This window comes from Xanthomonas floridensis, from assembly GCF_001642575.1.
In the GTDB taxonomy this organism is placed as follows: domain Bacteria; phylum Pseudomonadota; class Gammaproteobacteria; order Xanthomonadales; family Xanthomonadaceae; genus Xanthomonas; species Xanthomonas floridensis.
Map to the genome: position 1 here is coordinate 1 of NZ_LXNG01000014.1, position 52,651 is coordinate 52,651.

The following is a 52,651-nucleotide window of genomic DNA, read 5'->3' on the forward strand; positions in this document are numbered from 1 at the left end:
GGTGTGCCTGTAGCAGGGGCAACACCGCGCACATGCGCCGGAAACGGCCAAAAACCGCAGGCCTGAGCGTCATTGGCGCGACCGATGCGGCTTACCTCATCCTCCGATGGCGTTGATCAGACCATCCCTAATAAACAGTGGCAAGCTCGTAAATGAAATTATCGGGCAGGATGAAATCGAGTCCGTTATCGAGGCCGCCGACCAAGCCAGCCACCTCCCCAGATTTTCGATTGACAAAATGAGTCGGCTGGCTAGTGCGAGGGCTTCAAAATTTGTCCTTGGCCAATTGAGTCTTCTAGAAATTGTTGCTGTTGACAAGAGTATTTCGCTGGCATCTGGCGAGGTGCTCAGACCCGATATCATCGCTTACAACCCGGAATCAAGGGTGGTGCTGATTTTTGAAGTGAAGAGGGAGAAGGGTCCAGAGCGGCAGGCCGTTTCAGAGTTGGCAGGTTATGAGCATGAAATTCAAAACCTGTTTCCATTCCTTTCGAACATGGACATTTGCTTTGTCATCGTTGCTCGTGATTGGAGTGACCTTTTAGACCATGGTGTCGCGAGCTTGACTACATGGTCAGGCAAGCAGTGTTTGGCCTTGAGCCTGGATTACGACGCTGAACCACGGCGATTACAATGTCGTATCGTCGAGGCCTGGTATCCAACCGCAACTGTTGATATTCCCGAAGAGGCGATGCAATGTTTTGATGTTGTCCTCTACGAGAAAACCGATGACTCGCTAAATCGGGACATTGAGTTTCCACCTCCGCTTGTTCAAACGGCCATCAGCATGATTGCTCGCGAAGGGGACCGAATGCGGTCTCATGGTTTTTTGATGCTCTGGCGAAACCTTGCTGATTCAAGTAGGGCCCATTGGGTTTTCACGTTATGCACGCTTGACCCTGGCGTCTTTCACGCAGCAATGCAGAAGAACGCTGATGGTCGTCAATCCACATTGACCACCTATTTTCCTAAAGTAGGCGGCCTTTCGAGTGGCTCTATGCCGGGGGGCGGATACCGAGTTATAGATCATGCGAAGAGTCTTCTTTCGGAAGATTACGATGTCCAGATTGAAAATCATAACACTTGGAAAGAGAAACAGCGGCAGCATCGCGGCCGCTCTGAACCTTTTTTATTTGAATTTTGGGGAGAGCCAGGCGACTTCTCGCGATCCTTTGTGATAAGCCAAACGGTGCGATCCTCTCTACTCCCATTTCTTTCGACTTCAAAGCTTGACTGGACACATCCCCTTGTGGCAATTCCTGCCATCGGCTATATGTCTGGCAGAATTCCCTTTGTGGAGGGTCAGGTCTTCTGCAGAGATCTATTCGATGCTGGGATAACGTTAGGTTCGCTGCATATATGCTTGAAGCGCATCCGATCATTGCTGGAGCAGAATAATGGTGATCGAACTGCCGAAAACGAATGCGCGCTACGCACTGCCGTTGCTTTATCTAAATGGTGTTTCCCGGAGGCTATCACCTTAATGGCTGAGCTGGCTCAGCTTTTTAAAAGCTACTCATCTATTCAGGAATCGCCGCCGCCACTCTCTAATGGAGAGGAAGAGTCGGTTGAGAGCGTGGATGCGGTTATCGAGTGGGTGACGAATCATCTGATTGATGAGGATGGTTATCACAAGACAGCATTTATGCTGGGATTGCAACTAAGTGGGTGCTACGAGGTCCTTAGCGCTGGAACACCGTTAGATAAAACGCCAGATGGCTTCGAAGAAGTTCGGGAAACCGTAGTCCTCTTATGCCGAAACGTGACCGAAGAGATGATTGAGCGGGGTCGCAATAAGCACATTTCGCGCGGAGATGGATTGTATGTAAGAGACTACATTCAGGGGCTGACATCCATTACAAATATTGTGGGTGAAACTAATATAGTGTCCGGCCTCAAAGATTTGGATTTTGATAGGCTTTTAGATGTGCTTCGTCTTTGCGTAGATGCGGTCGATAAAATTCGTTTTCCTGTCCATCACACCTTGGTGCCCACGGGGCCGTTGAAGCCAGACATGTCTTTGTTGAAGAGTCGTGTCCAACACATCTTCGAGAAAGGTGATAAGAGGCCTGCTGTTATAGTAAGTGCCTCTGGCGCATACGGTGTGGGACACCTTCCAGAAGAGTGTAAAATTCTGCCTCCCCTGGAGAGTACGGAGGACGCTATCTATTTTCTAGACCAAAGAATTGGATTTGCAATGGCTACTAAGTTGAGTTGGGAAGAAGTGGGTGTAAGATTTGCCAAAGGACTATAAGTTACGTTGCGTGGCTAACCTCCGATCTGACTAGGCGCAATCTTCTAGCGCCTAGCAAGTTGATCGCGTAGCTAGCAAATTCCGATTGTGCGCGCTTAGGTGCAAGCATTAATTCCGCGACGATAGAATCCACTCAGCCACCACACGGTATCCGGGGCAAGATCCCCCGTGATTTTAATTCTTCCATCCTTTTGTTCTTGTTTTGTTCGTCCTCTTTTTGGCCGCCTGCTCGCGCCGTCGTTCCATGTGGCGAACCTGCTTGAACGACCGATCAAATTGCCCTGGTGTGTAAGCAGGCAGGGAAAGTGGAGGACCAAACTGCTCAATGGCCGAAAAGCGAGCGGGAACAGAAGGCGGATCAACGTAATGCTTCAAGCCTGGCGGAAGCGTCAGCTCGTGGCCGGTGATTTGTTGGGAAATCGGAAGCGAGATGCCGTGCTCATTGACTAGCGAGTTGGACAAGGTGTGCCGGAAGCAATGAAAGCTTTTGAGCCGTTGGGTCAGTCCTTGCTTGATCGCATAGGCCCGGAACTGATCCCCTAGCGCGTCGCCGTGGCCGTTTTCGGCGTTGTAGGGCAAGTGCGGGAACAGTCGCTCAAAGCCTGCGCGCTTGACCTCATCCACATAGACCAAGAACCCAGCCTCGATCAGGGATGTGGGCAGGGGCACAAAACGGGAGGAGTGGGGGTTCTTCAACCGTTGATCCGGCTTGGCTCCCCGGAAATGCACGCCCCAGAAATCGCCCACCTTGCCGATGTCGTCAACATAGAGCTGAGCGACCTCGTTGACCCGAGCACCGGTCGCAAATCCCAACAGCGTGCCAAACCATCGGTGCGGATACTTCTTCGCCCAGGACGTGAATGCATTCAGTTCAAGCAGCGCTTCGAGCTCAGCCCGGCTAAACGGATCACGACTCGGCTCATCGGTGAGCGACTTGGCACGATTGAGAATGGCTTTGTGAGGTGCCTTGCTAATCAGGTCTTCGTTCGCCAAGGCGTTGAAGAAGGACGCAATACGATCCCGATGCTTCTCCTTGGTGCGCATGCTCAGCAGTTCATGACCACCTTGCCGCGCCTTGCTCAATATTTCGACAGGGGTGAGGCCGGCGAACACTGCCTTCTTGGTGGCGTTGCTGGGGTAGTGCTCAAGCGCATCCAGGAACTTTCGGACGTCATCGGTCTTGTAGTCCTCGACCGGCTTGTCGCCGACAAGCGCCACAAACAGCCCCAGGCTGTGTTCGGTATCGAGCACATTTTTGGCGCTTCGCCCCACGCGCCGCATCTCGCTGATGTGGATCGCGGCGCGCTCTGACAGCAGCGGTCCGGCGCTTTTCACAGAAGCCAGTTGCTGAAAAGGGAGGTGTTTCAGTGCGTCCAGCAGCCGGGCGTGATCGTCTGCTCCGTTGGCAGAGAGCTCCACGCCACCGACCTTGATGGTGTAGGGCCGAGCTTCGTTCCCTTGCAACGCGGCCAGAGCCTGGGTCAGCAAATCGTCCTGCATGCCCGCTCCTTGCCGCACCTGATCGAATGCTTCCGAGAGTGCCACAGCAGTTCGTGCCACGGCCAGCCGGGCGGCATCACCCAGGGACAAGCGAACGGGACGGACAAGGTAGCGCGAGCCAATGAGGGCTTGCAGGTCGGTCGGGACGAAGAAGCGCACATACAGCCCAGCAGGGCGGCGCAGAAAATACGGCTTCGGCACGGGGTTTGATACCTCGTTTGATACCTAACGCAGGCTCAAACTGAACATCAAACCCCGGGCCTAACCTTCGCGAAATCAAGCGCTTACTGCTCTTTTCCGCGATCAGATGGTGGAGGTGGGCTCTACCCGCGATCCGCTGTAACTTGTTGAATCGCAAGGCGATGGGCTAACCGCTTGCCGCCAGATGCCCCCACAGATACCCCCAGCTCAAGCCGCCTTGTCACGCAGGGCGATCTGGTCATTGATCCAGTCGGTTACCTCGGACTCGACCCATACCGATGACGTGCCCAGGTGAAGGGGCTGGGGGAACGTCTTATCCCGGATGCGGCTATAGAGAGTCGACTTCGATATGCCGACGCGGTCCAGGACATCGGGCAGCCGGAGTAGCCGTTGGGTGGTGGTCGGGGTCGTGCTCATGATTTTGCATTCTCCTGATTCGCCAACGCCGCGCGCATCTGATCGGCGCTGCCCTGGCAGGTGTTTATGAGGTCTGCGCACATCGCGCGCAGAGCGTGGTTCTCGGCGGTGACCCGTTCGATGTGGTCGGCGGCCATGGCGAGCTGCTGCCGGAGCAGATCCTTGGCCGGCTGCTTCATCCGGCGGGGCTGGCGCGGGAATAGCTGGGGCTTCATGCGGCTTGGTCCTGCGGCAGCGGGTCCATCGTTGCGAACAGATCCGGCATGGCGATCTCGCGCTCGGCCGCCTGCAGGTACCGCACGCCGTCCATGAAGTAAGCGGTGGACAGCTCGGCGGCACGGCCCCGGCGGCCCAGCTTCAGTGCCCGGTACGGCACGGTGAACAGACCGCCGAACGGGTCGAACACCAGCTCGCCGGCATTGCTGAAGCGCTGGATCAGCCGGTCGACAATGTCGAACTGCAGCGGGCAGATGTGGTTTTCCAGGCCGCGCCGGGTCTGCTCGCCGTTGAGCGTCAGCATGCGGTTGACGTCGTGCCACACGTCCGGGTCATGGCTGCCCGGCGCCAGCGACATGAAGGTGGAGGGCAGTGCGCCGCGCGCCTCCAGCTCTTCACCGATGCGCACGTGGGTCTCGTAGTCGTAGACCTCGCGCAGGCTGTACTCGGTGAACAGCTTGGCCAGTTTGTCCGGGCCCAGCTGCGCCAGCTCGTCGGCCGTCAGCTGGCGGCGGCCGCTCGAGCGCCAGAACGCATGCGCATCTACCTGCCAGCGCGCCCGCGTGTAATCCGCCTTCTGCTTGCGGACCGGCTCATCGGCATAGCCGCGGCTGCGATCTGTCTGCGGCTTGTGCAGCAGCACGATGTACTCAGGCGAACCCACCCCCATCTTCGTGCCGTCCTTGCACTGCTCCGACCATCCCAGCCGGTAGGTCTGGTTGTTCTCGCGCACCACGTCGGTCACAACCGTGATCAGGCCCATGTAGTCGAAGCCGTGCGACCGGTAATGGAAGATCGCCTCTGCATGGAAGGGGCTGACCGTCGGCACGCCGGCGCCGGTGACCGCGCCGAACTGGATCCGGTCCTTCACGTGGATGGCCGCGATCCGGCCCGGCTTGAGGATCCGCAGCAGCTGCGTGCTGAGGTGGTCCATCTGTGCCCAGAAATGTGCGTTGTCGTCGGTGTGCCCGAAATCGTTGTAGCTCGGGCTGTACTCGTAGTGGTTGGCGAACGGGATCGAGGTCACGATCAGGTCGACGCTGTCGTCGGCCATGCCGCGCGTCTCCACCACGCAGTCGTTGTTCGCGACAGTCCAGCCGGTACCGCTGGCTTCGATCCGCTCCACGCCGATCGAGCGCTGAAGTACTTGCGCCATGGCGGCCTTGCTCAGGCCGTATTCCCTGATGATCTCGCTCATTTTTTCTACCATCTCCTCGTGGCGCGTCCACTTCGCCTGCAGGCTGGCCAGCACCTCGCGCTCGCTCTCGGCGTAGACGATCCACACCTCGACCGGGTGCGTCTGCTGGTACCGCTGGATGCGGTGAATGGACTGGATGAAGTCGTTGAACTTGAAGCCGATGCCGGCGTAGACCGACAGGTGGCAATGCCGCTGGAAGTTGCAGCCGCTGCCGGCGATCACCGGCTTGGCAGACAGGATCGGGATCACGCCTTCACTGAAGTCGATGACCGCTTGCTCGCGCTCGTCCAGCTCCTGGTCGCCGTAGATGCTGACGGCGGTGGGGATGGCAGCCTGCAATGCATGCCGCTCTGCCTCGAGGTCGTGCCAGATCAGCCAATGCTCATCCGGCCTGGCGGCGACCACCTGCTGCACGGCAGCCACGCGCGCGCCGAGCGTGTCGCGTTTCTCCTTCGCGGCATTCTGCAAACCCATCGCGGCATCGCGGAACAACTTGCCCTGGCCATCTCGCTCGGCGCCGGCAGTGTTGTGGTCCACCGGCACCTCGACGTAATGCACTGTCAGCTCCGGCAGGTCATAGCCTTCGTCGCTGTAGCCCAGGTCGGACGGCTTTTGCAGGAACAGCGCCCAGCTCGCCACCCATAGCCAGAACTCACGTTCCTTGTGGGGGTACAGCGTCAGGTTGTTGGCCTGCGTGCTGTCGCGCTTGAACCAGCGGGTGAGCGCCTCGCCCGTGTCCATCACGCCGAGGAAGCCGGCGTAATGGATCAGCTCTTTGTAGCGGTTCGGGCTGGGCGTGGCCGTGGCGACGAACCGGTACCGGACCTCATCGAACAGGCTCAGGAACTGCTGATAGGTCTTCGATCCGAAGCTGCGCAGCACAGAGGCCTCGTCGAGGCTGGCCGCAGTGAATAGGTTCGGGTCGAGCTTCCCGTCTCGCACGCTCTCGTAGTTGGTCAGATGGATGCCATCGAAGTCCGGATCCACCTCGGCGCTGGTGCGCACGAAACGCGTATCCAGCCTGAGCTTGCCTGCGTCGCGGCGGAACTCCTGACGCACGCCCAGCGGCACCACGATGCCTACGGCTCCGCCGGCATGCGCGCGCGCCAGCCGCATGATCTCCAACTGCTGCATGCTCTTGCCGAGGCCGAAGCGCTGGAAGAGGGCGCGGCGCCCGCCGGAGCATGCCCACACTACGCTGTCGCGCTGGTGCGGCTTGAGGAGCGGGTGCACGTCATCGGGCGAGACGTCGAACCCGAGCGACGGCGCGACGCGCACCTTGCGCTCCAGGAACTCGCGGTAGGGGTCAGCCACGGCGGACCCCTACCTTTGATCTACTTAGCGCAGATGTGGGTATTTCATTACGAGCTCCGCCCTGCCCATTGCTGCCGCGGTCTGCCGGTCGATGCCTGCCGGAATAGAGCTGTGGACAAAAATCACCACGTTTGCGTCCTGCCAACTTGTGCCCGGCGTGGAAGAGGAAATTTCCAGATCGATATAGCCGTTTGGTATGGACAAAGAGCCAAGATGCTCTGCGGTCAAAATAGTCCCGTGCTCGGGTCCCCCAGCTAAGTAAGCAGCTCGCATATCTAACCTTTTTCGGTGGATTGATAGGCTGAACTTTAGGCAAGTTTTCAGAAAACAAGATGGTGATAAGCAGATCTGTTTTCATGCGGCCATCCTCAGTGTGGCGTCTGCGGAATCCAAATTGGCTTCGGCAAGCGCGCGCAGGGGCGGTGGACTGACACTGTTGCCGCACATGCGCACCGCGGCGCTGGTGCTGATGGCCCGGCCGTCCGCGGTGTGCGTGATCCGGTAGGCGGCGGGGAAGCCCTGCGCGCGGAACAGCTCGTGCGGCTTGAGCATGCGCAGGCCGATGTCGACGATGACGTAGGGGGTGCCCTGAATCACCACGGTGACCAGCGCCAGCCGGTCCTTGGTGGTGACCGTGTCCAGCGGGTCGCGCGGGTCTACGGCGATGCCGCTGCGGTAGTACTTCACCAGGAACGCGGCCACCTGCAGCGCGCCGGCCTCCTGCTCGGGGCTCAGCGTGCATTCGACGACGCCGTGGTGCACCGCACCGGCACACACGGTGCCCAGTGGCGCGCCGGCATCCTGGCCATGCGCGTGCCGGCGCATGGTGATCAGGTGCGCGGTGGCGAGCTGCTGCTGGCTGCCGGTGGCGGTGATGGTGCTCATCGGCTCGCGCGCATCGCGGCCGCCGCCTTCGTAGAAGCCGCCGTTGGCCTGTTCGAGGAATGCGGTCATCACGCCTTGGCCGCCGCCGCTCGCGACGATGGTGCCGATAGGCCCCTGGATATCGTTGATGCCGTGACTGAAGCGCTTTCCCGGAGTTTTACCTTCGCCATGGCCCATCTGCACCAGGCAGGGAGCCACCAGCGCGGTGTCCGCCTTCGTGGTCATCGTGTAGAGCGGCTCAGCACCGGAGCGCGGCTCTGACTGACCTGCGCGGCCACCCACACCGGCCAGGATCGGCGCTACGGCCGAGAAGTGGCCGCCCTTAACTCCCGCGCAGATCGTGCGCAGCGGCTCGTCGGCGCGCATGGTGCGCTGATTGCTGGCATTCGAGTGCTCGGTGATGAAGGGCGCCAGCTCAGGCGCAACCAGCATCAGCTCGCCGCGGTGCGCGGCAGTGATCGTCGGCAGTGGCGCCTGCACGTCGTTGACGCGGTCCGAGCCCTGATGAGTGGCCGGCACGATGAAAGGATCGGCCGATTGCAGCACGTGGCGGATCACGCCCTTGGCGATACGGCGCAGCGTGGCGTCAGCGAGTGGGCGCTTGCGGGTGAAGATCGACGGGCAGGGCAGCGAGAAGTCCAGGCAATCGGCGGCGCGCACGCGCGGCAGCTGATGGGGCGCGGTGCCGTGCGTCGGCGAGGGCCACACGATCGGCTCACCATCGCGGCGCGCGATCAGGAACAGCCGCTCGCGGCTGGTGCCGGCGCCGTAATCGCTAGCGGTCAGCTTGCGCCACTCCACGCGGTAGCCCTTCGACTCCAGTGCCGCGACGAACTGGCGCCAGGTGCGGCCGCTGTGGCGCTTGTCGGGCACCAGCTGCTGATTCGCTACCGGCACTTGCTCGCCGCGCGCCGCAACGGTTCCGTCCATCTTCAGCACGCGGCCGGTCGCCTTGCAGCGCTTGGCCACCAGCGGACCCCAGGTCAGGATCTGCCACACGTTCTCCAGCGACAGGATGCGCGGCGCGGTGTTCGTGCCGTCTCGCAAGTCGGCGCGTAGCAGCTGGCCGATCCACTTCAGCGCGACCCATGAGAGCGCACGCGTCTTGTGACTGCGCGGCTGGCCGCCCTTGGCCTGGCTGAAGTGCGTGCAGTCCGGCGAGGCATGGAACCAGCCCACAGGGCGGCCCGCCACGTCCTTGCGCGGGTCGGCGTGCCAGATGTCCTCACGGTGGTGGATCGTCAGGGGATGATTGGCGGCATGCATGCCGATCGCCCACTGGTCGTGGTTGTAGGCCAGCGCCGGGTCGACGCCCAGCGCCTGCTTCAGCGCCTCGCTGGCGCCGCCGCCGCCGGCGAACAGATCGACCACGATCTCACCGGGGCGCAGGCACGAGACCTGCGGAGCGGGGAAGTTGAAAGAGCGCGAGCTGTCAGCCACCGCGCGCCTCCCGCTGTGCCTGATCGCGTAGTTGCTGCAGCGCCGGCAGGTGGGTGAGCCGGATCAGCTCATCACTGGCGCCTGCTTCGCGCGCTCGGCTCAGCGCCCAGTCCAGCGCGGCTAGCTTGTCGTTAGGGTGCAGAGCGGTCATGGCAGAATTGGCTCCTGAGAAGAGGGGCGGGAATGGCAACTTTGAAGTGGGTATTCGTGCGCTGCTGGCCGCTGGGGCCTTCCTGCGAAGTCGATTGGGATGCCTGGGCCGCGATCGGCACTTTGGCAGCAGTGGTAGTCGCGCTCTGGCTTGGGTTGTGGGGCCAATTTGCTGCGGCGCGACTCGCAAGAGCTAAAAGAGACATAGCCATCCATATCGCGCGAGCTCAGGCCAAAGCGTTGTTCGACAACATCGAGACGCTTGGCGGCAATCCTGGCGTTGCTGCAAATATGTGGGATGAGCGCGTGGTTGCATTCGTCCTGCATGGCGAAGCTACCGTTGCAAGCAATTGTGCCGAGCTCGAGAAAGTCATGCTCGACCTTGATCAGGGAAGAATTGAGCTTCTGGCCCCGCTCGTTTCCGAGTGCAGGACAATGGCGAACGAAATTCATGGTCTTCGCAGATATGGCGCAGGCGAACAGGTGAAGCTGGCTGACTACATAACCCGGTACACGCACCGGAGAGCTATGAGGGCCCTGGATAGAGAGGTGGCGGTGATGACCGTACTCAACGGGGTGGCCACGCAGAACCGAATGCGGCTGCAACGATCGCCAAGACCGGGGGAATAATGCGTTTGTCACGCGGCAACTCCCATAGCGGCCAGGTCGATCTCGTCCACGCGATCGCGCAGCTGCCGGCGCGCGCGGCGCAGCTGCTTCGCCACGTAAGCTGGCTCGTCCTTGGCGGTGAAGGTCAGCGCATGCATGTGTAGCGCGCTGGTGTGATCGCGGCGGAACATGCGCCAGGTGATGAAGGCGCCGTCGCTGGTGGGGAAGCGGCCCCAGGAAAAGCCGCCGTTGCGCTTGGGCGCGCGGCGAGAGTGCTGTCGGTTCAAGCTGCGTACCTCAGCAGGTGAGTGCGCCGCACCGGGCCATGCCACAGCGCAGCGACGTTGTTGAGCCGGATCTGCTCGGGATCACGGCGGATCGGCGCGAGCCTGGTCTGGGCCCGCTTGATGTCGTTCCGACAGAGCACGCAGACGTTGACCACGCGCCCGTTCTGGGTCGGGAACTCGGAATCGCTGAGCGACCTTTTGCAGCTGGTGCAGACGCGCGCCATCACGCGGCCTGCTGGTAGCTGTCGGCAGCGGCGCTCGCAAACACCTTCTGCATGGCGGTGAACATCGCAGGCAGCTGCGCGGCGTCGTACAGCTTCGAGGCGCGCTCGATGGTCAGCGGCAGGAAGCCCAGCTGCGCCAGGCCGTCGGCGGTGATCGTCAGCGGAGCGATCTTGGCGTTGATGTCGCCCAGCTTGATGCGCACGACCTGGGCCGGCGCTGGCGCAGCCGAAGACTTCACCGCCTGCGAGAGAGCGGGGGGGAGGGCCGCAGGAGCAGCCGCCACCGGCACCGGTGCCGACACGGCCGCCGGCGCGGGAGCAGGCACCGCGGCAGCGACACGTGCTGCCTCGGCCTGGGCATCGGCGCGACGCTGCGCTGCCTCGCGCTCCTCCTGTTCGCGCGCCAGCTTGGCGGCTTCTTCCTGGCGGATCTTCTCGCGCTGCGCCTCCAGCCGTTGCTCATCGACGCGCTGCTGCTCGGTGATGCGCGCGGTGATCAGGTTGCGCAGATCCTCCGGCGACTTCGTGGCGCACAGCTGCACGCGGTCATGGAACAGGCCGGCGAAGGTGCCCATCTCCATTTCCAGCACGCGTACGTTGGCGCGCACGCGCTCGGCCTGCTGGCTGGCCGCTACCTTGGCGTTCGCCGCAGCGGTACCGACGGCGTCCAGCATGCTGCTGATCGACTTCTTGCCCTTGATCACCGCGCCGATGTCGGCCTGTAGCGAAGCCGGTGCCGCCAGCGCATGCGCTTCGAGTCCCGCATTGATCGACGCATAGTGATCCCGCACCGACTGCACGCCAGTGGCGACGATCTGAGTGCGGCGGTTGTCCTTCTCGACCTTCACCAGCTTGTCCAGCTCCAGGCGCACGCGGCGCGCTTCGGCTGCCACCTCGTCTATCGTCCGGAAGACCGCGTCGATGTCGGCGGTCTGGCCGAGGATTTGCTGCTTCGTGGCCTCCAGCCGATCCTCGACTCCCTTGCACCACTTCACCGTTTGCTCTGCGTTGGCGAAGTCGTCGTCGGTCTGCAGCTCGCGGTTGATGCCGCTGAGCACGGCCATGGCCGATGCCTTGAAGTCGGCGAGGTTGGACGCGGTCACCATGCCGGTCACAGCGATGTGCAGCGACGGCAGCGTCTCCGGCGCGCGGCCGCTGGCCACCGGTTCCGCTTTTTCGACATGCTCGTAGGCGGCGACATCGGCCTCGAATTGCTCCCAGCCGGCGCTAATGCGTGCGCGCAGCTCCGGATCCGGCGCGTACCAGCAGTGGCGCTCCTCGACCAGCTCATCGCCGCGCCACTTCGAAGCCATGAACAGCACTCGTGCCGCGCCGGAGACCATCGCTTGGTGCTCCATCTGGACCCGGTACTGCAGCGGCAGGTCTGCACCCGTGCAGCCGTCGACCATGGCGCGCCGCAGGTCATCGTTCAGGCTCTTGTGCTCGAACGCGACTTCCTCGAGCAGCGACAGGCCGTCGAAGCTGGCCGAGTACTTCCCGTCTTCGCCGACGCACGGGTACAAATCCTCGCCGATGATCTGCTCGGCGATGGGGCGCGCGAGGGCTTCGTAGCGGTGGCCATCGGCGAAGCGCTGGAGCGTGGCGTCGTCGTATTCCTCACCAATGCCGGTAGCGACTTCGCGAACCAGCTGCGCGCGCGTCTTGTACGAGCTGCAGCCGAGCATCGCAGGCGCGTCGCTGGCGTTGAGGTGGGTAGCGCGGTGGGCATGCCATTCCGGCGTGCCCTGGATCAGCTCTACGATCTTCATGCCTGCTCTCCTTCGCTGCCTTCACCAGAGGTCGGGCCGGACTGCTCAACGGGTGCAGGCTTCTCGAAGGCCGCAACCTGTGCACGTTGCTCTGCCGTGAGGGAACCCTTCGTTTCCGCCATCGCGATGATCTGGGCTGCCGACTTCTTGCCGCCTTCGATTGCCGCTTTCCAGGACGGCAGAGCGGCGGCAAACGCTTCCGCGCTATAACCGGCCGGCTTCTGGGGAGTTGCAGGTGCGGTGCCTGCGAAGGCGTCCTCGGGAGTGGTGTCCCCTTCCTTGATCGCAGTTACGATGCCGCGCAGCAGGACAAGATGCTCCAGGCCGATGTCTTCGACACCAGCAACGTCTAGCTTGGCGCAGACCTGCTCGGCAGAGATCCCAAACCGCTGAAAATGCGCCAGCGCGTCGGCGCGCCGGTTCGCCAGCGTCTTGATGTCGCCCATGATCACCTTGCGCGCCTCGACGTACATGTCCTCCCAGAACGCTTTCGGCACGCCCTTCAGCACGGCGTTGCGCAATGCGATAGAGCAGGCGGCATTCGCGGTAACGCCGATCATGTCGGCCTTGAAGCGGCGGCCCTGCCGATCGACGATGCGCCGCTGCACCTCGTAGGTGATCGCCACGTTGCGCTCCAGGTCATGGAACACCCCTTGCGCGGTGATGAACTCGCCCTTGTCGTCGATGACGCGTGCGCCTGCACGGTTGTTGCCCCATGCAGAGGCGACGATCTCAGCGAAGCGTGCAGATGGACCCTCGATCGTCTTGCCGTCGCGGGGGAGGGCATAGACGCATTGCTCCGCGATGCTCTGGCTCAGCGTGACCATCTGGATGGCCTCATCGCGGAAGCGCTTGAGCGAGCGCGGGAATCGGCGTGCGGTGGTGATCTGCTGTTCGATCTCCGAACGGCTAATCATGGCGGCCATGCCCTCCTCGGGGACGAGCTGGCCTTCTTGTAGTTGTGCGCTCACTGCAATCTCCTGCCGGCGGCGCCGGCGTGTTGTCGATGGGTGGAGGGGCCGGCGGTGTAATCCCGGCTTGCTACCGCATGCTGTGGCTCCGATTACCGCGTGCGCCCGGCTAGGTTCATACGCACGTCTTTGGCCGGCAGGTCGCCTGTTTCCCGGTTTTTGACAGAAGGCCGGAACCTTCTTTCCCGTGGGCGGTGTCCCGCTTTGGGCGCTCCCAGTTGCCTAGGCATTCGCGCATCACCACTGCGCGTTCCCTCCATAGCGGAGCGGCCTGGTCTTCGATACGACAGACAGGAACGCTCGTTGATCGCAAGCCACTCCGCTATGGATAGAGGCCGGTCTTTCCCGGCGGTCAGCGGTGTTGCATCCGCGCCACTCGTTCACCCATGAGCTTTCGCTGGGGCCAGTCTTTCCCGGCTGCATAGGCTTTCGCCTCCCGCTCCTTCTTGCGCACGTATCGGCGGTGCGGGCGGTTCCCTTCCTGCCTTTAACGTCTGACCTTCGAGAGTCAATGCGCGGTGCGATCGCGTCCGTGGACACCTGCCACGGATCAGGGTTCGGGATCAGGCCGCGTCGGACAGCGGGCGGTCTTCGACCTTGCGGTAGGGCCAGCGCACCGGGTCGGCCTTGATCACCTTGTTGAAGTGGCCACCCTTCGACTCGGCCGCCTGCAGCGCGGCGTAGTCCTCGGCGGTGACGTTGTCGTAGTGGTAGAGCGAGGTGTTCTCGCCCTTCCAGTTCTTGAAGCGCACGGCGAGCGTCTGTGTGGCGGCGTCGTGGCCGATTGCCGCGATTTGGCGGCTCTCCACGTCGATCAGCGGGATGCGGACGGGCGCGTTCATGCGGCGGCCTTCTTGCCGGCGTCGATCAAGCTCGCGGCTTCGGCAGCAGCAGCTGCGTTGTCCTGCGCATCAAGCGTGTCGCCGCCCTCGGTCAGATCCTCGACGACCGCAGCGCCACGCTTGGGAGCGAGGAGCGTCAGCAGCACGTCTTCGCGGATCAGCGCTTCCGACAGCTCGGCCAGTTCCTGCGGCTCGACTTCGGCCGATGCAGTGAACGACATGGCCAGGCTGCCGCCTTCCTTCGGCTCGATCACGAAGCGCTTGAGCTTCACGTCAACCAAGATGATCGGATCGGCAGTTTCGAGCAGGCCGGCCAGGTGCATCTCGTAGCCGGTGAACTCGTGGCTCAGCTTCAACGGCTCCAGCGCCGGATGCTTCACCGCGGTCAGGCCGTCGCCGCCGATCTGCGGCAGATCCTGCTGCTCGCCCTTGGCCGGTTTGCGGAACAGGTCGTGGCGCAGGGTGGAGTCGAACGAATCGAGCGCTTCGTTGCTGACACTCAAGACGAACTTGATGTCGGCGGCGAGCTGGCGCTCCTCGCCATGGCGCTGGATGCGCTGATTGACGTTGGCGATGGACGCCTCGTGTTTATCGAGTTGGAACATTGGAACCTCGTCGGGTGGTGCCGGCGCGCCGGCGGGGATCAACGGACGCCGCGGCGCGGCTGTTCGGGAAAATCAGGGGTGATGTCGGTGGCCGGCTTGGGCTGGGCACGGTGTGCACGGGCTCGGGCTCGGGCGTTACGCAAGCTCTCCGGCACGTGCAGCGACAGCACGAAGGCAATAACCAGCAGAGCGGAGGAGATCTCGTGCGCGTTCCGTTCGTAGGCAAAGATCGCCAGCGCGGCCAGAAACAGAATCGACTCGCCAAGGAACAAAAAGCGGTAGTAGTGGCGGCCGGTCACAGGAATACCGCCTGGGCCAGCAGCGTCAGCACAGCGCCCACAAGCATGCAGATCAGCGCGAACGGCACGTCCTCGCGCAGCATGTGGCGCTGAAATTCTTTCTCTTCCATCTTGTCCATCACGCAGCCTCCGGGCCGTCGCCGAACGCGGTTGCCGACTCGTCAGGCTCGCGCACGTGCTGCGATGCCTGCACCCGCAAAGGGCGCACGTTGTCGGGTCGGAAGGTACGGGCCAGCTGACCGGCGACCACCGGGCCGTAGCCGCGCTCCGTGGCTATGGCGCGGACCAGGTCGGCGCCGCGGGCAGAAACAGGGAAGGGGATGACGGCGCTCATGCGGCCACCCGCCACGGCATTTCGGCCACCGGCGCCGGCTTGGCTTCGTACACCACCAGGTAGTGCTGCACCGCCTCGATCCGCGAGCAGTCCACGTCGTCCATGCGGCCGCTGATCAGCTGCGACAGGTAGTCGCCGATGGCGTTGCGCAGGATCTCTGCCGCGCCGGTGTCGTTGCCGTCCGCGAGGTGGCCGGCAATCAGAGCCAGCTGCTCGGTCGTCAGCTCGCCCAGCGCTTCGCTCAGAACGAAGCCAGAGCGGTGCAGGGCACCGGCCAGGACGTCGGCGCGCTCGTCCGACAGCTCATGCCGGCTGCAGGTCGCGCAGCCGCACTGCGGGTGGTACGGGTGGCGATTTGCCATGGCTCAAGCCTCCCCACGCTGGGCGGACTGGCCGCTATGATCTGTAAGCAAATTCGCGCCAATGGAGGAAGCGCTATGCCCATTTGGGCTCAATGGATCACTTTCGCGGGTGCGGTAATCGGCTGCGTGGTCGCCGTTGCCAACTTGGTCATCAACTACGTGCGAGGTGCTCGCAGCATCCGGATCGGCGTGCAGTTCGAGCCAGTCCATGACAAGCCGACCCGCCTTATCATCAAGGTCGTAAACCGTGGCGGTGTAGCGGTAACCATCGCAGACATAAGCCTGATAGCTGGCCGGGATGGGAAGGGCCAAGCCCATCGCCTGAGGGTCGAACACGGGCAGCAGTTCGCTGGCGCCGTGGTCGAAAAAGGCACCAAACTTTCTTTCCGCATCCACCCCGAGGCGCTGAACGAACCACTGGATGCTGGCGCCCACACTGTCCAACTCACCACGGCGGATGAGCGCGTCTACAGCCTGCGCTTCCGGGAGCTGCTTGACCGCAAGGATGAGCTGCAGTGCGTAATCGTCCCCAACGGGGCGGCACATCAAGGCTTCAGCATCGAGCGCCGAAACGCGCTTCCTGATCAGGCGCGTTCCGAGTCCCGCCAGCGCGGCGATGGCGATCGCCACTGAGGTTCCGACAAGTAGGGGCTGGTCGTACATCTACGTTCTCCGTCGCACGTCCCCGGCGGGATCCGGGTAGTTCGTTGCGATGGACGTAGATTACCAAACGGTAATCATCTGTCAATACCAGATGGTAATTATTTTGGCCAAGCGGAATTGGCTGTCGCGATAGGTCCAAGCTGACTCTTACAGAGCCGGCTCGATACTGGACTCACCTTCGAGCACTGTGTGGATGCGGTAGGAGCGGGATTGCCCTGGATCGACCACGATCTCAAGGCTGTGGCTGCGCGCGACCTGGCGCTCTTCGCTATTGACACCGCAAAGACCCCTGCCGCCAACCGATCGAGAAGTAATAACGTGCCGCCCTACGCTCAAGGCTATGGTTGCGCGCTCGCCAGAGTTGAGGTGCGCAGCAGGCTTGCCATCTATGTAAAGCCCCAAGAGACAGCCGGATCCGACCATGCCAATGTCGCGGACAACAGAAATCGAACCCGTAGGATCTGCCTGGGCGCCAAAGTCAAATAACCGATCAGCAGACACATCTACTATCTGATCTGCCCGTGGTTGCTTCGTCGGTTGGAGGCAACCGGACAGCAAAGCAACTGCAAGTGCGCTGATCGCGATCAGACCAATCTTCATGCATTTCCCATCTTATGTGGACGACTGCGGAAGGGATCCGTTGAGCACCGGTCAATGGTAGCAAGACAGCGATCCCCGGGTAGGCCAGTTAGAACCTACGGAATCCAGCGTGGACGAGAGCCTTGCCGCGAACTGCGAGATCCGTGGGATCGCAGCGCCACTCTTTGAATTCTGGGTTCGCGCTGACTACATAGAGGCCATCGCTTCTTTTTTGCAGCATCTTGATCTGTGTCTCACCGTCGTAGCTGATCAAGTAATAGTCGTCGCCGTCGAAGTAGTCGATGGACGTGTCGATCCATACGATGTCGCCATCTTCAATCTTGGGGCGCATTGAGGGGCCACGCCCAGTGATGATTTGGATTCGCCCCGGTTTTGGGAGAAAGCCGAGCTTTCGGCGGACCTCCCATTCGGCCACCTCCATGACCTTCATAACCTCGGGAAAATCTTGGTTCACCACGCCTTGCCCCATCCCTGCTGCTCCCTCGAAAAGCTGAAGGCGAAGGTATCCCTGAGGGGTCTCAGCAGATAAGACAGTCGAGGTCGCAGCGGTTGCTGCTGAGTCATTGTCCAGATAGCCACTCGGCATGCCTGAAGCCTGCTCCAGCGATCTGGCTTTTTTCTCCCCGAATGACTTCTTGCCATTCAGCAGGCCGGACAGCTCCCCTTGATTAATGCCGACAGCGGCCACGAAGGATGCCTGCACGCCAGCATGGCGATCATCGATCCAAGCGCGCAGACGAGCGCGACGCAGCGCAACGATGGTGGGGTCTGTAGAGGTCATGACCGATTTTCCCTTACCTATCGGTAATTGACCAAAAGGTATTGACTGTAAATTACCAAAGAGTAATATTCGGCGCATGGACACTCTGCGCAGCTACCTCACGACCTTGACCCCAGCCGAGCAGGCCGACTACGCCGTTCGCGCTGGCACTTCCATTGGCTATCTCCGCAAGGCGATGAGCAAAGGCCAGCGCTTCGATGGCGGCCTGGTACGCCAGCTGCACGTTCAGAGCCAGGGAGCCGTCTCTCTGACCGAACTGCGGCCCGACATCTGGCCGCCAGCCAACCCCGACGGGGAGGTGGCCGATGCTGCCTGACCGCTTGAATCCTCGGCTGTGGCTGCGCGACTGGCTCAATAAGCCGACGGCGGCAGAAGCCACGGCCGCGTCGTATCGATTCAACGGCCAAGTGCCCATCGCGGCGTACAGCCTCCAAACCATCCGGGACTGCACAGGCAGGATCAGCGTCTGCGGCTTTGGCGTCTCCTGCGACAACGGGCCATTCGTCGTCGGGCCTGATGGCGTTCGCATCCAGCAGCCGGAGGACAAGTAGATGGCCGTCGCCCCGAACTGGTTCCTAATTGCCGGCGCGGCCTGCGGTGTCGCCTCCACCATTGCATGGGTGACGGCGTTGCTGCTCTTCTCCGTGCAGCGCTGGCGCACCCGCCGCCAACGGCGGGCGCTGAAGATCCTTGAGCAACTGGCGCAGACGACTAGCGAGAGCGGCCAGCAATGATCGCTGCGATCCTCTCCCTGACACGCGTTGCGAATTGCTGCGCAATGAAGTGCGTGTCGCCTGTGTGCACCCGCGGATCGTTGCGGGCTATCTCTGCGAAGGCCGCTTCCTCGGTCTCCACGAATTGCTCTGCGGCGGCCAGCACCTTGTCCTTGTCGGGGTGCGTAGCGATCAACGCGCCCACCAGCGCGCTCAGGGCCCGCAGATGCGCCTTGTCCTCGAAAGATGCGTCGAACTTTATTCGGCTCTTGTCCATGTCGCCCTCCTTGTGGGCTGTTCGTGTGGAAACAGCAGCCTACCGCAAGGGGGGCGACGCCTCTCCTGACCATGTCTCAGCCCTTCCGTAACAGCCTGACGACCATCCGGCCGTCGACCCATCGAAGCCCAAACACGTTGCCGCCCACACGCACGATCGTCGTGACGTTTGGGGCCCGTTTCCTCGCTGCTCTGAGCCGTCTCTGTAGTGCGTCCATGGCGCACATCTTGGCCAGGGCGGTCGCCAAATATTACGTTCAGGTACCCAGCCCGATGCACATCGCCGACGCAGCACACAAAACCGTTCTCGACTATCCCGGTGGCAGCGTGGCCCTGGCCACACGCCTCCTCTCTACCAATGACCGCGGCGAAGAGAAGCCGATGTCTGCTGCCGTTCTGCGTAGCAAGGTCAATCCCAATACCCGCACGCACCACCTGACCTTGACCGAGGCCAGCGAGATCATGGGGCTGACGGGCGACCACCGCATCCTGCATGCCCTAGCCGCTGAGCACGGCTACACGGTCGTGCCGACTGATGTTCCCGAAGCAGGTTCGCTCGTCGCCGCGCTGATCGATGCCGGCGAGATCAAGGGGAAGCTGTGCCAGATCATTGGCGACGCATTGGATGACGGCCGCATCACCGCAAATGAAGCACTGGCCATCGGCGGAATCTGCGGCGACCTACAGGCGATTGCAGCGCAGATTGCCCGGCATGCCAGTGCAGCCGTGGATCGGGCGAGGGCGGCGGCATGATCTTGCAGCTGATCGAAGACTGGCGCCGGGAGCGGCGCATCCGTCGCATCGCCTCTGCCATGCGCGCGGCAACCGTGACGGGCAAGCCGAATCTGGCGCGCGCCTATTGGCTGGACATGAAGCGCGAATGCGAAAGCCGCAGCTCCGGCCAGGTGAAGCGCATGGAGCGGGCAGGGCGTTTGGCATGAGCACCCTGATCATGTCCCAGTGCTGGCCGATGCAGATGCCGCCATCGCCCAAAGCGGTGTTGGTGTCGCTCGCCGACAACGCCAACGACCAGGGCCACTGCTGGCCGTCGATTCCGACCATCTGCGATCGCACCTGTCTGAGCGAGCGGACAGTGCACGGCGCTATCCGCTGGTTGGAGTCTGTCGGTCTGGTCACCGCTGACCGCGCTAACGGTCGGCACACACGGTATGTCATCACTCCGGACGCCTATCAACCCCCGCAGCAGCTGCACCCCCGCAGTGGCTGCACCCCCGCAGCAGCTGCGGTGGAACCCCCGCAAAATTTGCACAAACCACCGCAAATGCCGCAGTCACCCCCGCAGCAGCTGCGGTCTAACCGTAAAGAACCAATAAGCAACAAGAGCGAAGCATCCGCCAGTGCTCCGCCGAGGCCGCGCATGCAGACCTTCGACAGCTGGAACACCTCGCTTGGCGACGAGGATGCGATCCGTGCTAACGACCCGGTTTTCGCCTGGGCGGAAAAAGCAGCAATCCCCGAGGAGTTCATCGAGCTGGCGTGGTTGTCGTTCGCGGACCGCTACAGCGGAGACCCCAAGCGCTATGCCGACTGGCGTGCAGTCTTCCGAAACGCGGTGCGCGGCAACTGGCAGAAGATCTGGTTCCTGCATCCGGCGACCGGCTACACGCTGACCACTATCGGCGAGCAGTACCGCCGTGTGCGCGACGCTGAGGCGCAAGCAGGGCAGGTGGCTGCATGAGCATGCACGACGACATCGAGCGCATGGCCGCCGAATACGGCGCAGAGCGCGGCGACCGCGCCGATCAGCTCCAGCACCTACGCGTGCCGCCGCATAGCGTTGAAGCCGAACAGGCGGTTCTTGGTGGCCTGATGCTGGTCAACCGCGCTTGGGACGACATTGCCGACCTGGTCGAAGAAGGCGACTTCTACCGCCGCGACCACATGCTGATTTTCCGAGCCATCCGCGAGATGGCCATCGCACAGCCGCGCCGTCCATTCGACGTGGTCACGATGGGCGATTGGTTCGAGGCGCAGGGCTTGCTGGAGCAGGTGGGCGATGGCGCTTACCTAATCGAGCTGTCGAGTACCACGCCGTCGGCGGCGAACATCCGCGCGTATGCGGAGATCGTTGCGGACAAGGCGCGGTTGCGTCGCCTGATCGAGGTCGGTACCGACATCGCCAATGCCGGTTTCAACCCAGAAGGCCAGAGCAGCATCGAGCTGATTGGCAGCGCGCAGTCGCGCATCGGTTCGCTGATGGACAGCCAGCCGTGCGAGTTGGAATCCGTCGCGCCGGTGATGGATCGCGTGTTCGAACGCCTGGGCGAACGCTCACGCGACGGGGGCGGAATCCATGGCATTACCACCAGCATCGACGAGCTCGACACGTTGCTGGGCGGCCTGAAGCCGGGCGGCCTGTACGTGCTGGCGGCGCGCCCGAAGATGGGAAAAACCACGCTGGCGCAGAACATCGCCGAGCACGTCGCGCTGCATCTGCGCAAAGCTGTCGCGGTCTTCAGTTTCGAGATGCAGGCCGAGGAACTGGGCGACCGCATGCTGGCGTCGGTCGGCGGCATCGACGGCAACCGGATCCGCTCCGGTGACCTGGACGACATCGACTGGACGAACGTCACGGCGGCCATGCGCAAGCTGCGGGCGGCAGAGATCTTCGTCAGCCGCCCGCGCCGCGCCCGCGTCGAGCACGTCAGCTCGCAGGCACGCCGGCAGCACGCCCGCAAGCCGCTGGGCCTGATCGTCATCGACTACCTGCAGCTGATGGAGATCCAGGGCGACAACCGCGCCAATGGCGTGGGCGACATCAGCCGCGGCCTGAAGCTGCTCGCCGGTGAGCTGGGCGTGCCGGTGCTGTTGCTATCGCAGCTCAATCGCAAGTTGGAGGACCGCCCGGACAAGCGCCCGCAGCCTGCGGATCTGCGCGACTCCGGATCGATCGAGCAGGACGCCGATGCGGTGATCTTCATCTACCGCGACGAGGTGTACCACCGCGATAGCCGCTGGAAGGGCACGGCCGAGCTGCTGGTTCCGCTACAGCGCAGTGGACCGCCTGGCGAGGTGCGCGTGCTCTACATGCCGGAGCGCTTCAAGTTCCAGAACCTGCCCGAGTACTGGGAGCCGGCGCCGATCGAAAGTGACGACGGCAAGCCGGTCCCGCGCTCGCGCGGCTTCCGCAACCTCAAGCCGCGCACGCCGCGCAAGGACGTTGACGCATGACCATGACCAAAGCTGCAAAGAAGGTGCGGGCCAAACGCGCTGCGCGCCCGATCTACCTGGTGGTGCGCAAGCTGATCGACCCCGATACCGGTGAGCTGGTCGGCGCGCTGGTGCCGGCCAACCAGATCGATAGCCGGCTGCTGCGTGAGCGCCGCTTCAACGTCGGCCGCGAGATCCGCGCGGAGTTGAAGCAGCCGCGTAACCCGGCATTCCATCGCATGGTGCATGCGCTCGGGCATCTGCTGGTGGACGGCATCGAGGGCTTTGAGACGCTGACCGCGCATGACGCGATCAAGCGTGTGCAGACAGAGGCGGGCGTGTTCTGCGAGCCGTTCGAGATCGACCTGGGGCCGCTGGGCAAGGCGTCTGTCGCGCAGCCGCGCTCCATCGCATTCGACGAGATGGACGAGGGTGAATTCGGAGAGTTCTTCCGCGGCATCTGCGATCACATCGACAAGCGGTACCTGCCTGGACTGACGGACATGCTGCGCGCCGAGTATCTGCTGATGGCGGGTGAGCAAAGGAGGGCCGCCTGATGGCCGCCCCCTCAGACACCATGGACTTCCCGAAGCTTGGAAATAGCACGTGCCGCCGCATCTCTCGCTGCATCGAGATGCTCTTCAACGCTTGGGACGGGCTCTGGAATCGGGTACGCCTTGCCGTGCTCGTCGACATACTCCCCGCCGTACCGCCAATGGGCATCTTGCGTGTTTACAGCGTCGATAAGCCTGTTTGTGGCGACTATGGCGATGTGAATTGGTCGTGCGGCCTCGCCCAGAATGTGAAGGTCGACGAGACGCTCGGTCAGTGCGTCAGGAAGAACCAAGGCCACTCCTTCACCTTGGACGAACCTGACAGGCGACTCTTGCCACTGCCCTGCCGCTTGGGAAAGAGTTCCTCGGAGATTTTCCAACGCTGGTTCCAAGACGAACGCCAGACTGCTGGCACGGTAGGCGTTCTCTCTTTCGATCCGACGCCGCTCCTTCTTGGCGATGCTTGCAGGGATCCAAACCGCCACGAATATGGCCAGGACCGAGCCCGCTGCTTGCCACCATGCCGCCCACACCTCCGGCTTCATGCACGGTGCGCCGAGGATCCAGGGGCAGTAGGTTGGGTCGGCCATGGCAGTCCTTTTAGGCTTGGATCTGCATCGTGCCGCGCGGCTGGCAGGCAGGCAAGCGCAAGGGTTCAAAGCTGATGCGCCGCGCCATCAGAACCGCCAACAGGGCAGAGCAGGCCTACCAGGATGCCGCACGCGCACTCGGCTGCGTCGTCTGCCGCTGGCGCATCGCCGCCGGCCTGCAGCGCGCCATCCTGTGCGGCCACACCCAGATTCACCACCGCAACCTCGGCGACCTGCACGGCCAGAAGCAGATCGGCCAGCACGCAGTCGTCGCGCTCGGCGCCTGGCACCACGACGGCGACCAGATGCCCGGCATGACCCGCGACCGCATGCGCGAGGTCTTCGGTCCCAGTTTCAAGCACCACGCCCGCGAGTTCCGCGCCTGGACGTTCGATGTCCTGGGCGGCCGCGGCACTGAAGCGTGGCAGGACTACCAGGACCAACTACTCAACATCACGAGGGCAGCATGAATCAGCAGCAATACGAGAACGCCCGGCTCGCCGGCTACCGCGCACGTCAGGCCAGCAAGAAGCGCGACGACTCACCGAAGTACGCCATGGGCGAAGAGGGTGCGCTGCTCCGCGAGGCGTGGCGCGAGGGCTGGGACGAAGCCGATGCAGAGCGGAGGAAGGCGGCATGACGACTAGGCCGATCCGGTTCGAGGGCAAGGTTTTTGCCAGCGCCGCCGAGTTCTCGCGAGCCTATCCGGCTTATGCGCGCTGCCTGGACGCAATCCGCGACGGCGCCGAGACGATTGCCGAGGTGGAGCGGCGCGTCGCCGCCGGCAAGAAGAAGGCGATCGCCAGTACACGCGAGCGGGCGCAGCAGGCCTATGCGCTGAAGGCAGGTGCACGATGACGTTGCGCGTGGTGTTCGGAATTGACCCCGGCATGTCCGGCGCCGTGGCCGCGCTGCTCGATGGTGAGGCCGGCCCGATCCTCGACATGCCGACGATGACGGTCGGCAAGAAGCAGGAAGTGGATGCGCGTGCGATTGCGGTCTTCATCCGCGAGATCCGCAGCCAGCATCCCGGCGCCGTTTTCGCCGGCTGCGTGGAGCGGGTGCGCGCGATGCCGCCGAAGGATGGCAGGCAGGCCGGCGCGCAGTCGTCGATGAACTTTGGCGAGAGCTACGCCAAGGCGAAGGCGGTGCTCGAGGTGATGGGCATCCCCTTCAGTCTGGCCGAGCCGCAGAGCTGGAAGCGCCATTTTGGGCTGATCGGTCAGGACAAGGACGCTTCGCGGCAGCTGGCGATCCGCCGGTTTCCGTCCGCCGCGTCGCAGCTGCAGCGCAAGAAGGACGACGGCCGCGCCGAGGCGCTGCTGCTGGCGCTGTGGCATGAGCAGAAGCAACAGCCGGGAGCCCTCGCTGCATGACGCTCAACCCGACCAACCTGAGCCGGCCGGAGGCGTATTACGAAAAACTGCTGCGGAAGCGATACGCCGCAGCAGTTCGCAAGCGCGGGCTATGCGCCTTCTGCAGCTGCCGGGATCGGACGCTGGGGATCGTCCACTGCAAGGGCAACGAGGGCCGGCAGATGGGGATGTGCCAGGACGACGGCAGGCTGCCGCAGTTCCGGCTGGATGATGAAACGTTGGAGGAATTTCGCCATGCGGCGTAATGAGGATCCGCTGCTTAATGAGCTGCGCCGCTGGGGATATGCCCACGCAAACCGGTATACCCTCAGCCGCGCCGACCGCAGTCGGCATGTGTTGGAGAACGCCAAGGATTACGCGCCGAAGACCGTGGAGCAGGCGTTCTGCGAGCTGGTCGAGCGGGACGGGCGCCAGCGCCGACGCTTCATGGCAGAGCAGGCTGGACTGAAAGGGCTGGGCGAGATCCCTGCATGGGCCGTCGACCCGATCCGCGCGCGAAACGACGCCGATCGGCCGCACGACAATCCGGAGGTCGCCATCGATATCGGTATCCCCGACGACCTTCGTTGGATCGACCGGGCGCTAGCGTCAATGAGCAGGCAGTTCCCGCTGCGTGTGATGGTGGTGCGCACCGAGTTCACCGTGGCGGCGAGCCAGGCCGTCAAGGCGCGGATGGTGGCAGAGCAGTACGGCGGCACTTTTTCGGTATGGCAGTACCGACGGGAGCTGCAGCGCGGGATAGACTTCATGGGCGGCAGGATCGCCGCGTAATTGCGAGATAAGAAAATGTCAGCCAGCAGCGAGGAAATTGCACGCGATATCGTGGTCGCGGCCATCGCGAACCGTACAACGGTTTGGAATGGACAAGAATTGGCCCAGCTATACAGTCAAGTTCTCAAGGCGGTTGGTGAAGCCGCCCGCGCTGAAAGCGACGCTCACAGAGCGCACTACGCAGTGCGTTAAGGGGCTTGACATGTTGCACACTCAAATGACCTAATTCTGCAACTGTCAAAAGTTCCCTCTGAAACCCGGCCCAGCGCCGGGTTTTCGCGTTTCTGGGGTCCAAATACCGACCGCTGCCGGCGTGCCAGGTCCTCGTCGAGAAGCGAGGCGCTGCGCGCCGGGATCGCGCACGGGCCGGCGATATGACGCCGCCCACCCATCCGCCGGTGGCGGTCGGTACCTATCGGAGATCACTGCCGCGATCTGCCCAGCTGGGCGGGACCAGCGCGGCGCAGCGGACCTGCTGAAGGGACAGGACCACCGCGGCGGTGCTCACCGTTTTTCAATGCCCGCATCCCAGACCGGATCAACCCTCGTGCCTAGCCGGCAGCGGGGCGGGCGCCTTTTTTTCTACCAGGGCAGCCTTGCCATCTCGTTTCGCAATCGCGTCCCGCGCACCTTCTGGGAGTAATTCGTACATGGCTTGCAGCTGAGCTGGAGCGGCAATTCGATCTTGGACGATGAAATTAATCATCTCGAACATCGTCATAGCCATCTCAGGCGCATCGTCCAAATTGATTGTGCCCGGATGTACTGAGTTGTTTCCAACGACGCGGCAGTAATCTAGTGCCTGCTGAACAAGCACGGGGAGTCCTTCCTTAACTAGCGCTTTGATATCACTTTCGATGTGCTTGCCGGGTTGGCCTAGATCGACCATTAGCAATTGCACTGCCAGCCTAAGCAAAGCAGCAGCGCCGCGAGGGGATCGATCGAAAATCGCGACAGCTTCGTCGTAGACGGCGCGTACCGCTTCTGGAGTGCTTTCGTTGGCAGGAGGGGCAGTCGTTTCCTGAGGCATAAGCAAGTATCCATTGGCGGTGTCTTGTTGCCACCAATAGGAGTAATCACCGCAGTGGGCGCATTTCGATGTCCAGACCCGAGTTAAATCCCCCGTATGTATGTCGTGCGGAAGGCGAGTGAACTTTTGCAGCGCATAGACGGTGCAGCGGGCGCAGTGGAAGCTCCTTTCTCTAAACTTCGGTGGATAGTGTTTTGCCATTGAAATTTCTTCTTTAGTCGAATTCTGCCAAAGATACTTTTGCCCGGGCTTATAAACAAATGCTCGTAGGTCCACTCGGCAATCGGACTCAGGCGTGGATTTTATTCAATTGTTGCGCTAGCAGGCGCGCGGCTCCGTTTTGAAGGGGCTTTTCTTTGGAGACAGCGATGGCGGTCATCACGCCCGAACAAGCTGGTGGCCGCAATGTCGTGGCCTTTTTGGACATGCTCGCGTGGTCGGAGGGCACCGACAACGGTCGGCAGCCGACAAAGGACCGTGGCTATGACGTTCTGGTAGGGGGCGGCCTGTTCCAGGGCTACGCAGACCACCCACGTGTGCTGGTGCCCTTGCCCAAGCTCCGCATCTCGTCCACTGCCGCCGGCAGGTACCAGCTGCTGCGCCGCTACTACGACGCATACAGCAAGTCGCTTCGGCTGCCGGACTTCTCGCCACTGAGCCAGGACAAAATCGCGCTGCAGCAGATCCGTGAGCGCAAGGCGCTGCCGCTGATCCAGGCCGGCAATATTCGCGAGGCGATCGAGCGCGTGTCCAACATCTGGGCCAGCCTGCCGGGCGCCGGATACGGCCAGCATGAGCACAAGCTGGACAACCTGCTGGCGGCGTACACGCGCGCCGGCGGAAAGCTGGTGCAAAGCTGATGCCGTCCAAAGCGAAGCCGGTCGTTCCGGCAATAAATCAGCTGCAGGGCGTGCTGTCGGTGCTGGACAACCGCACCAAGCGGCCCACCGCCGAGCTGCTGGGCACGATTCGAGAGATGGTCGGCGACGCCATTGCGGTGCTTCAGGAGCCGGATCCGCTGCGCAAGCGCATCGGCTTCGTTCTGCTGGCCGTGCAGCAGTCGACGCACGTGAGCGTGCGGGACATCAATGGCAAGCGCATCACGCGCGTGACCGTAGTCGATCAGCCCCTCTATCACTGGGCGCTCGAGGAGATCCATAGCCTGGCTGGTGTGCGATGACCTTCGCCACCCGAAACGCAGGCGCGGGCCGGATCGGTATCGCGATCCTGATCCTGTTCCTCTACGGAATGGCAATGGCGGCCCTGGTTGGCATCTCCATCCCGCAGTCCAACCGGGACGCCTTCGCGCTGCTGCTGGGCGGTCTCAATACCGCGCTCGGCGGAGTCGTCGGCTACTTCTTCAACATTTCCCGCCGTCAGGCCGGCGGTTGATACATGGCCGACCACTGGGACCGCGGCTTGCCGCCTCAACGCGATCCACCCGGTTGGCTGATCGCCACCTTGTGCGGCCTGCTGCTGGCCGCGCTGGCCTTGATCTGGATCACCTACACCAACACGAGGATTTGAACATGCGCATTCGGGTGAATGGCTCAACTTCGCACTGGCGCGACGGAGTGCCAGTGCAGCACGGCCCGCAGACCTGGCCTTGGTGGCGGTTGCTGAGCTTGTCGCTTCTCCGCCTTGAGGTGCACCGGCCCACCACGGGTTATCGCCTTTGGGTCTACACCCGCTGGGGCGCGTTGTACGGCGATGTCGTCTTTGATCGGCGCAAGCAGGCAGCAGCGTGAACCGCACAGCGATCGCCATCATCGCCGCGCTCGTGTGGTCGGCCGCCATGGTCGGCGCCGGCTGGGCCTGGCGCGGTGATAAGGCCGAGGCGGCCACCAGCGAGCAGAAGGCGGGCGCAGCGCTGGGCGCCCTAGCCGGTGAGCAGGCCGCCCGGGCCACTGAACACCAACAGGCCGGAGCAGTGCAGCAAGCCAGTGACCAAGCCACTACCCGAGAGGATAAGATCGATGCTGACTACGACGCGCGCATTGCGGCTGCTGTTGCTGGCCGTGACTCCGAGCTTGGCCGGGTTCGGCGGATGTGGGCAGGTTGTGAAACCGACCGTCTGTCCGGCAGTGCCGCCGCTGCCGCAGAAGCTGCTGAACAAGACCGACTACGCGGGGCAAGTGCGGCGCGAGTTGTACGAGCCTGCGAGCTCGCGCAATCCGAGCGCGACGAAGCCATTGATCGATACGGAGCCGTCCAATCCTCACCCGCTGTGAAGTGATTGCAGCTGCAGGTGATCAGTGGCCGGCGCGCTTCAACTCATCGCGTAGGAACGGGACTGTTCCCTTGTTGGGGTCCACAGCCTTCTGGCAGGCCATGAAATTGGCGTTTGCCAGCTCTATGGTTTCCATTGAGGAATAGTCCGCGGTGTAGATGTCTTCTATGCAATTGACCTGCTGCTTTGCATGTTTGCCTGTCTGCCACAGGTATCCAAGGTAAGAGGTTGGCACGCTAAACAGCAGGCCAAATGCTATGAACCAAGCACGGTATTTCAGAGGTATATCCATGGCCGGTTATCGGCATGGCTCACCATTTCTTGAAGTGTTCTCATGAGCTCACCACGTACTTCAAGTGGGCGCGAGTCCGCTGGCTTTCGCTCGACGCGCGCGAAAAACGCTTTGTCACCCAGACAGCAGCGGTTCGTTGCTGAGTATCTGAAAGATCAGAACGCTGCGCAGGCGGCAATCCGCACTGGCTACAGCGAGAAGACAGCCAAGCAGCAGGGCTCGCGCCTATTGACTGTCCCCGCCATTGCCGCAGCCGTCCGGGCGGGGCAGAAGCGCGTGGCCGCCAAGGCCGAGGTGACCGTCGACAGCCTGATGGCTGAGCTCGAGCAGGCGCGCCGCATGGCGCTGAAGGAGAAGCAGCCGAGCGCCGCAGTCACCGCGACCATGGGCAAGGGCAAGCTCGCCGGGCTGTTGGTCGAGAAGCGGCACCACACCGGGGCGATCGGCACCTACGACCTGAGCAAGATCACTGACGATGAACTCGACCGCCTTGAAAAGATCCTCGGTCCGCTTGCCGACGCTGGCGGAGATCCGAGCGGAGAAGGCGAGGCGAGCAGCTGACCGCGAGCGTCAGCGTATTGCCGAGGACGTCGAAGGCATTAGGGCGCGCTCGCAGTCGCTTGAGGGCTTCATTCGCGAGCACTGGCGAGTGCTGGAGCCGACCAGGCCGCTCAAGATCGGTTGGGCGCTGCGGGCGATGTGCCAGCACCTCGAGGCAGTTACCGAAGGGCGCATCCAGTTCCTGCTGATCACCGTGCCGCCGGGCATGATGAAGTCGCTGGTGCTGGTGTTCTGGACGGCGTGGGAGTGGGGGCCGTGCGGTCGCCCTGACCTGCAGACGCTGGCCACCTCCTACAGCCAGCCGAACGTCCTGCGCGACAACCTCAAGCTGCGGCGCCTCATCGACAGCGCTCAGTACCAGGCCGCCTGGCCGATGAAGCTGCGCGGCGACCAGAACGCCAAGGGCAAGTTCGAGAACACCGGCAACGGCTTCAGCGAGGCTCGCCCCTTCAGCTCGATGACCGGCGGCCGCGGCGACCGGGTCAAGGTCGACGATCCGCACTCGACTGAAACCGCTGAGAGCGACGCCGAGCGCAAGACCGCAGTCCGCATTTTCCGCGAGGGCATCACCGACCGCCTCAACGACATCACGTCGTCGGCCATGGTCATCATCATGCAGCGCCTGCACCAGCGGGACATTGCCGCGGTGGCGATGGAGCTGGATCTGGGATTCGTCCACCTCAACCTCCCGATGGAGTTCGAGGAGGAGCGCACAGACAAGGATGGGAAGAAGACGGGCGGGCCGTGCCGCACCTACATCGACGGCGAGCTGTTCTTCGAGGATCCGCGCACGCAGGAGGGCGAGCTGCTGTTTCCGGAGCGCTTCCCGCGCGCCGAGGTCGATCGACTGAAGCGCGCGAAAGGCAGCTACGCCTACGCCGGCCAGTATCAGCAGCGGCCGACGCCGCGCGATGGCGGCACGTTCAAGCGGGAATGGTTCGAGGTTGTAGAAGCAGCGCCGGCTATCTCGGCGGCGCGCAAGGTTCGGCGCTGGGACTTTGCGGCGACCGATCCGAAGGAGAAGACCAGCAGCGACCCGGACTACACGGTCGGCCTGCTGCTGGGGGAGGTCGCCGGCATCTACTACGTGCTCGATGTCGTCCGTGACCAGGTGTCGCCCGCCGGCGTGGAGCGGATGCTGACGAACACAGCCCGGCAGGACGGTAGGACGATCAAGGTGCGCATCCCGCAGGATCCCGGAGCCGCCGGCAAGTCCAATGCCGCGCACCAGATCAAGCTGCTGGCCGGCTGGGACGTCAAGGCAGCGCTCGAATCCGGATCGAAGGAGGTCCGCGCAACGCCGGTGGAAGCACAGGCCGAGGCCGGAAACATCAAGCTGGTGAATGGCCCGTGGGTGGCCGCCTTCCTCGAAGAGATCGCCGAGTTCCCCAACGCCAAACACGACGACCAGGTGGACGCGCTCTCCGGCGCATTTGCTGAGCTGGTCACCGGCAGCACCTACAACCTTGGAAACGCACTCTGATGGGCAAGCTCGCACAATTGAAGGACGGGCTGGTCAATCTCGTGGCCAACCTTGGCACTGGGCGCGACAAGGCGGTGCACAGCCACTACGCGCTCGCGCCGCTGAGTGATTTGGATGCCAGCAACGCCTACCGAGGCACGTGGCTCGCTCGCAAGATCATCGACATCCCTGCGCTCGACGGCTGCCGCAACTGGCGGACGTGGAATGCCGATCAGACTCAGATCAGCGACCTCGAGGCGGAGGAGAAGCGCCTTGGCCTGCAGGTGAAGCTGCTGGAAGCGCACACCAAGGCGCGGCTGTTCGGTGGCGCTGCGATCTACATCGGCACCGGCGACGCAGATCCCAGCAAGCCGTTGGATCCGGCGCGTGTGACGAAGCAGGGCATCAAGCACCTCAACGTGCTGCCCAAGCGCATCTTGACCGCAGGCGAGCTGGATCGCGGCGCTGAGTCGCCAACGTTCGGCCGTCCTGCGTTCTACACGCTTACCTCAGCCCGCGCCGGCCAGGTCGAGATTCATCCCTCGCGGCTGGTCATCCTGCACGGTGCCCATCGGCCAGATCCGGATATCGATCATGGTGACGGCTGGGGCGACTCGGTCCTGATGGCGATCAGCGACGCGGTAAAGCAGGCGGACGGTACGAGCGCCAACATCGCCAGCCTGGTATTCGAGGCGAAGGTCGATGTGCTGAACATCCCGAACCTCATGTCGCAGCTGGCAGATCCAGCGTATGAGGCGCAGCTGCTCCAGCGGCTTCAGCTCGCAGCGATGGCCAAGGGCATCAACGGCATGCTGGTGCTGGATGGGGAGGAGACGTACACGCAGAAGTCGGCGTCCTTCGGCGGATTGGTCGACGTGATGCTCGCGTTCCTGCAGCAGGTGTCGGGCGCAGCTGACATCCCCATGACCCGCCTGATGAGCCAGGCGCCAGCCGGCTTGAATGCCACGGGCGACAATGACATCCGGAACTACTACGACCGCATCAAGTCTGGTCAGGAGCTGATCTACACGCCGGCCATGTCGGTGCTGGATGAGTGCCTGATCTACTCGGCACTCGGCAGCCGACCGAAGGACGTGTTCTACACCTGGCGCAGCCTGTGGCAGACCAGCGACACCGAGCGCGCCACCAACGGCAAGACCACGGCCGACACGATCAAGACCCTCGCCGACACCAAGCTCATTCCCGACGAGGTGCTGGCCGAGGTGGCGGTGAACATGCTGACCGAGGCGGGCGTGGCGCCTGGCCTGGAATCGGCGATGGACGACTTCACCAAGGCGAACCCGGACTGGCAGGAGGATCAGGACGAGGACGAGCGCGCAGCCGCCGCTCTGGCTGCGACGCAGCGCAACCAGGGCGGCCAACTGACCGACGCGGAGCCTCGCTCACTGTATGTGCGCCGGGACGTGCTCAACGCGGCGGAGATCGAAGCCTGGGCACGGGAGCAGGGCATCACGGACGTCGCCGACGACCTGCACGTGACGGTGGCCTATTCGCGCCAGCGTTTCGACTGGATCAAGGCGGGCAACGCGAGTGAGTGGAGCAGCGATAGCAGCGGTGAGCTGATCATTCCGCGCGGTGGCCCGCGTGCCATCGAGCCATTGGGCGGTATGTCGGCGGTGATCCTGTTCGCGTCCACGCAGCTCGCTTGGCGCCATGAGGAGATCGTCCGGGCAGGCGCCTCGCACGACTTCCCGGACTACACCCCGCACATCAGCCTGACCAAGGCGCCCATCGACCTGTCGAAGGTTGAGCCTTACCGCGGCCGCATCGTGCTGGGCCCGGAAATCTTCGACGAGCTCCGCGAGGACTGAACCATGTTTCTGAAAGATCGAGTCTCGGTGACGGCGCCACGCCGCACCGCGGACGGCTACCTCGTGGCCGACGCAAAGGTGGCGCGCACCGGCATCCAGAACTACCTGGGGTCGGAGGTCGGCAAGCCGGAGATGCCCATCGTGCGGCTGTACCGGCCGCCGGAGGAGGTCTTCTCTGACGCCACGCTGCGCAGCTTCGCGCACCGGCCGATGACCAACGACCACCCGCCGGTGATGGTCGATGCCAGCAACTGGAAGCAATACGCAGTCGGCCAGACCGGCGACGAGGTGCGACACGACGACAAGTTCGTGCGCGTGCCGCTGGTGCTCATGGACAAGGCGGCCATTGCCGACTGGGAGGCCGGCAAGGTCGAGCTCTCCCAGGGCTACACCGCCGAGATCGTTTTCGAGGACGGAGTGACACCCGAAGACGAGCCGTACGACGCCGTGCAACGAAACATCCGCAACAACCATCTCGCGCTGGTCGACCGGGCGCGTGGCGGTGAACACCTTCGTATCGGCGACGACAACTCTCAGAGGAACACTTCAATGCCTGACATCAAGACCAGGACCGTCATGGTCGATGGGCTGCCGGTCGAGTGCACCGACGCCAGCGCCATCGCCATCGACAAGCTGCAGCGTCAGCTCTCCGACTCCAACGCAGTTGCCGCGCGCCAGGCAACCGACCACACCGCAGCCCTCGCGCTGAAGGATGCGGAGATCGCCAAGCGCGACGCCGCGATCGACGACCTGACGAGCAAGGTGCTGGATGCCGCTGCCCTGGATGCGCGCGTGCAGGCGCGTGGCGACCTGTTGGCCACGGCCAAGGCGATCCACGACGCCGACTATCGCGGCAAGAGCGATGCGGACGTTCGCAAGGCGGCCGTCATCGGCAAGCTCGGCGACGCCGCCATCGCCGGCAAGGGCGACGCCTACATCGAGGCGCGCTTCGACATCCTCGCCGATGGCGTCAAGGCGTTCGATCCGGTTGCGCGCACATTGAGCGATGGCGCAGCACACCGCACCGTCGTCCAGGACAACGGCTATGCCGCGGCCGTCGCCGGCCTCGATTACCGCACCAAGAACCAGGGGGCCTAAGCCATGGCACTGCAAACCAACTATCCGGACATCCAGCCTGCAGCCGTGCGCGGCATGCAGGCCACGATGATCCCGTCCACGGTCATCTCCCGCACCGTCGAGGACGTCGCCGGCCTCGCATTCGGCCTGGCCGTGGCACAGGGCGCGGCAGAGAAGGGTGTTGTCACCTTCGGCGGCGCCAACCTGAAGTTCGTCGGCATCACGCTGCTGGACCGCTCGGCCACTGGCCTGGATCTGTTCCCGCAGCGTGCATCGGCGCGAGTCATTACCAAGGGCGACATCTGGGTGACCGCTTCCGTCGCTGTCGTTGCTGGCGACCCGGTGTATCTCACCGCAGCTGGCGCGTTCACCAACGTCGCCACCAACAACACCGCCATCACCGGCGCCCGCTGGGACACCAGCACCACCGCGGCGGGCCAGTTGGCCGTCGTCCGTCTCGGCTAAGGAGCCAAGCCACATGCGTGCACATCCACTTTTCGACGCCCAGGTAGTCATGGGCTTCGTGGTCTCGCAGACCACGATCATCGAGCCCGGCGTCTACCGGACCGTCTATCCGGACATCCAGTACCGCGACCTGATCCCGGTCGACACCTCCGGCAGCGAGTTCGCCACGTCGGTCACCTACTACTCGCAGGACCAGTACGGCAAGGCAGACTGGATCAACGGCAATGCCGACGACATCCCGAAGGCCGGCACCAACCGCTCGCAGTTCCAGACCGGCGTGCAGACTGCCGGTATCGGCTACGGCTATGGCTGGGAAGAGGTCGGCCGCGCGCAGCTGCTCGGCATCAACCTGTCCAACGAGGACGCCGCCGCCGCGCGCCGTGCCTCGGAGGAGATGGTCGACCGGGTCGCGCTGCTCGGCGACGCCAACAAGGGTTTCAGCGGCCTGTTCAACGCCGCCGGCGTGACCCCGGTTGCGGCTCCCACCGGGGCATGGGGCACCCTGCAGGTGCCCGGTACCGCCACGTCCGACGAGATCGTCGGTGACATGAACGCGGCGCTGATCAACGTCTTCAATGGCACCAACACCACCGCGATCGCCGATCGCCTGCTGCTGCCGTGGTCGAAGTACATGCTCATCTCCACCAAGAAGATGAGCGAGTACAGCGACCTCACGGTGCTGCAGTACTTCCTGGCCAACAACGTCTACACGGCAACCACGCGGCAGCCGCTGGACGTGCGCGGCCTGCGCGGCTTGGATAACGCCGGTGTCGGCAATGTCGCGCGCATGGTCGCGTACCGCTACGACGCGAACGTGCTGAAGCTGCACATGCCGATGCCGCATCGCTTCCTGCCGGTGTACCAGAGCGGCCCGCTGCGCTGGGACGTACCGGGCGTGATGCGCCTGGGCGGCCTGGACGTGCGCCTTCCCAAGCAGGTCGTCTACGTCGACGGCATCTGATCCACCACGGCCCCGCGCGTCATCGGCGGGGCCACACCGGAGCATGCAATGAAGATCAGCAACAACCACAAGACGGCGCTTGCCTTGCCGGATGGCACCGAGATCATCCCCGGCTCGCCGGCCACCGTGCCGAACTGGCAGGCCATCAAGAAGAACGCCGTCGTGCAGGCGTGGCTCGCCGCCAACATCCTGAGCGAGTCGGAGGACGATACCGCCCCGTTCCTGCTGGGTACGTTCAACCTGCCCGAAAGCATCCTGCTGATCGAGGGCGGCGACAGCGTCACCCGCGACGACGTGGTGCAGCACGCCTTCAAGGCCTCGGCCCTGTCCCTGGAGGACTGGAATTCGCTGGGCGAAGTCGATCGCGAGGCACGCATCAGCGCATCGCTCGACGCGCTGAAGGCCGAAGCCGCGGCAGCTGCCCAGGCGGTGATCGATGCGCAGACCGCAGCCGACCAGCGGAAGGTCGACCTGATCGCCAAGTTGGAAGCCGGCGGCATCAAGCACGACAAGCGCTGGGGCGTGGACAAGCTGCAGGCCGCGCTGGACGACGCCGAGAAGTCGAATACCGGGAGCTGAGCATGTACGGCACGCTGGCAGGAGCAGACGACTATCACCTGGCTCGGGGGAATACCGCTTGGGCCGCAGGCAGCGAGGCGGCACGCACGGCAGCCCTGGTGCGCGGCACCGACTACATCGACGGCCGGTACCGGGTGCTGCTCGCGTCGGGCCGGTGGCAGTCCCTGTTCCCTGGCGTGCGTACCGCAGGGCGGGGCCAGCCCAACGAGTGGCCCCGCACCGGTGCCACCGACAACGCAGGCGCCTCCATCGGGCCGGAGGAGATCCCGGGCGAGGTGGAGCGGGCAACGTATGAAGCTGCACTGCGGGAGCTGGCCAGGCCGGGGAGCCTGTCCCCCGATTTCGTCGCGAGCGCTCAGGCGATCCGGAAGAAGGTCGGCCCCATCGAGGTGGCGTATAGCGAGAAGGGCGCCGATGGCGGCGTGCCGAATCGTCCAGTGGTCACGGCGATCGATGAGATCCTCGGGCCGCTGCTGCGAACCCCATACACGGGCCCTGCGGTGATGGTCGTATGAGCCAGTTCTACGACGAGATGCAGGCTGTAGCGGAGGAGCTGATCGAAGAGTTTGGCTATGCGGCGCAACTCCAGCGCGCAGGCGCCCCGACAGGACCGCCGCACAACCCGCAGCCGGGCCCAGCCACTCGGCACGACTGCAAGGTGGTGGAGCTGGAATACAGCCTCATCAATCGGGATGCCACCCTGGTGCTCAAGGGCGACAAGCTGGGATTGATCAGCACCGCGATCGATACCGTGCCCACCCTGAGCGACCGCATTGTGCTGGGTAACGATCTGTTTACCTTTATTGACCTGCAGCCGCTGTCCCCTGGTGGGCAGGTGCTGCTCTACGAATTCCATGCGAGACGCTGATGGCCGCCACGACTTCCCGCCAACTCGAACAGCTGGCGGCGAAGCTGGAGCCGGCCATCGCGCGCGCATTCCTCAGGGCGATTTCCGAGGTGACCAATCAGGCAGGCGTGCAGCTCATCGCGGACCTGCTGCAGGCCGGGCGCATCGACGACGTGCTCACGGTCATGGGGCTGGACGAGCCGCGGTTCGCCGATCTGGCCGAGGCGCTGCGCAGTGCGTACGGCGCCGGTGGGCAGCAGGGCGTGATGGAGATACCGAAGCTGCGCGTGTCCCTGGATCCGATCATCACCGGCAACTACCGACCACGGACGGCGGTGCAGTCGCCCGCGCTGCGCCCAACGTTCGACCTGCGCAATGCGACCGCCGAAGCATGGCTGCGCGATAAGTCCAGCAACCTCATTACCGGCATCGTCAACGACCAGCGCACGCTGATCCGCAACGTGCTGGAGAGTGGGATGGTCGCCGGCCGCAATCCACGACAGAGCGCTCTGGACATCGTGGGACGCGTCGGTGACACAGGCCGGCGCACCGGTGGCGTGCTGGGGCTGACAGCGCAGCAGGGCCAGTTTGTGCAGAGCATGCGCGGCGAGCTGGCCAGCGGTGACCCAAGGGAAATGGCGAAGTACTTCGGTCGGAAGCGCCGCGACAAGCGCCTGGACGGGATCGTCAAGCGCGCCATCGCCGCCGGCAAGCCGGTATCGCAGGCAGACATCGACAAGATCGCTGGCCGCTATGCCGACCGGCTGCTGCAGCTACGTGGCGAGATGATCGCCCGCACCGAGTCCATCGGCAGCATGAGCGCTGGCCGGGAGGAGGCGTATCGCCAGCAGATCGAATCGGGCGCGCTGGCGCCGGAGAACGTGGCCGGCACATGGTCCGACACCGGCGACAAGCGCACGCGGCACACGCACAAGGCTATGAACGGGCAGCGGCGCGCGTTCGGGGAGCCGTTCCAGTCGCCGAGCGGGGCACTGATGAATTACCCGGGCGACACGAGCCTCGGTGCAGGACCGGAAGAGATCGTCGGCTGTCGCTGCACGAAGCAGTACCGGATCGACATGACGGCGGAGGTGCTACGTGGCAAGCAAGTTCGGTGACCAAGTGCGGGCCTTCACCGAGAAGGCGAAGCAGCGGCAGGAGGCCATCTTCCGCGAGTCCGCGCAGGCGGTGATGGACCAGGCGAACACCCCGGAGGGCAGGGGCGGACGCATGCCGGTCGACACCGGCTTCCTGCGCAACTCGGTGGCGGCGTCGAAGGACGGGCCAGCTTCGTCGGAAAGCGGTGATCCCGCGCTGGTCTTCGCCGCGTTGCAGCTGGGCGAATCGGTGTGGGCGGGCTGGACTGCAGCCTATGCGCTGCGCATGGAGCACGGCTTCAGTGGCAAGGACAGCCTGGGCCGGCAGTACGAGCAGGCCGGCAAAGGCTTCATGCGCGCTGCCGCGCAGAACTGGGACTTCATCGTCGACGAGGTCACCGCGAAGGTGAAGGCACGCATCCCATGAGCAACACCGAGATTTACGACGCATTCGCAGGCCTGGTCGGTGCGTTCGCCGCGGCGCAGGGCTTGCCGTGCTCCTACCCGGGCCTGGCCTTCACACCGCCGGCTGATGGCGCATGGCTGGAGCTGCAGTGGTTCCCGAACGAAACACAGAACTACGGCATGGCCGACGATGGCCCGTCTCTGCTGCAGGGCTTCGGCCAGCTGTCAGCGTGCTACCGCCCCGGCGGCGGGATCATGGTCGGCACGCGCATCACCGATCAGATCATCGCCGCCTTCGCCAAGGGCACTACCTTCGCCGGCATGCGCGTGTACCGCATGCCCTGGACCTCAACCATCATCCAAGACCCGGAGCGGCACATGCATCCGGTGACCATCATGTGGCGCGGTTTCGACGGGTGAGGTCGGTGCTAGGCTTGGTGCTCGAATACTGCCGAGATGACAGATGATGGATATCGATGATTTGCAAGCTGAGTTGAAAGGCATTGACTTGGGTGACCTACCAGACGATCTCTCATCGGGATTGAGAGGTATGGTCGCCGGCATCCAGGCAGAAATCGACTCTCAACGCTCGCAGATCTCGCGAGCTGCGCCACGGCCTGACGGCGTGAGGCATGCCATCTTCTGGCTAAAGCTCGCAGTCGACTCTGCACGTCTCAACAAGAAGATCAGGGACAAGATTGCTGAGTTCAACAGGCAGCTTGAACAGGAGCGCGGCGACGCACAAACCAGGGCAGATATTGCTCTGTTGGAAAGGATGATCACAGACTCCAGGGACTACGAAAGAGACGTTCTTGAGCAGTCGGCACTATCGATCAACAGGACGCCAGAAGACCTCGGGCTGAGTGACGACAGCACATCGAGCTTAAGAATGTAAGTCCAAGCAAACAGCCCGCCGAACAGCGGGCTTCTTTTTTCCAACCCCGCCCCGTGGCGGGTTTTTTTATGCCCAAAGCGAGGAGATATCAGCAATGGCTGAGGCACAAACCAACAGCGGTTCCAAGCTCTACATCTGCGCGACGCCGCAGAACAACGACCTCACCGAAACCCAGTTCAAGGCGCTGACCTACGTCCAGGTGAAGAAGGTCGGCAGCGTCGGCGAGCGCGGCTTGACCACCAACATCGTCACCTACGACACGTGGGACACCGCGGTATCGCTGAAGGGCAAGGGCATCTCCAATGCCGGCGACCCGGAGGTCGAGATGGCGCGCGACCTCGCGGACCCCGGCCAGATCGCCATGCGCGCAGCTGGCCAGCCGACTGTCACTGACGCCTACGCGTTCAAGGTCGAGCGCCCTTCCGGCGAAATCGAGTACCTGCGCGGCCTGGTCACCGGTCCCCGCACGCCGGGCGGCCGCAACGAGGACTTCGTGTTGCACGTCTACTCGCTCGCCCTGAATCAGGTGCCGATCGAAGTGCCGGCGCCCGTCACCCCATAACGGAACAGCAGGGGATAGGGCGGCCGCCTGACAAGCCGGACCTGATCCGGCCGGCTTCCCCTGCTTCATGTCCCGGATCTATCACCAAGGATCACCTATGACCGAATTGACCACCATCGTGGCCGCCGAGCGCGCCATCGACATCAAGCACCCCGCCACCGAGGCAGCCGTGGGCCTGCGCATCACGCTGCTTCCCGACAGCCACCCGAAGGTGCGCGCCGCCAGCCGCAAGGCGCTGAACGAACGTCTGATGGGCAAAGGCAAGCTAACCGCCGAGAAGATGGAGCAGGGCCGCATGGACATGCTCGTGGCGTCCGTCGGCGCGTGGGAGTGGAAGGGCGATCTCACCTTCCACGGCGCCAAGCCTCCGCTCACCGACGATGCGCTGCAAAAGGTGCTGAAGGAGCTGCCCTGGATTGGCGAGCAGATCGACGCGGAGCTGGGGAACCGCGCGGAATTTTTTCGCAGCGCTGACGGCGAGGATCTCTGACGCCACCTATCTCACCGTCCGGTACGACATGCCGGACGAGAAGGGCGAGACGCGCAGGCAGCGCAATGCGCGCTTCGAACAATCCACCCCTGACGTCGACATGCCTGAAGAGGCGGTCCATGTCTGGGAGTGGTTCTGGCTGATCTCCGGCCGGCGCAAGTCCGGGCCAGAAGCGATCTCCTACTCCGACATCGGCGAATGGCAGCGGCTCACGCTGCGTGACGTCCTGCCGGAGGAGGTAGAGATGCTCATGGCCATGGACGACGCCTATTTGCGTGCCGTGCGCGAAGAACAAGCAGCGGCGCGCGAGCGTCCGCCCGAACCTGGCAACACCTGGAGTTGACTGATGGATATCGCCGAACTCGGTTACCGGGTGGATTCGAGTGGGCTTGTGGAAGGCACTCAGGCGCTGGACCAGAACGCCGCGGCTGCCGACAAGGCCAGTGGAGCAGCCGACCGCCTGGAACGCGGTTATCAGGCCATGTCTCGCACGATCGAGCGTTCTGCTAGCTCGCTCGGCGATCGGCTGGGTGGCGCCCTGGACCGGATCAACACCGGTACCGGTAGCGTCATCATTGAGCTGCAGGCGCTGAACCGTGCGCAGTCGGAGATTGTGGCGGCCCTGGGCGCACTGGAGGGCAAGCTCTCTGGGGCTTCGGCAGGGTTGCAGGACTACAGTGCCGCCGGCAAGGACGCCGCGGCCAGCGCTGCCGCATCGGCGACGGCATCAGCGAGGCTCGAGCAGGAGCTGGCCGAGCAGGAGGAACGCTACCGCGATGTGGCGAGGCAGGCGATGGCCTACGCAGAGGCTCAGCGCACTGCCAACGTCTCCGACCGTGCGTTGGCAGAGGCTGCGCGGGATGCTGCTGCTGGGATCGATGTCCAGGCCCAGGCCATGGCAAACGCGGGCACGGAGCAGGAGCGCATGGCGGCGCGCGCGAAGGCGATGCAGGAAGCCGAAGCGCGTGCGGCGAACCAGGCCAGGGAGGCGGCACAGGCGGCGCATGCACAGGAGATCAACCTCAAGCAGCTGCTGGCGCAGATCGATCCCACCATCGCAGCGTTGAACCGCCTTGCCGAGATGGAGGACAAGCTGGAGAAGGCGCAGGAAGGTGGCCTGATCAACGAGTCTGGCTTCACGCACTACCAGGGCCGGATCGATGCGATGCGCCAAAGCGTGCTCGATTCACGCTCGGCGCTGACGGACGGCGCAGACGCGATGAACGGCTACGGCATGTCTGCTCGTCAGACCAGCAACGCCATGCGCATGGTGCCGGCGCAGATCACCGACATCACCACCAGCCTGATTAGCGGGCAGCCGGCTTGGCAGGTGGTCATCCAGCAGGGTGGCCAGCTCTTCGACATGTTCGGTGGGTCTATTCCGGCACTGCGGGCGGTCGGCACAACGATCCTCGGCATGATCAACCCTCTCACTGTGTCCGCAGCTGCTGTGGTCGCACTGGGGGCCGCATGGCAGCAGGCACAGGGAGAGCTGTATAGCTTCCAGTTGGCCATGGTCCAAAGTGGGCATAACGCTGACATTTCGGCCGCGCAATTCGCTGGACTAGTCGCGGAGATCGACAAGTTGGCTGGCGTGAGCCGCGGACAGGCCGTAACTGCGCTCAACGCAGTGGCTGGGTCCAGCGAATTCACAGGCAAACAGTTCCTCATGGTGGCTGAGGCGGCGGCACGCATGGAAAGCGCCACGGGTCGTTCTGCCGAGCAGACCGTCGCTGCATTCGAAAGCATCGCCGATAATCCGGTCGACGCTCTCGCGCGCCTGGACAAAGCCGAGAGGTTTCTGACTCGCGCACAGATCGACCGAATCATGACGTTGCAGGACGAAGCGAAAGAGCAGCAAGCAGTCGACGAAGCCTTGCTCCTGTTCGATCAACATCTCAAGGACGTCGCTAATACCGCCGAAACCCACATGCCTGCCATGAGTCGCTGGTGGCGAGAACTGAAGAATGAAGTGTCAGGCGCATGGGGCGAGGTGCAGACCTATGCAACTCTTCTCGATGGCGTGATTGCGAAGCATGGGATCGCTGAGCGGCTCGACTTCAGTAGCGGCTTTTCCAAGTCGTCTGGTCTGATCGGGGCCGTTGCTAGCATGCTCCCAGATGGATGGGCGTCTGGAGTCAACAACTGGGCGAAGGGCGCACTGGCTTCCGCTGGAGGCAGCAACGGACTGCCGACCCCAGTTTTCGGCATCACCGTCACTGGCGAAGAAGGGATTGAGGACTACGTCAAGCTGCTGAAGGAGAACAAGGCGGCAGAGGATGCTGCATCCGAAGCGCTCACCGCACGATTGGCAGGCTTGGATCGAGTCGCATCTAAGCAAGAGGCGATCAAGAAGATCGTCGAGCTCTATAACCAGATCCCAAAGGACGATGCTCGCCACTTCGACGGATCGATGCAACGCCTAATTGCGCAGTCCAATGCGCAAGTCGACAAGCAGTTCAACCAGCGGGAAGGCGTCGGCAAGGCCAATACGGACGACAACGCGGCGCAGAGCTTCATTGCCAACGTGCAGCGACAGATCACCGCCAACGAACAGCTGGCCGACAGCGGTGACAAGGTGTCGGCCAGCGACCGGCTGGTGATCCAGGCGCGTCAGCTGCTGGCCGACAAGACCAACACGATGACGGCGGCGAGCAAACAGTTGCTGCAGGCGATGATCCCGCAGCTGCAGGCGAGTGATGTGCAGGCCGAGAAGGCGAAGCAGGCACAGCGCAACCTGGTGGCGCAGGCGGCACTGACCGAACGCCTTGCTCAGCTGGAAAAACAGCGACAGGAGCAGTCGGATGTCGACCTGATGAGCATCGGGCGCGGTGCAGATGCCACGCAGATGCTGCAGCGTCAGCTCGACATCCAACGGGAGTACCTGCGCGAAAGGGAGAAGCTGGAAAAGGACCAGCGTGGGCGCAATCCGCTGAGCGCTGAGGCGTATCAGAGCAGCGTGTCGGACCTGGAGAGCAGCTTGGCTCGCTCGCTGGACATCGAGCGAAACTACCAGCAGCAACGTATTGCGATGCTGGGTGACTGGCGAACCGGAGCGCGGCGGGTATGGGACGACTACGCATTCTCCGCCGCGAATGCATCAGAGACCGCTGCGTCAGCGCTCACCAACGGGCTGAGCGCGGCGGAGGATGCGTTTGTTCGCTTCGTGCAGACGGGCAAGCTGTCGTTCTCGTCGCTCGCCAAGTCGATCTTGGCCGACTTGGCGCGCATCGCTGCTCGGCAGGCAATCGTGGGCGCAGTCGGTTCGATCGTCGGCTCCCTGGCAGGTGGCGCCGCCGGCTCCTGGACGGGCACCAGTGCGAGCGCTGGAAGCAACCTCAACTTCGGCAACAACGTTGATAGCTTCACCGGCAACAGCTGGGCGAGCTTTGGTGGTGGCCGCGCGAGTGGCGGCGACGTATCCAATTCGTCGATGTACGAGGTGGGCGAGTTCGACCGGCCGGAGATCTTCAACGACCGGCGCGGCCGCAGCTACCTGATTCCTGGCAACGACGGCACGGTGGTGCCGATGCATCGGCTGGCATCCGGCAACGGTGGCGGCTCAGCCACTCCCACCTTCAACGTGAGCATCAACACCGTGGTCCAGAGCGATGGCAGTAGCAGCACCTCGGCAACCGCCGGGGACGATAACGCAATGGGGCGCGCGCTAGCGAAGTTGATCGAGCCAGAGGTGAAGCGGGTGCTGGTGCAACAGATGCGGCCGGGTGGCCTGCTTGTAGGAGCGCGGTGATGGCTGACGTCTTCTTATGGAAGCCCACCTCACAAAGCAGCGGCACCGCGACTGGCGCGGTCAGGAGGGCGGCCTTCGGCGACGGCTACAGCCAGTCGGTCGCAGAGGGCATCAATCCGGTCTCGCGGTCCTACCAGCTGACATTCACTGGGCCAGAAGAGCAGATGAAGCAAATCGCGGCGTTTCTCGATACGCATATCGGTCGCTCATTCATCTGGACGCCGAGAATCGGCGCGCAGGGCTTCTACCAGTGCGACGGGTACAGCGACCGCGGTGAGGGCGGGGCGATGCTCTCCATCAGCGCCACCTTTGAACAGAAATTCCAGCCATAGAGGGCCACATGGCACGCCAAGTAATCGATCAAACCACGATCTTCCCGGATGGCAGCATCGGCGAAGATGCCTTCACTGCCTTCGCCAAAATCAATGAGATGACACTGGAGCTGTTTGCCCAGAGCTTCAACACTTTCCGCACTGGGCTTGGTGTCGAGTGGGTAAGTGGCACAGCCCTGCGGGTGCTCCCTGGCGCAGCCTACGTACCCAGTGTGCAGCGGATCGTGGCTCTGTCAGCCGACACCATTGTTCCGATATCGGGTGTTCCAGCCAACACCTTCGCGCACCTATACCTGACGGCGACCGGCGCCATCGAGGCGTCAACGACTGCACCCAGCGCCCGGTATGCCGGCCGCGCACGCACGAAGACGGGCGATGCTTCTCGGCGATACGTCTTCAGTTTCCGCGTAGGTGCGACCGACGTGCAGCGCTTCACTCACCACGCCGAAGCCGGATTGGTCTTCTGGGTGACTTCGGTCAATGCTGCTCCATTCATCCTCGCAAGCGCTGTTTCGGCGACCACCGCGACAACGATCTCGGCTGCGAACGCTACACCAGTAACTGCGGTCTCTGTGCTCCTGTCCATCCTGAACTATGGCAACTCGGGCGCCTACGTATTGCTCAGCAATAGCGAGGGACCGGTGCCGCCGTCTGGATACCTTGCAGTCGTTGGCCCGGGCACCGGGGAGCCAGAGTTGCCGCTGGACGCGTCGCGCAGCTACACCTACGTGTTTGACGGAACCGGCAATGGATCGTTTCACCGGTGCCGCGGCTATCGGTTTGAGAGGTGACTGGCATGTACGCAATCAACGGCGCGGGCTTCCGCGCGATCAGCGAGGCATCGGACCTGCAGGCAGGCGAGGTGCTCTCCTTGGAGTTCCCTGAGCACCTGATCGGTCCGCCTACGACGCTGGAAGGTATGAAGCTGGCAGCTAAGGCGCGAGCTACCCAACTTCGTTGGGAATGCGAGACCGGCGGTGTGTCCATAGGCGACGTGCAGGTTGGCAGCACAACTGAAGACCAGAATCGAATCAGCAGCGTGCTTGCCGCGGCCGGCCTGGGCACCGTGGAGCAGGTCGACTTCAAGGCGAACAGCGGCTGGGTGACGCTGACCCTTGCCGAGATCCGGGGCATCGCAGCGGCGATCAGTGCGCACGTGCAGGCTTGCTTCACCGCTGAGCGTGCCCATCACGAAGCCATCGATGCAATCGGCAATATCGAGGAGCTGCAGGCCTACGACGTGGCCGCTGGCTGGCCGGCATGAGCATTCTCGCCGACATCCAGACGCTGGAGCCGGGCGCGCGCGTGACGCTGTTCGAGCTGGACGCCACGTCTCTCGGTGCCGATTCGCTGCTGTTCCATCCGCACCAGCAGAGCACGCCGATCGTCTGGCAGCAGCAGGTCTACGATCCCTGGCCGGTCGAGGCGACAGGCTTCGAGCGCACCAGCGACCAGCCGCCGAACCCGCGGCTGCGCGTCGGCAACATCGACGGCACCATCACCGCGCTGTGTCAGCTGTTCGACGATCTGGTGGGCGCGCGCGTCATCCGCCGACAGACCCTCACCAAGTACCTGGATCCCGAGAACTTCGCCGGCGGCAATCCTGCAGCCGACCCGGACGAGCACTTCCCAGACGAAATCTGGTTTATCGAGCGCAAGGTCAGCGAGGACGATGAGGTGGTTGAGTTCGAGTTGGCCACTGCAGCGGACCTTAACGGCGAGCAGTTGCCCGGCCGCCAGATCATCGCCAACACCTGCAGCTGGATTATCCGCGGCGGATACCGCGGCCCGTACTGCGGGTACAACGGCCCGCCTGTCGCCGACATCAACGACAACCCGGTGAGCGATCCGTCGCTGGATGTCTGCGGCGGCAAGGTCCGGTCCTGCAAGTTGCGCTTTGGCACGAATAACCCGCTGCCTTACGGCGGATTCCCAGCAGCAGGTCTGCTGCGCACGTAGCGCGGCTTTCATCCATCACACCAAGGCCCGCCATGTGCGGGCCTTTTTATGGGCGACCACATGGAACACGCAACGCTTCTGGCCATCCAGGCGCATGCCACTGGCGAATACCCCCGCGAGTGCTGCGGCCTGATCGTGCACGCGCCAACCGGTGAGCAGTACCGGCAGTGCCGCAACGCGGCGACCACACCCAGCGAGCATTTTATCCTGCCAGCCGAGGACTATGCCGCTGCGGAGGATGCCGGGCAGGTGGTGGCGCTGGTGCACAGCCATCCCAACGTGTCGGCGCATGCTTCGGATGCGGATAAGGCGATGTGCGAAGCCAGCGGGCTGACCTGGCACATCATCAGTGTCGGCCAGATCGACGGCGTGCCGGAGTGCGGTGAGGTGCAGACCATCCAGCCGAGCGGCTACGTCGCGCCGCTGGTCGGGCGCCAGTTCGCCCATGGTGTGCTCGACTGCTACACGCTGGTGCGTGACTTCTACGCGCGCGAGATGGGCATCGATCTGTCGCAGTACGAGCGCGAAGATGACTGGTGGAACAAGGGGGGCGACCTGTACGCGCTGGAGCGCCTGCAGACTGAGGGGTTTTCCGAAATCCAGGACGATCCGCAGCGCGGCGACATGATCGTGATGCAGATCCGTGCGCCGGTGCCGAACCATGCTGGCGTCTACCTGGGCGAGGGGCAAATGCTGCACCACCTCGCTGACCGTCTGTCCGCGCGGGTGCCCTACGGCGGTTACTGGGCTGACCGCACCGTGCGCGTCGTGCGCCACAAGCTCGCTGCCGGCGGTGTTGCATGAGCATGCAAGCAGTGCCCAAGGTGCGCGTGGTGCGTCTGTACGGCGTATTGCGGGCCAAGTTTGGCAAAGAGTTCCGACTGGCAGTAGCGTCGCCTGCCGAAGCTATTCGCGCACTCTCCGTGCAGCTTCCAGGCTTCCAGGCGTTCCTTATGGGCGCCAAGGACCGAGGTCTGACGTTCGCCGTCTTCAACGGCCGCCGCAACCTAAGCGAGGACCAACTCCACGATCCGCCGGGCGATGACGCGATCCGAATCGCGCCGGTGTTGCAGGGCTCCAAGCGTGGTGGAGTGCTGCAGACGATCGTCGGTGCAGTTCTGGTGGTCGCTGGTGTCGTGCTTACTGCGTATGGATTCGGAGCGGTAGGCGTTCCCCTGACCAACGCTGGCATCGCGATGGTTATCGGCGGCGTGGTGCAGATGCTCTCGCGGACCCAGAAGGGATTGGGCACTCAGGAAAGTCCAGAAAATCGACCCAGCTATGCCTTCAACGGCCCGGTTAACACCCAAGCACAGGGCAACCCGGCGCCGGTGGCATACGGCGATACGTGGACAGGGTCTGCCGTCATCAGCGGCGGCATCTATGCAGAGGATCAACAATGAGCGGTGATGCACAGGAACGGGCAATGTCCCTACAGGGGGCCAAGAAGGGCGCTAGCTCCGCCCGCACACCGGTGGAAACTCCGGACAGCCTGCAATCGATCGCCTTCGCAAAGATCATCGATCTCATCAGCGAGGGCGAGATTTCAGGGCTGAAGGATGGCCTGCGGTCGGTCTACCTGGATGGCACGCCTCTACAAGGGGCTGATGGTGGCTTCAATTTCCAGAACGTTCGATTCGAGAAACGCGCCGGCTCGCAGGACCAAGAGCACCTGGCCGGCTTCCCTAGCGTGGAGAACGAGAATTCGGTGAATGTCCAGCTGCGCAGCGACCAACCAGTCGTGCGGAGCTTCACCAATCCAGACCTGTCGGCGATCCGCGTACGCATCGCGGTGCAGGCGCTGCAGAAGACCAACACCACAAACGGCGACATAGAGGGGCACAGCGTCAGCTACGCGATCGACGTGGCCACCGACGGCGGCGCTTTCAACACGGTGATCTCCAACGCTTTCACCGGCAAGACCACCACACTCTACGAGCGCAGCCACCGCGTGGACCTGCCAGAGGGCAGCCAGTGGCAGATCCGTGTGCGCCGCCTCACGCCCAACGCCAACAGCGCAACCATCGCGGACACCACGCTGGTGCAATCGATGACCGAGATCATCGACGCCAAACTGCGCTACCCAAATTGCGCGCTCGCAGCGCTGGAAGTGGACGCGAGCCAGTTTCAGGCCATCCCCACCCGCGCCTATCGTGTCCTTGGCCGCATCGTGTCCGTGCCGAGCAACTACGACCCGCAAGCGCGGACGTATGCCGGTATCTGGGACGGCACCATGAAACCAGCCTGGACCAACAACCCGGCCTGGGTGTTCTACGACCTCGTGACGAATGACCGGTTCGGACTGGGTCATCGCATTCCTGCAGCCGGGGTCGATCGGTGGCGCCTATATCAGATCGCGCAGTACTGCGACCAGATGGTCAGCGACGGGATGGGAGGGCAGGAGCCTCGCTTCACCTGCAACATGTATCTGCAGACCAGGCAGGACGCCTACAAGATGCTTCAGGACATGGCGGCGGTGTTCCGCGGCATCACCTACTACGCTGCCGGGCAAGTGCTCGCGTCGGCGGACATGCCGCAGGATCCGGTCTACACGTTCAACCAGACCAACGTCATTGACGGCCGGTTCGTATATTCCGGGTCGGCGCGCAAAGTGCGCCACACGGTCGCTCTGGTTTCCTGGAACGACCCGGACGACTTCGGCCGGGCCAAGGTGGAGACTGTCGAGTATCGGCCGGGCATTGCCCGCTACGGCATCCAGCAGACAGAGGTTGCTGGCATGGGTTGCACTTCGCGTGCACAAGCCCAGCGCATTGGGCTGCATATCCTGTACACGGAGAACCTTGAAACTGAAACGGTCACGTTCGGTGTCGGCCTCGAGGGTGTTGTGCCGCAGCCTGGCGACATCATTGAGGTAGCTGACCCGAATCGAGCCGGCCGCCGAAATGGTGGGCGGATCAAGGCTGCCGGCTCGCGCTCCGTTGATCTCGACGTTGTCCCGCCCGGGCTGAGCGCCGGCGACACCATCCGCGTGCTGGGCAGCAACGGCCGCAGCCAGTCGCGCACAATCAACGGCATCGCCGGCAATACGGTCTCCGTGGCGGTGCCATGGTCGACTGTGCCGGTGGCCACGTCGGTGTGGGCAGTCTCCACCGCTGAGCTCGCGCTGCAAACATTCCGGGTGCTGGCCGTCACCGATGGCGATGGTGCCGAGAACGCCATCACCTACCAGATCACCGGCCTCGAACACGTGCCGCAGAAGTTTGCCGCGATCGACGATGGCGCGCGCATTGAGCTGCCGCCGATCAGCATCATCCCGCCGAGCGTGCAACCGCCGCCGACCAACGTCCGTCTGTCTTCGAACAGTTTCGTCGATCAGGGCATTGCACAGCACGTTCTGACGATCGCGTGGGATCCGGCGGACAAGGCCATCGCCTACGACGTCGAATGGCGCCGCGACGACATGGATTGGGTCAAAGCGGGCCGCGCGACAACTGCTAACCTGGATGTGCGCGGCATCTACGCAGGCCAGTATCTGGCGCGCGTGCGCGCGGTGAATGCGCTCAACGCAGTGTCCATGCCGGCGATGTCGCCCCTCACCGAAATCACCGGTAAGACCGAGCCGCCGCCGTCGCTGGCCAGCCTCACCGCCGCAGGCATCATCTTCGGCATTGAGCTGTCGTGGTCGTTCCCGCAGGGCGCAACCGATACCGAGCGAACAGAGATCTGGTACAGCCCGGCCAACAACCTCGAGGTGGCGACCAAGCTGGGCGACTTCGCCTATCCGCAGGCCAAGCACTCGATGCTCGGTCTTGCCGCCGGTGCGCGCTTCTTCTTCTGGGGGCGGCTGGTCGATCGGAGTGGAAACATCGGGCCGTGGTATCCGTTGACCAACGGAGTTATGGGGGAAAGCAGCACTGATGCCACGGCCATACTCGCGTACCTGGCCGGCAAGATTGGCCTAACCGAGCTGTCGCAGGAGCTCCGCCTCCCGATCGAGTCCATCAGCGACCTGGTGCCGCTGGTGTGGGACGAAGGAGCGACCTATAGCACCGGGCAGACGGTGGTGCGGGGCGGGATCATCTGGAGCTGGGTGCCGTCGGAGCCGGGCAACGAGGAGCCGCCGGGCACGAAGTGGCAGAACGTCGGCAACGCGATTGCCGAGGCTGGTGCCATCGTGGGCGAGGTCAACTCGCTGAAGCTGCAGATCAATGACCCGGAGAGCGGCCTCGCGGCCATCGGTGAGCGCACGGACGGCCTGGTCGCCCAGATCAGCAACCGGCATGCGGGTGATCGGGATTGGCATGCAGGCGACCGCAACGTGTTCGCGGGCACACGGACCTGGCAGACGGTCATTGCTGAAGGGGATCGCGCGCAAGCCCGGCGGTTGGACACGGTGGAGGCATCCATCGGCGACGTCTCTGCGAGCGTCCAGCAGGCCAGCCAGACGGTCGTCGACCTCAATGGCAGGATCAGCGCGACCTACACGGTGAAGGCGCAGATCACGAGCGCCGGGCAGATCTACATGGCCGGCATGGGCGTGGGCGTCGAGCAGCAGCAGGACGGCAGCTTCCAGAGCCAGATATTGATGCAGGCCGATCGCTTCGCGGTGATCAACGTCGCCAACAACGCAGTCACTTCGCCGTTTGTGATTCAGGGCGGGCAGGTCTTCATCAACCAGGCTCTGATCGGCATCGGCTGGATCACGAACGCGATGATCGGGAACCAGATCGCTTCGACGTCGGTCAACGGCTCGGGCCTGCCGCGCTGGGAAATCAACAAGACTGGCGGGCGAGTAGTGCGCGGGGATGGGTTCACCATCAACGAACACCCGAACTATGGCTGGCGGATGACGGACAACGCCACAGGCGTCAACGTGATCGAGCTCGGGGAGCTTCTCTGATGGCGCGCGGCATTCGGCAGCGTGATCTGGCCGGCAATATCCTGATCGACATCTCGACCCGCATGCCGAGTAAGTCCGGCGCGGTCACCATCGCTGCAGGGTCGAGTGGCTCCGTCGCCGTGCCGGCCTTGGGCACCAACGAGATCCACTTCTGGTTTTCCGCCAGCAGTAGCGCGCAGTACGCGCAGGCGCCGCTGTTCACCGTCAACGAGCAGGCCGGCACGATCAGCTGGAACTACGGCGGTGGCAGCAACCAGGGCACGCAGATCGGCGGCGTGCTCACTTACGGGAGGTACTGATGGCTTTGGGCGTGCGGATCCGGCCCGAGGGCGGGAACATCATCCAGATCGATACTCGCTACGAAAACCTCGCACTGAAGGAGAAGGCGACGGTCACTGCTGTCGGTGCCAACGCGGCTAACCCGAACCAGGGCATCGGCTTCGCCACCGTTACTGTTGGCGGTGGCAACTCCCCACTGATAGCCGTCACCTGTGCAGCTTTCGTTGGCCTGCGGAGCCGGTCCCAGAGTGGAAACACGTTCACCTTCGAGCTGGTGTGCGAGACGGCCAATACGGCTATCCAGTATTACGTTTTCGACACGACCGACGTGGCGCAAATGGCTTTCGTGATGAGCAAAGGTGTGCGGTTCCGTGACCCGGCCACGGGTCGCATCGCCTTCGACTCTCGCTACAAGTACATGAGGGTGATCGGGCGCATGCGTACCACTGCCGGCACCAGTCAGACGGATTACCCGACCCAGGGCGACGGCGTGGCCATTGCGCTTGGTCACACAGGGGCGTCCTACACAATCGTGAGTGGCGTCATTGGTGGTGGTCCGAACTGGGTGATGGACCGCTTGGCCTACGTGGCCGGTGTGCGCTACACGCCAGGCGTCGCGTCGGCCAAGGGGATCAACACCTACTACGACCATGCCGAGGGCACGCAGGGAAATCCCCCTGCGCCCTCGGGCACCTACGGCACAATGCAGGTCGACTGCCTGCTGCTCAACGTCCGCAACTACTGAGCCGGGGCCACGCGCCGCACACCGGTGCGGTCCTGGAACTTGATGCTCCACGGCGTGATCAGATAGCCGGGACGGCGATAGTAGATGGCCGGGATGTGGTCTTCGCGCGCGTCCTTGGCGATGCCATTGACGAGCACGTAGGGCGCTGAGGTCTTCGGTACCGCGCACACATCCTGGCGTCCGTCGGTTTTGAACGCCAGGCTGTACGGGCCGGCGCCGAGGATCTGGCCGCACACCACGGCCCGGGTGCTTACTGAAGCGGCCCGTGCGCGCGGGGCGATGCGAATCAGGAAGGCGTCCAGGCTCTCGCCGGCGGCCGACGTTTCCTGGTGCAACTCGGTGGTCTGGCCGAACTTCACCGGCGGCGGGTCAGCGGCGAGAGCGGGCAGGGTGGCGCCAAGCAGCGCCATGGCGGTGGTGGCAAGGAATGGGCGCATCACGTTCTCCGGATCAGCTGCGCCGGCCTGTTGCCGGCGGCGCGAGATCATCTCGACGCGAGATCAAGATGCGCGGCGAGCGCTCAGGAAAAAACGTTCATCTGCCGACGTTTGCGCACGATGTATCCCT

General features: G+C 63.4%; 69 protein-coding genes and 1 pseudogene. 47 read left to right on the plus strand and 23 right to left on the minus strand.

Features of this window, described 5'->3' with window-relative positions; genetic code table 11:
• Positions 1 to 106 precede the first annotated feature (106 nt).
• Positions 107 to 2,254 (plus strand): hypothetical protein, encoded by a 2,148-nt coding sequence (locus A7D17_RS24025; protein ID WP_153041921.1) that lies wholly within the window; start codon positions 107 to 109, stop codon positions 2,252 to 2,254.
• Between the two features lie 174 nt (positions 2,255 to 2,428).
• Here A7D17_RS24025 and A7D17_RS09280 read toward each other — a convergent pair whose 3' ends face one another.
• The 6 genes from A7D17_RS09280 to A7D17_RS24440 all read right to left on the minus strand — a co-directional run bounded on the left by A7D17_RS09280 (position 2,429) and on the right by A7D17_RS24440 (position 9,576).
• Complete coding sequence (locus tag A7D17_RS09280) at positions 2,429 to 3,955, minus strand: site-specific integrase (RefSeq protein ID WP_064508811.1); 1,527 nt, start codon at positions 3,953 to 3,955, stop codon at positions 2,429 to 2,431.
• A gap of 207 nt (positions 3,956 to 4,162) precedes the next feature.
• Positions 4,163 to 4,372 (minus strand): helix-turn-helix transcriptional regulator, encoded by a 210-nt coding sequence (locus A7D17_RS09285; RefSeq protein WP_064508812.1) that lies wholly within the window; start codon positions 4,370 to 4,372, stop codon positions 4,163 to 4,165.
• Positions 4,369 to 4,587, minus strand: a complete 219-nt coding sequence (locus tag A7D17_RS09290; protein ID WP_064508813.1) for a hypothetical protein — start codon at positions 4,585 to 4,587, stop codon at positions 4,369 to 4,371. Before A7D17_RS09290 ends, A7D17_RS09285 begins: the two co-directional genes overlap by 4 nt.
• Positions 4,584 to 7,100 carry a DNA methyltransferase gene (locus A7D17_RS09295; RefSeq protein ID WP_064508814.1) on the minus strand — a complete coding sequence of 839 codons (2,517 nt, stop codon included), beginning with the start codon at positions 7,098 to 7,100 and terminating at the stop codon, positions 4,584 to 4,586. Before A7D17_RS09295 ends, A7D17_RS09290 begins: the two co-directional genes overlap by 4 nt.
• Positions 7,101 to 7,454: 354 nt before the next feature.
• Complete coding sequence (locus A7D17_RS09300; RefSeq protein ID WP_064508815.1) at positions 7,455 to 9,425, minus strand: DNA cytosine methyltransferase; 1,971 nt, start codon at positions 9,423 to 9,425, stop codon at positions 7,455 to 7,457.
• On the minus strand, positions 9,418 to 9,576 hold the full coding sequence (locus A7D17_RS24440; protein WP_161946534.1) for a hypothetical protein: 159 nt from the start codon (positions 9,574 to 9,576) through the stop codon (positions 9,418 to 9,420). The genes A7D17_RS09300 and A7D17_RS24440 overlap by 8 nt, the downstream gene beginning before the upstream one ends.
• A 32-nt stretch (positions 9,577 to 9,608) precedes the next feature.
• Between A7D17_RS24440 and A7D17_RS09305 the strand changes: the two genes are divergently transcribed.
• Complete coding sequence (locus A7D17_RS09305) at positions 9,609 to 10,205, plus strand: hypothetical protein (RefSeq protein WP_064508816.1); 597 nt, start codon at positions 9,609 to 9,611, stop codon at positions 10,203 to 10,205.
• Positions 10,206 to 10,213: 8 nt separating this feature from the next.
• Here the strand turns inward: A7D17_RS09305 and A7D17_RS09310 are convergent, their stop codons facing one another.
• From A7D17_RS09310 to A7D17_RS09365, 12 genes are all read right to left on the minus strand, one after another.
• Entirely contained in the window at positions 10,214 to 10,471 is a 258-nt protein-coding gene (locus tag A7D17_RS09310) for a hypothetical protein (RefSeq protein WP_047693061.1), read from the minus strand.
• A gap of 223 nt (positions 10,472 to 10,694) precedes the next feature.
• Positions 10,695 to 12,464 carry a YqaJ viral recombinase family protein gene (locus tag A7D17_RS09320; RefSeq protein ID WP_064508818.1) on the minus strand — a complete coding sequence of 590 codons (1,770 nt, stop codon included), beginning with the start codon at positions 12,462 to 12,464 and terminating at the stop codon, positions 10,695 to 10,697.
• On the minus strand, positions 12,461 to 13,435 hold the full coding sequence (locus tag A7D17_RS09325) for a hypothetical protein (protein ID WP_153041922.1): 975 nt from the start codon (positions 13,433 to 13,435) through the stop codon (positions 12,461 to 12,463). Before A7D17_RS09325 ends, A7D17_RS09320 begins: the two co-directional genes overlap by 4 nt.
• Positions 13,436 to 13,998: 563 nt before the next feature.
• Entirely contained in the window at positions 13,999 to 14,277 is a 279-nt protein-coding gene (locus A7D17_RS09330; RefSeq protein WP_064508820.1) for a KTSC domain-containing protein, read from the minus strand.
• Positions 14,274 to 14,882, minus strand: coding sequence for a hypothetical protein (locus tag A7D17_RS09335; protein ID WP_064508821.1), 609 nt, complete (start codon positions 14,880 to 14,882; stop codon positions 14,274 to 14,276). The genes A7D17_RS09330 and A7D17_RS09335 overlap by 4 nt, the downstream gene beginning before the upstream one ends.
• 38 nt (positions 14,883 to 14,920) lie before the next feature.
• Positions 14,921 to 15,181 carry a hypothetical protein gene (locus tag A7D17_RS09340; protein ID WP_064508822.1) on the minus strand — a complete coding sequence of 87 codons (261 nt, stop codon included), beginning with the start codon at positions 15,179 to 15,181 and terminating at the stop codon, positions 14,921 to 14,923.
• Positions 15,178 to 15,300, minus strand: a complete 123-nt coding sequence (locus A7D17_RS25025) for a hypothetical protein (RefSeq protein WP_275655079.1) — start codon at positions 15,298 to 15,300, stop codon at positions 15,178 to 15,180. The genes A7D17_RS09340 and A7D17_RS25025 overlap by 4 nt, the downstream gene beginning before the upstream one ends.
• Positions 15,300 to 15,515, minus strand: coding sequence for a hypothetical protein (locus A7D17_RS09345; protein WP_064508823.1), 216 nt, complete (start codon positions 15,513 to 15,515; stop codon positions 15,300 to 15,302). The genes A7D17_RS25025 and A7D17_RS09345 overlap by 1 nt, the downstream gene beginning before the upstream one ends.
• Entirely contained in the window at positions 15,512 to 15,877 is a 366-nt protein-coding gene (locus A7D17_RS09350; RefSeq protein WP_064508824.1) for a hypothetical protein, read from the minus strand. Before A7D17_RS09350 ends, A7D17_RS09345 begins: the two co-directional genes overlap by 4 nt.
• Positions 15,878 to 15,880: 3 nt before the next feature.
• The gene (locus A7D17_RS09355; protein ID WP_064508825.1) at positions 15,881 to 16,540 is read right to left on the minus strand and encodes a hypothetical protein; all 660 of its coding nucleotides are present in this window, start codon (positions 16,538 to 16,540) and stop codon (positions 15,881 to 15,883) included.
• A gap of 147 nt (positions 16,541 to 16,687) precedes the next feature.
• A complete protein-coding gene (locus A7D17_RS23630) occupies positions 16,688 to 17,140 on the minus strand; it encodes a hypothetical protein (RefSeq protein WP_064508826.1) in 453 nt (150 codons plus the stop codon).
• Positions 17,141 to 17,228: 88 nt separating this feature from the next.
• On the minus strand, positions 17,229 to 17,921 hold the full coding sequence (locus A7D17_RS09365; RefSeq protein ID WP_064508827.1) for a S24 family peptidase: 693 nt from the start codon (positions 17,919 to 17,921) through the stop codon (positions 17,229 to 17,231).
• A 76-nt stretch (positions 17,922 to 17,997) separates the two neighbouring features.
• Here A7D17_RS09365 and A7D17_RS09370 point away from each other — a divergent pair, with 76 nt between their 5' ends.
• From A7D17_RS09370 to A7D17_RS09380, 3 genes are read left to right on the plus strand one after another with little or no spacing between them, the layout of a single operon-like run.
• Positions 17,998 to 18,237 (plus strand): hypothetical protein, encoded by a 240-nt coding sequence (locus A7D17_RS09370; RefSeq protein ID WP_064508828.1) that lies wholly within the window; start codon positions 17,998 to 18,000, stop codon positions 18,235 to 18,237.
• A complete protein-coding gene (locus A7D17_RS09375) occupies positions 18,227 to 18,472 on the plus strand; it encodes a hypothetical protein (protein WP_064508829.1) in 246 nt (81 codons plus the stop codon). Before A7D17_RS09370 ends, A7D17_RS09375 begins: the two co-directional genes overlap by 11 nt.
• Positions 18,473 to 18,655 (plus strand): hypothetical protein, encoded by a 183-nt coding sequence (locus A7D17_RS09380; RefSeq protein WP_064508830.1) that lies wholly within the window; start codon positions 18,473 to 18,475, stop codon positions 18,653 to 18,655.
• On the opposite strand, the gene A7D17_RS09385 is transcribed toward A7D17_RS09380, so the two are convergent.
• On the minus strand, positions 18,633 to 18,911 hold the full coding sequence (locus A7D17_RS09385) for a hypothetical protein (RefSeq protein ID WP_064508831.1): 279 nt from the start codon (positions 18,909 to 18,911) through the stop codon (positions 18,633 to 18,635). The genes A7D17_RS09380 and A7D17_RS09385 overlap by 23 nt on opposite strands.
• 272 nt (positions 18,912 to 19,183) lie before the next feature.
• Here A7D17_RS09385 and A7D17_RS09390 point away from each other — a divergent pair, with 272 nt between their 5' ends.
• From A7D17_RS09390 to A7D17_RS09410, 5 genes and pseudogenes are all read left to right on the plus strand, one after another.
• Positions 19,184 to 19,663 (plus strand): phage regulatory CII family protein, encoded by a 480-nt coding sequence (locus tag A7D17_RS09390; protein ID WP_064508916.1) that lies wholly within the window; start codon positions 19,184 to 19,186, stop codon positions 19,661 to 19,663.
• Entirely contained in the window at positions 19,660 to 19,851 is a 192-nt protein-coding gene (locus A7D17_RS09395) for a hypothetical protein (protein WP_064508832.1), read from the plus strand. Before A7D17_RS09390 ends, A7D17_RS09395 begins: the two co-directional genes overlap by 4 nt.
• Positions 19,848 to 20,609 carry a helix-turn-helix domain-containing protein gene (locus A7D17_RS22760; RefSeq protein ID WP_082861844.1) on the plus strand — a complete coding sequence of 254 codons (762 nt, stop codon included), beginning with the start codon at positions 19,848 to 19,850 and terminating at the stop codon, positions 20,607 to 20,609. The genes A7D17_RS09395 and A7D17_RS22760 overlap by 4 nt, the downstream gene beginning before the upstream one ends.
• Positions 20,610 to 20,632: 23 nt before the next feature.
• A pseudogene (gene dnaB / locus A7D17_RS09405) lies at positions 20,633 to 21,988 on the plus strand (replicative DNA helicase); the annotation flags it as partial.
• 176 nt (positions 21,989 to 22,164) lie between these two features.
• Positions 22,165 to 22,638, plus strand: coding sequence for a DUF1367 family protein (locus tag A7D17_RS09410; protein ID WP_239692162.1), 474 nt, complete (start codon positions 22,165 to 22,167; stop codon positions 22,636 to 22,638).
• 11 nt (positions 22,639 to 22,649) lie between these two features.
• Here A7D17_RS09410 and A7D17_RS09415 read toward each other — a convergent pair whose 3' ends face one another.
• Complete coding sequence (locus tag A7D17_RS09415) at positions 22,650 to 23,225, minus strand: hypothetical protein (RefSeq protein WP_064508836.1); 576 nt, start codon at positions 23,223 to 23,225, stop codon at positions 22,650 to 22,652.
• 29 nt (positions 23,226 to 23,254) lie between these two features.
• Here A7D17_RS09415 and A7D17_RS09420 point away from each other — a divergent pair, with 29 nt between their 5' ends.
• The 6 genes from A7D17_RS09420 to A7D17_RS09440 are packed head-to-tail and all read left to right on the plus strand — an operon-like array spanning position 23,255 to position 25,372.
• Complete coding sequence (locus A7D17_RS09420) at positions 23,255 to 23,695, plus strand: hypothetical protein (RefSeq protein WP_064508837.1); 441 nt, start codon at positions 23,255 to 23,257, stop codon at positions 23,693 to 23,695.
• Positions 23,692 to 23,865 (plus strand): hypothetical protein, encoded by a 174-nt coding sequence (locus A7D17_RS24580; protein WP_162841727.1) that lies wholly within the window; start codon positions 23,692 to 23,694, stop codon positions 23,863 to 23,865. Before A7D17_RS09420 ends, A7D17_RS24580 begins: the two co-directional genes overlap by 4 nt.
• Positions 23,862 to 24,083 (plus strand): hypothetical protein, encoded by a 222-nt coding sequence (locus A7D17_RS09425; RefSeq protein ID WP_064508838.1) that lies wholly within the window; start codon positions 23,862 to 23,864, stop codon positions 24,081 to 24,083. The genes A7D17_RS24580 and A7D17_RS09425 overlap by 4 nt, the downstream gene beginning before the upstream one ends.
• The gene (locus A7D17_RS09430; RefSeq protein ID WP_064508839.1) at positions 24,080 to 24,601 is read left to right on the plus strand and encodes a RuvC family protein; all 522 of its coding nucleotides are present in this window, start codon (positions 24,080 to 24,082) and stop codon (positions 24,599 to 24,601) included. Before A7D17_RS09425 ends, A7D17_RS09430 begins: the two co-directional genes overlap by 4 nt.
• Positions 24,598 to 24,846: a hypothetical protein gene (locus A7D17_RS09435; protein WP_064508840.1), complete on the plus strand. Its 249-nt coding sequence runs from the start codon at positions 24,598 to 24,600 to the stop codon at positions 24,844 to 24,846. Before A7D17_RS09430 ends, A7D17_RS09435 begins: the two co-directional genes overlap by 4 nt.
• The gene (locus A7D17_RS09440) at positions 24,836 to 25,372 is read left to right on the plus strand and encodes a hypothetical protein (protein WP_064508841.1); all 537 of its coding nucleotides are present in this window, start codon (positions 24,836 to 24,838) and stop codon (positions 25,370 to 25,372) included. The genes A7D17_RS09435 and A7D17_RS09440 overlap by 11 nt, the downstream gene beginning before the upstream one ends.
• Positions 25,373 to 25,910: 538 nt before the next feature.
• Here A7D17_RS09440 and A7D17_RS09445 read toward each other — a convergent pair.
• Entirely contained in the window at positions 25,911 to 26,678 is a 768-nt protein-coding gene (locus tag A7D17_RS09445; protein WP_153041923.1) for a DUF4145 domain-containing protein, read from the minus strand.
• Positions 26,679 to 26,770: 92 nt separating this feature from the next.
• On the opposite strand from A7D17_RS09445, the gene A7D17_RS09450 reads away from it, so the two are divergent.
• From A7D17_RS09450 to A7D17_RS24030, 5 genes are all read left to right on the plus strand, one after another.
• Positions 26,771 to 27,262, plus strand: coding sequence for a glycoside hydrolase family 24 protein (locus A7D17_RS09450; RefSeq protein ID WP_064508843.1), 492 nt, complete (start codon positions 26,771 to 26,773; stop codon positions 27,260 to 27,262).
• Positions 27,262 to 27,582, plus strand: coding sequence for a hypothetical protein (locus tag A7D17_RS09455; protein ID WP_153041924.1), 321 nt, complete (start codon positions 27,262 to 27,264; stop codon positions 27,580 to 27,582). The genes A7D17_RS09450 and A7D17_RS09455 overlap by 1 nt, the downstream gene beginning before the upstream one ends.
• Positions 27,579 to 27,794, plus strand: coding sequence for a hypothetical protein (locus tag A7D17_RS09460; RefSeq protein ID WP_039439208.1), 216 nt, complete (start codon positions 27,579 to 27,581; stop codon positions 27,792 to 27,794). The genes A7D17_RS09455 and A7D17_RS09460 overlap by 4 nt, the downstream gene beginning before the upstream one ends.
• Before the next feature lie 3 nt (positions 27,795 to 27,797).
• Entirely contained in the window at positions 27,798 to 27,929 is a 132-nt protein-coding gene (locus A7D17_RS25030) for a hypothetical protein (protein WP_275655080.1), read from the plus strand.
• A gap of 217 nt (positions 27,930 to 28,146) precedes the next feature.
• Entirely contained in the window at positions 28,147 to 28,638 is a 492-nt protein-coding gene (locus tag A7D17_RS24030) for a hypothetical protein (RefSeq protein WP_153041925.1), read from the plus strand.
• A 16-nt stretch (positions 28,639 to 28,654) separates the two neighbouring features.
• Here the strand turns inward: A7D17_RS24030 and A7D17_RS09470 are convergent, their stop codons facing one another.
• Positions 28,655 to 28,924: a hypothetical protein gene (locus A7D17_RS09470; RefSeq protein WP_064508846.1), complete on the minus strand. Its 270-nt coding sequence runs from the start codon at positions 28,922 to 28,924 to the stop codon at positions 28,655 to 28,657.
• 42 nt (positions 28,925 to 28,966) lie between these two features.
• Here A7D17_RS09470 and A7D17_RS09475 point away from each other — a divergent pair, with 42 nt between their 5' ends.
• From A7D17_RS09475 to A7D17_RS09600, 26 genes are all read left to right on the plus strand, one after another.
• Positions 28,967 to 29,485 (plus strand): terminase small subunit, encoded by a 519-nt coding sequence (locus A7D17_RS09475; protein WP_082861845.1) that lies wholly within the window; start codon positions 28,967 to 28,969, stop codon positions 29,483 to 29,485.
• The gene (terL, locus tag A7D17_RS09480) at positions 29,400 to 30,968 is read left to right on the plus strand and encodes a phage terminase large subunit (RefSeq protein WP_239692163.1); all 1,569 of its coding nucleotides are present in this window, start codon (positions 29,400 to 29,402) and stop codon (positions 30,966 to 30,968) included. The genes A7D17_RS09475 and terL overlap by 86 nt, the downstream gene beginning before the upstream one ends.
• Positions 30,968 to 32,779, plus strand: coding sequence for an anti-CBASS protein Acb1 family protein (locus A7D17_RS09485; RefSeq protein WP_064508848.1), 1,812 nt, complete (start codon positions 30,968 to 30,970; stop codon positions 32,777 to 32,779). The genes terL and A7D17_RS09485 overlap by 1 nt, the downstream gene beginning before the upstream one ends.
• 3 nt (positions 32,780 to 32,782) lie before the next feature.
• Positions 32,783 to 33,877, plus strand: a complete 1,095-nt coding sequence (locus A7D17_RS09490) for a DUF2213 domain-containing protein (RefSeq protein ID WP_064508849.1) — start codon at positions 32,783 to 32,785, stop codon at positions 33,875 to 33,877.
• Between the two features lie 3 nt (positions 33,878 to 33,880).
• A complete protein-coding gene (locus A7D17_RS09495; protein WP_064508850.1) occupies positions 33,881 to 34,321 on the plus strand; it encodes a structural cement protein Gp24 in 441 nt (146 codons plus the stop codon).
• Positions 34,322 to 34,334: 13 nt separating this feature from the next.
• Positions 34,335 to 35,282 carry a DUF2184 domain-containing protein gene (locus tag A7D17_RS09500; protein ID WP_064508851.1) on the plus strand — a complete coding sequence of 316 codons (948 nt, stop codon included), beginning with the start codon at positions 34,335 to 34,337 and terminating at the stop codon, positions 35,280 to 35,282.
• A gap of 48 nt (positions 35,283 to 35,330) precedes the next feature.
• Positions 35,331 to 35,861 (plus strand): hypothetical protein, encoded by a 531-nt coding sequence (locus A7D17_RS09505; protein WP_064508852.1) that lies wholly within the window; start codon positions 35,331 to 35,333, stop codon positions 35,859 to 35,861.
• A gap of 2 nt (positions 35,862 to 35,863) precedes the next feature.
• Entirely contained in the window at positions 35,864 to 36,376 is a 513-nt protein-coding gene (locus tag A7D17_RS09510) for a DnaT-like ssDNA-binding protein (protein ID WP_064508853.1), read from the plus strand.
• A complete protein-coding gene (locus tag A7D17_RS09515) occupies positions 36,373 to 36,729 on the plus strand; it encodes a hypothetical protein (RefSeq protein ID WP_064508854.1) in 357 nt (118 codons plus the stop codon). Before A7D17_RS09510 ends, A7D17_RS09515 begins: the two co-directional genes overlap by 4 nt.
• Complete coding sequence (locus tag A7D17_RS09520; protein WP_064508855.1) at positions 36,729 to 37,826, plus strand: phage minor head protein; 1,098 nt, start codon at positions 36,729 to 36,731, stop codon at positions 37,824 to 37,826. The genes A7D17_RS09515 and A7D17_RS09520 overlap by 1 nt, the downstream gene beginning before the upstream one ends.
• Entirely contained in the window at positions 37,807 to 38,232 is a 426-nt protein-coding gene (locus A7D17_RS09525; protein ID WP_064508856.1) for a hypothetical protein, read from the plus strand. The genes A7D17_RS09520 and A7D17_RS09525 overlap by 20 nt, the downstream gene beginning before the upstream one ends.
• A complete protein-coding gene (locus tag A7D17_RS09530; protein WP_064508857.1) occupies positions 38,229 to 38,630 on the plus strand; it encodes a phage tail terminator-like protein in 402 nt (133 codons plus the stop codon). The genes A7D17_RS09525 and A7D17_RS09530 overlap by 4 nt, the downstream gene beginning before the upstream one ends.
• 43 nt (positions 38,631 to 38,673) lie before the next feature.
• Positions 38,674 to 39,105 carry a hypothetical protein gene (locus A7D17_RS09535; protein WP_064508858.1) on the plus strand — a complete coding sequence of 144 codons (432 nt, stop codon included), beginning with the start codon at positions 38,674 to 38,676 and terminating at the stop codon, positions 39,103 to 39,105.
• A 94-nt stretch (positions 39,106 to 39,199) separates the two neighbouring features.
• A complete protein-coding gene (locus tag A7D17_RS09540) occupies positions 39,200 to 39,667 on the plus strand; it encodes a hypothetical protein (RefSeq protein ID WP_064508859.1) in 468 nt (155 codons plus the stop codon).
• Positions 39,668 to 39,764: 97 nt separating this feature from the next.
• Complete coding sequence (locus A7D17_RS09545) at positions 39,765 to 40,157, plus strand: hypothetical protein (protein ID WP_064508860.1); 393 nt, start codon at positions 39,765 to 39,767, stop codon at positions 40,155 to 40,157.
• Positions 40,158 to 40,185: 28 nt separating this feature from the next.
• On the plus strand, positions 40,186 to 40,500 hold the full coding sequence (locus A7D17_RS09550; RefSeq protein WP_064508861.1) for a phage tail assembly chaperone: 315 nt from the start codon (positions 40,186 to 40,188) through the stop codon (positions 40,498 to 40,500).
• Positions 40,501 to 40,503: 3 nt separating this feature from the next.
• Entirely contained in the window at positions 40,504 to 43,908 is a 3,405-nt protein-coding gene (locus A7D17_RS09555; RefSeq protein WP_064508862.1) for a phage tail tape measure protein, read from the plus strand.
• Positions 43,908 to 44,240 carry a phage tail protein gene (locus A7D17_RS09560; protein WP_064508863.1) on the plus strand — a complete coding sequence of 111 codons (333 nt, stop codon included), beginning with the start codon at positions 43,908 to 43,910 and terminating at the stop codon, positions 44,238 to 44,240. The genes A7D17_RS09555 and A7D17_RS09560 overlap by 1 nt, the downstream gene beginning before the upstream one ends.
• A gap of 8 nt (positions 44,241 to 44,248) precedes the next feature.
• Positions 44,249 to 45,031, plus strand: coding sequence for a hypothetical protein (locus A7D17_RS09565; protein WP_064508864.1), 783 nt, complete (start codon positions 44,249 to 44,251; stop codon positions 45,029 to 45,031).
• Positions 45,032 to 45,036: 5 nt separating this feature from the next.
• Positions 45,037 to 45,504, plus strand: a complete 468-nt coding sequence (locus A7D17_RS09570; protein WP_064508865.1) for a DUF4376 domain-containing protein — start codon at positions 45,037 to 45,039, stop codon at positions 45,502 to 45,504.
• On the plus strand, positions 45,501 to 46,199 hold the full coding sequence (locus A7D17_RS09575) for a phage minor tail protein L (protein WP_064508866.1): 699 nt from the start codon (positions 45,501 to 45,503) through the stop codon (positions 46,197 to 46,199). The genes A7D17_RS09570 and A7D17_RS09575 overlap by 4 nt, the downstream gene beginning before the upstream one ends.
• 60 nt (positions 46,200 to 46,259) lie before the next feature.
• Complete coding sequence (locus A7D17_RS09580) at positions 46,260 to 47,003, plus strand: C40 family peptidase (RefSeq protein WP_064508918.1); 744 nt, start codon at positions 46,260 to 46,262, stop codon at positions 47,001 to 47,003.
• Positions 47,000 to 47,602 carry a tail assembly protein gene (locus A7D17_RS09585; RefSeq protein ID WP_095522587.1) on the plus strand — a complete coding sequence of 201 codons (603 nt, stop codon included), beginning with the start codon at positions 47,000 to 47,002 and terminating at the stop codon, positions 47,600 to 47,602. The genes A7D17_RS09580 and A7D17_RS09585 overlap by 4 nt, the downstream gene beginning before the upstream one ends.
• Positions 47,599 to 51,060, plus strand: a complete 3,462-nt coding sequence (locus tag A7D17_RS09590; RefSeq protein ID WP_082861847.1) for a TipJ family phage tail tip protein — start codon at positions 47,599 to 47,601, stop codon at positions 51,058 to 51,060. The genes A7D17_RS09585 and A7D17_RS09590 overlap by 4 nt, the downstream gene beginning before the upstream one ends.
• Entirely contained in the window at positions 51,060 to 51,359 is a 300-nt protein-coding gene (locus A7D17_RS09595; RefSeq protein WP_064508868.1) for a hypothetical protein, read from the plus strand. Before A7D17_RS09590 ends, A7D17_RS09595 begins: the two co-directional genes overlap by 1 nt.
• Positions 51,359 to 52,084 (plus strand): hypothetical protein, encoded by a 726-nt coding sequence (locus tag A7D17_RS09600; RefSeq protein WP_153041926.1) that lies wholly within the window; start codon positions 51,359 to 51,361, stop codon positions 52,082 to 52,084. Before A7D17_RS09595 ends, A7D17_RS09600 begins: the two co-directional genes overlap by 1 nt.
• Here A7D17_RS09600 and A7D17_RS09605 read toward each other — a convergent pair.
• The gene (locus A7D17_RS09605; protein ID WP_064508870.1) at positions 52,078 to 52,572 is read right to left on the minus strand and encodes a hypothetical protein; all 495 of its coding nucleotides are present in this window, start codon (positions 52,570 to 52,572) and stop codon (positions 52,078 to 52,080) included. The two genes, A7D17_RS09600 and A7D17_RS09605, sit on opposite strands and share 7 nt — an antisense overlap.
• Positions 52,573 to 52,651 lie beyond the last annotated feature (79 nt).

Excerpts from the sequence above, each read along its gene's own strand:
- A7D17_RS24025 (WP_153041921.1), top strand. The coding sequence starts at position 107 with ATGGCGTTGATCAGACCATCCCTAATAAACAGTGGCAAGCTCGTAAAT.
- A7D17_RS09285 (WP_064508812.1), bottom strand. The coding sequence starts at position 4,372 with ATGAGCACGACCCCGACCACCACCCAACGGCTACTCCGGCTGCCCGAT.
- A7D17_RS09290 (WP_064508813.1), bottom strand. The coding sequence starts at position 4,587 with ATGAAGCCCCAGCTATTCCCGCGCCAGCCCCGCCGGATGAAGCAGCCG.
- A7D17_RS24440 (WP_161946534.1), bottom strand. The coding sequence starts at position 9,576 with ATGACCGCTCTGCACCCTAACGACAAGCTAGCCGCGCTGGACTGGGCG.
- A7D17_RS09305 (WP_064508816.1), top strand. The coding sequence starts at position 9,609 with ATGGCAACTTTGAAGTGGGTATTCGTGCGCTGCTGGCCGCTGGGGCCT.
- A7D17_RS09320 (WP_064508818.1), bottom strand. The coding sequence starts at position 12,464 with ATGAAGATCGTAGAGCTGATCCAGGGCACGCCGGAATGGCATGCCCAC.
- A7D17_RS09330 (WP_064508820.1), bottom strand. The coding sequence starts at position 14,277 with ATGAACGCGCCCGTCCGCATCCCGCTGATCGACGTGGAGAGCCGCCAA.
- A7D17_RS09335 (WP_064508821.1), bottom strand. The coding sequence starts at position 14,882 with ATGTTCCAACTCGATAAACACGAGGCGTCCATCGCCAACGTCAATCAG.
- A7D17_RS25025 (WP_275655079.1), bottom strand. The coding sequence starts at position 15,300 with ATGGACAAGATGGAAGAGAAAGAATTTCAGCGCCACATGCTGCGCGAG.
- A7D17_RS09345 (WP_064508823.1), bottom strand. The coding sequence starts at position 15,515 with ATGAGCGCCGTCATCCCCTTCCCTGTTTCTGCCCGCGGCGCCGACCTG.
- A7D17_RS09350 (WP_064508824.1), bottom strand. The coding sequence starts at position 15,877 with ATGGCAAATCGCCACCCGTACCACCCGCAGTGCGGCTGCGCGACCTGC.
- A7D17_RS09355 (WP_064508825.1), bottom strand. The coding sequence starts at position 16,540 with ATGTACGACCAGCCCCTACTTGTCGGAACCTCAGTGGCGATCGCCATC.
- A7D17_RS23630 (WP_064508826.1), bottom strand. The coding sequence starts at position 17,140 with ATGAAGATTGGTCTGATCGCGATCAGCGCACTTGCAGTTGCTTTGCTG.
- A7D17_RS09365 (WP_064508827.1), bottom strand. The coding sequence starts at position 17,921 with ATGACCTCTACAGACCCCACCATCGTTGCGCTGCGTCGCGCTCGTCTG.
- A7D17_RS09370 (WP_064508828.1), top strand. The coding sequence starts at position 17,998 with ATGGACACTCTGCGCAGCTACCTCACGACCTTGACCCCAGCCGAGCAG.
- A7D17_RS09375 (WP_064508829.1), top strand. The coding sequence starts at position 18,227 with ATGCTGCCTGACCGCTTGAATCCTCGGCTGTGGCTGCGCGACTGGCTC.
- A7D17_RS09380 (WP_064508830.1), top strand. The coding sequence starts at position 18,473 with ATGGCCGTCGCCCCGAACTGGTTCCTAATTGCCGGCGCGGCCTGCGGT.
- A7D17_RS09385 (WP_064508831.1), bottom strand. The coding sequence starts at position 18,911 with ATGGACAAGAGCCGAATAAAGTTCGACGCATCTTTCGAGGACAAGGCG.
- A7D17_RS09390 (WP_064508916.1), top strand. The coding sequence starts at position 19,184 with ATGCACATCGCCGACGCAGCACACAAAACCGTTCTCGACTATCCCGGT.
- A7D17_RS09395 (WP_064508832.1), top strand. The coding sequence starts at position 19,660 with ATGATCTTGCAGCTGATCGAAGACTGGCGCCGGGAGCGGCGCATCCGT.
- A7D17_RS22760 (WP_082861844.1), top strand. The coding sequence starts at position 19,848 with ATGAGCACCCTGATCATGTCCCAGTGCTGGCCGATGCAGATGCCGCCA.
- A7D17_RS09415 (WP_064508836.1), bottom strand. The coding sequence starts at position 23,225 with ATGGCCGACCCAACCTACTGCCCCTGGATCCTCGGCGCACCGTGCATG.
- A7D17_RS24580 (WP_162841727.1), top strand. The coding sequence starts at position 23,692 with ATGAATCAGCAGCAATACGAGAACGCCCGGCTCGCCGGCTACCGCGCA.
- A7D17_RS09425 (WP_064508838.1), top strand. The coding sequence starts at position 23,862 with ATGACGACTAGGCCGATCCGGTTCGAGGGCAAGGTTTTTGCCAGCGCC.
- A7D17_RS09430 (WP_064508839.1), top strand. The coding sequence starts at position 24,080 with ATGACGTTGCGCGTGGTGTTCGGAATTGACCCCGGCATGTCCGGCGCC.
- A7D17_RS09435 (WP_064508840.1), top strand. The coding sequence starts at position 24,598 with ATGACGCTCAACCCGACCAACCTGAGCCGGCCGGAGGCGTATTACGAA.
- A7D17_RS09440 (WP_064508841.1), top strand. The coding sequence starts at position 24,836 with ATGCGGCGTAATGAGGATCCGCTGCTTAATGAGCTGCGCCGCTGGGGA.
- A7D17_RS09450 (WP_064508843.1), top strand. The coding sequence starts at position 26,771 with ATGGCGGTCATCACGCCCGAACAAGCTGGTGGCCGCAATGTCGTGGCC.
- A7D17_RS09455 (WP_153041924.1), top strand. The coding sequence starts at position 27,262 with ATGCCGTCCAAAGCGAAGCCGGTCGTTCCGGCAATAAATCAGCTGCAG.
- A7D17_RS09460 (WP_039439208.1), top strand. The coding sequence starts at position 27,579 with ATGACCTTCGCCACCCGAAACGCAGGCGCGGGCCGGATCGGTATCGCG.
- A7D17_RS25030 (WP_275655080.1), top strand. The coding sequence starts at position 27,798 with ATGGCCGACCACTGGGACCGCGGCTTGCCGCCTCAACGCGATCCACCC.
- A7D17_RS09470 (WP_064508846.1), bottom strand. The coding sequence starts at position 28,924 with ATGGATATACCTCTGAAATACCGTGCTTGGTTCATAGCATTTGGCCTG.
- A7D17_RS09475 (WP_082861845.1), top strand. The coding sequence starts at position 28,967 with ATGAGCTCACCACGTACTTCAAGTGGGCGCGAGTCCGCTGGCTTTCGC.
- terL (WP_239692163.1), top strand. The coding sequence starts at position 29,400 with ATGAACTCGACCGCCTTGAAAAGATCCTCGGTCCGCTTGCCGACGCTG.
- A7D17_RS09485 (WP_064508848.1), top strand. The coding sequence starts at position 30,968 with ATGGGCAAGCTCGCACAATTGAAGGACGGGCTGGTCAATCTCGTGGCC.
- A7D17_RS09490 (WP_064508849.1), top strand. The coding sequence starts at position 32,783 with ATGTTTCTGAAAGATCGAGTCTCGGTGACGGCGCCACGCCGCACCGCG.
- A7D17_RS09495 (WP_064508850.1), top strand. The coding sequence starts at position 33,881 with ATGGCACTGCAAACCAACTATCCGGACATCCAGCCTGCAGCCGTGCGC.
- A7D17_RS09500 (WP_064508851.1), top strand. The coding sequence starts at position 34,335 with ATGCGTGCACATCCACTTTTCGACGCCCAGGTAGTCATGGGCTTCGTG.
- A7D17_RS09505 (WP_064508852.1), top strand. The coding sequence starts at position 35,331 with ATGAAGATCAGCAACAACCACAAGACGGCGCTTGCCTTGCCGGATGGC.
- A7D17_RS09510 (WP_064508853.1), top strand. The coding sequence starts at position 35,864 with ATGTACGGCACGCTGGCAGGAGCAGACGACTATCACCTGGCTCGGGGG.
- A7D17_RS09515 (WP_064508854.1), top strand. The coding sequence starts at position 36,373 with ATGAGCCAGTTCTACGACGAGATGCAGGCTGTAGCGGAGGAGCTGATC.
- A7D17_RS09520 (WP_064508855.1), top strand. The coding sequence starts at position 36,729 with ATGGCCGCCACGACTTCCCGCCAACTCGAACAGCTGGCGGCGAAGCTG.
- A7D17_RS09530 (WP_064508857.1), top strand. The coding sequence starts at position 38,229 with ATGAGCAACACCGAGATTTACGACGCATTCGCAGGCCTGGTCGGTGCG.
- A7D17_RS09535 (WP_064508858.1), top strand. The coding sequence starts at position 38,674 with ATGATGGATATCGATGATTTGCAAGCTGAGTTGAAAGGCATTGACTTG.
- A7D17_RS09540 (WP_064508859.1), top strand. The coding sequence starts at position 39,200 with ATGGCTGAGGCACAAACCAACAGCGGTTCCAAGCTCTACATCTGCGCG.
- A7D17_RS09545 (WP_064508860.1), top strand. The coding sequence starts at position 39,765 with ATGACCGAATTGACCACCATCGTGGCCGCCGAGCGCGCCATCGACATC.
- A7D17_RS09550 (WP_064508861.1), top strand. The coding sequence starts at position 40,186 with ATGCCGGACGAGAAGGGCGAGACGCGCAGGCAGCGCAATGCGCGCTTC.
- A7D17_RS09555 (WP_064508862.1), top strand. The coding sequence starts at position 40,504 with ATGGATATCGCCGAACTCGGTTACCGGGTGGATTCGAGTGGGCTTGTG.
- A7D17_RS09560 (WP_064508863.1), top strand. The coding sequence starts at position 43,908 with ATGGCTGACGTCTTCTTATGGAAGCCCACCTCACAAAGCAGCGGCACC.
- A7D17_RS09565 (WP_064508864.1), top strand. The coding sequence starts at position 44,249 with ATGGCACGCCAAGTAATCGATCAAACCACGATCTTCCCGGATGGCAGC.
- A7D17_RS09570 (WP_064508865.1), top strand. The coding sequence starts at position 45,037 with ATGTACGCAATCAACGGCGCGGGCTTCCGCGCGATCAGCGAGGCATCG.
- A7D17_RS09575 (WP_064508866.1), top strand. The coding sequence starts at position 45,501 with ATGAGCATTCTCGCCGACATCCAGACGCTGGAGCCGGGCGCGCGCGTG.
- A7D17_RS09580 (WP_064508918.1), top strand. The coding sequence starts at position 46,260 with ATGGAACACGCAACGCTTCTGGCCATCCAGGCGCATGCCACTGGCGAA.
- A7D17_RS09585 (WP_095522587.1), top strand. The coding sequence starts at position 47,000 with ATGAGCATGCAAGCAGTGCCCAAGGTGCGCGTGGTGCGTCTGTACGGC.
- A7D17_RS09590 (WP_082861847.1), top strand. The coding sequence starts at position 47,599 with ATGAGCGGTGATGCACAGGAACGGGCAATGTCCCTACAGGGGGCCAAG.
- A7D17_RS09595 (WP_064508868.1), top strand. The coding sequence starts at position 51,060 with ATGGCGCGCGGCATTCGGCAGCGTGATCTGGCCGGCAATATCCTGATC.
- A7D17_RS09600 (WP_153041926.1), top strand. The coding sequence starts at position 51,359 with ATGGCTTTGGGCGTGCGGATCCGGCCCGAGGGCGGGAACATCATCCAG.
- A7D17_RS09605 (WP_064508870.1), bottom strand. The coding sequence starts at position 52,572 with ATGATCTCGCGCCGCCGGCAACAGGCCGGCGCAGCTGATCCGGAGAAC.